We start from the raw sequence: 53,417 nt of genomic DNA on the forward strand, positions 1-53,417 counted from the left end.
TCCCCGCGCCCCTTTTCGGGGCGCGGGGATTTCGTCATTCGGGGGTGGGGGTGGTGCGGAGGCGGGGGAGGGCCTGGGGGTGCTCGTCGCGGAGGTGGGCGATGAGGTGTTCGCGGACGTCGAAGCGGAGCTGGGCCGTGTCGTCGGGGTTGCGGGCGGCCATGGTGGCGCGGACGACGATGGTGCTCGGGGTGGTGTCGGTGACGTGGAGGGCCCACTCGGTGCCGTCCCAGAGCGGGTGCTGTTCCAGCCGGGCGTGCAGGGCGGTGCGCAGGGCGTCGACCGGGGTGCTGTGGTCGAGGTGGAGCAGGACGACGGCGAGCAGGCCGGGGTCGCGGCGGGTCCAGTTCTCGAACGGCTTGCTGACGAAGTAGGAGACCGGGACGATCAGCCGGCGGTAGTCCCAGAGCCGGACCACCAGGTAGGTCAGGGTGATCTCCTCGACCGTGCCCTGCTGGCCGTCCACCACCACGGTGTCGCCGATCCGGACGGTGTCGCCGAAGGCGATCTGCAGGCCGGCGAAGAAGTTGCCCAGGGTGCTCTGGGCGGCGATGCCGGCGACGATGCCGATGATGCCGGCCGAGGCGAGCAGGCTGGCGCCGATGGTGCGCATGGTGGAGAAGGTCAGCAGCATCACGGCCACCGTGACCACGACGATCACCGCGCCGACCACCCGGCGCAGCACGCTGATCTGGGTGTGCGCGCGCTGGACGCGGGCCGGGTCGTCGGAGACCGACCGCTCGTAGCGGCCGAGCAGCGCCTCCAGGACGGCGGCCATCACGCGGACGGTCAGCCAGCCGAGGGAGGCGAGCAGGAGCAGCAGGACGAGGTGGTGCGCGCCCTCGTCGTCCTTCAGGTGGAAGATCCGCTGGAGCGGATCGGCGGCGAGCAACAGGGCCGACACGATGGCGAGTTGGAGGGGGATCCGGGAGCGGCGCAGGAGTGACCAGACCGGGGCCTCGGGGTGGTTCGCGCTGATCCGCTGGAGGGCCTGGTCGACGATCCAGCCGACCGCGAGGCCGGCGGCGGCGGTGGCGAGCAGGGCGATCAGCGGCCAGAGCACGGGCACCTTCTCGGGGGTGGGGGAGCCGGGTGAGCCGTACGATACCGGTGCTCAACGGTGCAAAGCGGGCAAAGGGGCCGGTGGCTCGGGGGGTGCCTTATCGGACGCCTACCGGGGCGGCGGATACGATCAGCGGCCATGGAGTTCGGTGGGGCGTGGCGGCGCTGGCGCGGCCGGAAGACGTCCGTGAGACGCAAGGTGCTGGCCGGGGCGGTGGCCCTGGTGGCGGTGGCCGGGGTCGGCACCGCCGCGGTGGCCTCGGGCGGTGAGCGGGCGGTCCGTGAGGAGGACCGTTTCCTCAGCATGCCGGAGACGCCCGGCAGCACCCAGCAGGTCCAGCTGGACACCTCGTTCTTCACCACCGGCGACAGCCCGCGCCCGGCCGTCCTGCTCGCACACGGTTTCGGCGGTTCGAAGGAGGGCGAGCGGGAGCGCGCCCAGCAGCTGGCCCGGCAGGGCTACGCGGTGCTGACCTGGTCGGCGCGCGGCTTCGGGCACTCGGGCGGGAAGATCGGGCTCAACGCGCCGGACCGCGAGGTCGAGGACGTCAAGCACCTGGTGGACTGGCTGGCCCAGCGCCCCGAAGTGCAGCTCGACGGCCCCGGCGACCCGCGGGTCGGCATCACCGGCGCCTCCTACGGCGGGGCGATCTCGCTGCTCGCCTCCGCGTACGACCACCGGATCAAGGCCGTCGCCACCCAGATCACCTGGTGGAACCTGTCCGACGCGTTGTTCCCGCAGGGCGTGCAGGGCTCGGGCGCGGTGGACGGCGTGTTCAAGAAGCTGTGGGCCGGGATCTTCTTCACCACCGGCTCGGCCGGCGACCTCGGGCCCTCCGGCGGCGCGCCGCGCGCGGGCGACAAGCCGCAGCAGGGCGGGGACGGGCCGGTCGGCTGCGGGCGGTTCCTGGAGTCGCTGTGCCAGATGTACGACCGGGTCGCCACCGCCGGGCACGCCGACCCGGCGGCCGTCGCGCTGCTCGACCGCTCCAGCCCGTCCTCGGTGGCCGGGCAGCTCAAGGCGCCGACGCTGGTCGTGCAGGGGCAGCAGGACTCGCTGTTCCCGCTCGACCAGGGGGACCGGATCGCGCAGGCGGTCGCCGCCAACGGCGCGCCCGTCGCGGTGGACTGGTTCGCGGGCGGGCACGACGGCGGGACGGACACCAGTGCGCGGGTGGACGACCGGGTGACGGCTTGGTTCGATCACTTCTTGAAAAATCGCAGCCCGAAGGGCGGGACGGGTGAGACCGGCCCGGCGTTCCGCGTCACCCGGACCGGGGGCGTCGACTCCACCGGGTTCCAGGCGGTGCTGCGCGGGGCCTCGGCGGACCGCTACCCGGGGCTCGGCGGGACGGGCACGCGCACGGTGGAGCTGGCCGGCGGGGAGAAGACCGTCGCCAACCCGCCCGGCGGCGCGCCGCCCGGCATCTCGACGCTGCCCGGCATCGGTGCGCTCAGCCAGGCGGCCTCGCTCGGCGCCGGCCTGTCGCTGGACTTCCCCGGGCAGAACGCCGCCTTCGACTCGGAGCCGCTGGACAAGCCGCTGCACCTGACCGGGCAGCCGACCGTGCCCGTGCGGGTCAAGGCCGACCGGTCGGACGCGGTGCTGTTCGCGAAGCTGTACGACGTCGGCCCGGACGGGAAGGCCGTACTGCCGCAGCAGCTCGCCGCCCCGCTGCGGGTCACCGGCGCGGACGCCGGGCGGACGGTGACGGTGGCGCTGCCCGCCGTCGACCACGACTTCCCGGCCGGGCACCGGCTGCGGCTGGTGCTGGCGGCCACCGACCTGGCGTACGCCTCGCCCGCCGAGCCGGCCACCTACCAGGTCACGCCGGCCGGGGCGCTGAGCGTGCCGACCGACGAGGAGCTGGTCACCGAGGCGGCGCCGCTGCCGGCCCGGACCTGGGTGCTGCCGCTGGTCGCCGTCGCGGTGGCCGCGGGCCTGGTGCTGGTGCCCCGGCTGCGGCGGCGCCGGGCGGCCGCCGGGGCGGAGTTCGATCCGGAGCTGGCCGGGGTGCCGCTGCGGATCAGCGGGCTGAGCAAGCGCTACAAGGGCTCCCAGGACCGCTACGCCGTACGGGAGTTGGGCTTCCTGGTGGAGCAGGGGCAGGTGCTCGGGCTGCTCGGCCCGAACGGCGCCGGCAAGACCACCACGCTGCGGATGCTGATGGGCCTGATCCGGCCGGACGCCGGCGAGATCCGGATCTTCGGACACCTCGTACGGCCCGGCGCCCCCGTGCTCTCCCGGGTCGGCGCGTTCGTCGAGGGCGCCGGCTTCCTGCCGCACCTCAGCGGACGGGCCAACCTGCGGCTGTACTGGCAGGCCACCGGGCGGCCGGAGGCCGACGCGCACTTCGCGGAGGCGCTGGAGATCGCGGGCCTCGGCGAGGCGCTGGAACGCGCCGTGCGGACCTACTCGCAGGGCATGCGGCAGCGGCTCGCCATCGCCCAGGCCATGCTCGGCATGCCGGACCTGCTGATCCTCGACGAGCCCACCAACGGGCTCGACCCGCCGCAGATCCGCGAGATGCGCGAGGTGATGATCCGGTACGCGGCCGGCGGGCGGACCGTCATCGTCTCCAGCCACCTGCTGGCCGAGGTCGAGCAGAGCTGCACCGACCTGGTGGTCATGGACCGCGGGCGGCTGGTCACGGCCGGGCCGGTCGGCGAGATCGTCGGCGCCGGCGAGCTGCTGATGATCGGCGTCGCGGCGGGCTGCGACCCGGAGAGCGTCGCCGGGAAGGTCGGCGCGCTGGCCGGGGTCGGCTCGGCGGAGGCCGTCGAGGGCGGACTGCTCGTCCGGCTGGACGGGCTGGCGGCGAGCGACCTGCTCGCCGAGCTGGTGCGGCTCGGGGTGCCGGTGGAGAGCGCCGGGCCGCAGCGCCGGCTGGAGGACGCGTTCCTGTCGTTGATCGGAGGAGGTGCGGCGTGAGCTCTGTGGTCGCTACGGATCATGCCGAGGGGTACCGGGCGGGCCGGACGCTGCCGCTGCGGGTGGAGGCGATGCGGCAGCTGCGGCGTCGCCGCACCATGGTGGTCGGTGGGGTGCTCGCCGTCATGCCGTTCGTCATCCTGGCCGCGTTCCAGATCGGCGGCACCCCCAGCCGCCCGGACCGGACCACGTTCATCGAACTGGCCACCGCCTCCGGCGCCAACTTCGCCGTCACCATGCTGTTCGTCGGCACCGGCTTCCTGCTGGTGATCCCCGTCGCGCTGTTCTGCGGTGACACCGTCGCCTCGGAGGCCAGCTGGTCCTCGCTGCGCTACCTGCTCGCCGCGCCCGTGCCGCGGGCCCGGCTGCTCGCCCGCAAGTTCGTGGTCGGGCTGGCGTTCTCGGCCGCCGCGGTGGTGCTGCTGCCCACCATCGGGCTGGCAGTCGGGACGGCGGCGTACGGGTGGGGCGACCTGAAGCTGCCCGCCGGGGCCAGCCTGCCGGCCGGGGAGGCGCTGCCCCGGATCGCGCTGGCGGTGGCGTTCGTGTTCCTCAGCGAGGTCGTGATCGCCGCGCTGGCGTTCTGGCTCTCGACGGCGACGGACGCGCCGCTCGGGGCGGTCGGCGGGGCCGTGTTCGCGTCGATCATCACGGCGGTGCTGGACACCATCACCGCGCTCGGCGACCTGCGGCAGTGGCTGCCCGCGCACTGGCAGTACGCCTGGGCCGACGCGTTGCAGCCGCAGCTGGAGTGGGGCGGGATGCTGCAGGGCGTGTCGCTGTCGCTCTCGTACGCGGCGGTGCTGCTGGCGGTGGCGTTCCGCGGGTTCGCGCGCAAGGACGTGGTGTCGTAGGGCGGCGGGGCGGTTGCCGGCCCCGGTGGGGGATCATGGGTGGGTACCTCTGATCTCGTCTGGTGAAGGACCCGAACCGTGGCCCAGATCGTCCTCTTCCACTCCGCCCACGGGCTGCGACCGTCCGTGCACGCCGCCGCCGACCGGCTGCGCGCCGCCGGGCACACCGTGCACACGCCGGACCTCTTCGACGGGCGGACCTTCGACGACACCGAGGCGGCGACCGCGTACGAGGCCGCCGGTGCGTACCAGGAGGAGATCGGCGGCAGCGAGGAACTGCTGCGGCGCGCGGTGACGGCGGTCGCGCCGCTGTCCGCGGACGGGCTGGTGTACGCCGGGTTCGCGCTCGGCGGGGCCGTCGCGCAGAACCTGGCGCTGGCCGACGAGAAGGCGCGCGGGCTGCTGCTCCTGCACGGCACCTCGGACCTGCGGGAGGACGCGGCGACCGAGATCCCGGTACAGCTGCACATGGCCGAGCCCGACCCGTTCGAGCCGGAGGACTGGCTGAACGCCTGGTACCTGCGGATGCTGCGGGCCGGGGCCGACGTGGAGGTGCACCGCTACCGGGGCGCCGGGCACCTGTTCACCGACCCGGACCTGCCGGACCACGACGCCGAGGCGGCCGAGCGGGCCTGGGCGGCGGCGCTGGCGTTCCTGGCGGAGCTGGACGGCTGAGCTTCTTCGGATGCGCGGGAGCGGCCGAGGGCGGTGATCGCCCTCGGCCGTGCCGGTGCCGGTGCCGGTGCCGGTGCCGGTGTCGGTTTCGGTGTCGTGCCGGTGTCGTGTCGGTGAGGTCGCGGGATTACGCGGGGTCGGTGACCCGGCGGCGGGCGGTGCGGACCAGCAGGCCGCCGAGGACGGCGAGGGCCAGCAGGACCAGGCCGAACACCGTCGCGCCGTTGGTCAGGCAGACCGCGTCGCTGAGGTAGCCGGCCGAGACGGGCAGCAGACCGGCCGGGATGTAACCGCCCACGTTGAGCGCGGCGTTGGCCTCGGCCAGGCGCTGCGGCGGGACGGCCGAGTTGAGCAGCGACAGCCCGCCGAGCTGGCCCATGCCCTGGCCTGCGCCGGCCAGCAGCGCGGCCAGGACGAGGAGCGCCACCGCCTCGCTGCGCACGGCGGCGACCAGGGTGAGCATGCCGAGCGCGGTGCTCGCGGCGCCGGCCGTCAGGATGGTGCGGCGGCTCAGCCGCTGGACGGCGAACTGCACGCCGGTGGCGGCGAGGAACATCGCGAAGGCCATCGCGCCGGCGACGATCCGGCTGGTGGTGCCGAGCAGCCCCGACAGCAGCGAGGGGCCGAGCGAGAGCACGAACGAGGTCGCGGTGATGCCGGGGGCGAACACCGCGATGCCGAGGGCGAGTTGACGGCCGGTGCCGCTCGGCACGCCGGGGACGCGGATCCAGGAGCCGCGGGGGCGCGCCGCGGGCCGGGCGAGCGGCATCCGCAGCACGGTGAGGACGGCGGTGGCCAGCAGGACGGCCTCGACGGCGAAGACGGTGGTGGTCGGCGCGGGTGCCAGTTCGGAGAGCACGCCGGCGAGCAGCGGGCCGAGCCCGGCGCCGAAGACCATCGCGCAGGAGGCGAGCAGGGCGGCCGTCCGCCTGCGGGCCGGGCCGGCCACGTCGGTGACGGCGGCCATGCCGGCCGAGACGACGGCGCCGACCGCGATGCCGGTGAACAGCCGCGCCACGATCAGCGCGGCGACGCTGGTCGCGGTGCCGAAGACCAGGCAGGCGGCGAGGGCCAGGGCGAGCGCAGGGAGCAGGACGGGCTTGCGGCCGATGCGGTCGGAGAGCACGCCGGAGACCAGCAGTGAGCCGATCAGGCCGACGATGTAGAACGCGAAGACGACGGTCAGCGTGCCCTTGGAGAAGCCGATGTCGTGCTGCCACAGGACGTAGAGCGGGGTGGCGGCGTTCGAGAGGACGAAGACGGCGGTGACCGGCCAGGCGGCGAGCCAGATCCACCACAGCGGGGCGGTCGTGGTCGCCGCGGCCCCGGGGCCCGGGGCGGGGGTCGGGGTGGGGGCATGGGCTGGCGCGGTGGCGGTTCGGGGCATGACGGTGTCTCCCATTCGGGTCGGGCTGCCTCATCAGTACGAGTCGAGTCGAACTTAGCATGCAGTACGATTGGAGTCGTACTGGAAAGTGGAATCGACGCATGTCCTGAGGAGTCGTCAATGGCCGTTGGTGCGAAGGCAGTCACAGCTTTCAGGGCGATCCCCGAGCCCGCCGACCTGCCCGAACCGCTCGCGGAGCCGGGCGTCGAGGAACTGCGGCTGGAGGCCGTGCTGGGTGCGCTCAGCGATCCGCTGCGGCTCACCATCGTGCGCAAACTCCTGCTGGAGGCCGAGGAGTTCGACCACTCCTGCGGCTGGTTCGGCCTCGACCGCCCGAAGTCCTCGCTCACCCACCACTTCAGGGCGCTGCGCGAGGCCGGCGTCACCCGGCAGCGGCAGTACGGGCTGGAGCGGCGCAGCCACGTGCGGGTGGACGACCTGAACGCGCGCTTCCCCGGGCTGCTCGACCTGGTCGCGGCCTGGACGCCGCAGGGCTGACGCTCATGTGCCGTGCGGGCGCGGCTGGTTGGACTTGACCTCAATGCCGCTTGAACTTCTACCGTGAAGGCGTTCGGTGATCGTTCGACGAGAGCGGAGGCGCGTCGCGTGGCACTTGAGGAGTACTCGCATGAGGTACTGGCCGGGCAGCCGATCGGGGCGTGGAGCGGCGAGGTGTACCGGCGGGTGGTCGGCGGACTTCGTGAGCAGCTGGCGGTGGAGGGCCTTGCGCAGCCGCACTGGTGGACGCTCAACCACGTGGCCGGATCGCCGGGGACGTGGACGCGGGCGACGCTGGTCGACCGGCTGGCGCGGTACGAGGACCTCGGGATCGACTTCGGCACCGTCTTCGACGATCTGGTCGCCCGGAAGTGGCTGGTCGAGGGTGCCGAGGGCGCCATGACGCTGACCGAGGAGGGGGAGGCCGGGCGGCTGCGCGCCCGGGAGCGCAACCTCCGGGTGCACCGGCGGACGCACGAGGGTGTCGACGTCGACGACTTCGTGACGACGGTCAACGTGCTGCGGAGGATGGTCGACAACCTGGGCGGGGAGGGGAACCTTCCCGACTAGGGCGGTAGTCGGGGGGCGCGTGGAAAGTCGGCGGGGGCGACTTACGGTGCCGCGCGTCGCCGGAAATGCGGTGGCGGTCGGGGGCGGTGCGGAGACAGGATGGCGGGATGGACGAATTCGAGTGGGTCGGCCTGTTCAGCTTCGCCAACGTCCCCGGTCACCCCAATCCCGGTCGGCTGCTCGCGGTTTGACTGCGTGACCGGGGGATCGACTGGTGGCCCTTCGAGGAGCAGGACATCCGGTGTGACCTGATGTGCGGCGTGGGCGCGGACGGGCACTGGCACGGCACGTTCACCGTCCGCATCAAGGCCGACGTGCTGCGGCGGCTCGGGCTGCACCCGGACCAGCCGACGTCCGAGCCGGCCGACCCGCTGCCGCCCAAGTGGTGGGGGCCGTGGTCGCGTTGGGCCGCGTGACGGGACGGGCTTCAGGGCCGCCGGGCCGGGAGCGGGCGGACGGTCGGCCAGCGGGTGAGCATCGCCCGGCGGACGGCCGCGGCCAGGCGGCCCAGGTGGTGGAGGTCGTCGCGGTCGGCGGCCAGGCCGTCGACGACGGCGAGACGGTGGGCGAGGCGCTGGCGGGCCGTCGCCGTGCCCCACGTCCAGTCCTTCGCCGGGAGCGCGGCCAGGTGGTCGACGGTGCCCCGGTGGGCGCGCTGGACGAGGGCGTCGCCGCGCAGCAGCCAGCCGGCGCAGGCGTCCGCGAGGTCGCCGCCGGCCTCGGCGCCCGTCGCGTGGCGCCAGGCCGTGCGGTAGGCGGCCTCCGCCGCGTCGAGCAGGGCCGGCGGCGGGGCGGTGGAGCACCAGCAGGTGGGGAAACCGATCCGCAGGTAGGCGAGTTCGACGATGCCGTGGCCGAGCGAGGCCTGCTCGAAGTCGATGAAGCGGACGCCGTGGGTGGTGTGCAGGTCGTTGCCGGGGCAGGGGTCGCCGTGCAGCAGGGCGTGCCCGGGGGCGCGGTGCAGGCGGGCGAGGAGGTCGTCGAGTTCGGCGCGGACGGCGGGCGGGGCCTCGACGCCGAGGGTGGCGGCGAGCCGGAGGAAGGACTCGACGTCGCGCTCGGTCGGGCCGGACCAGGCGGGGAGCGCGTCGCCCGCGTCGGCGGGGCCGGTGGTCGCGTGCAGCCGGGCGAGCGTGGTGGCGTAGTCGATCAGCCAGTCCTCGCGCGGCCGTTGGTGGTCCAGGTGTTCGAGGACGAGGACGCGCTCGGCCGGATCGGTGCCCAGCAGCCTCGGGGTGACGGGAGGGTCGGTGCGGGCGGCGAACCGCAGGGCGGTGAGCTCGCGGGCGTAGCGCTCGTCGGCCTCCGGGCCGTCGACGAGCTGCTTGACGACCACCGGCGTGCCGTCCAGCTCGGCCCGCCACACCCGGGACCGCGGGCTGCTCTCCAGGCGGCAGCTTCGGCGGGGCGTGCCGAGCTCGGCCCGCAGGCCCGGCCCGAACGGAATCTTCGACGACATGGTCGGATCCTCGCACGCGATGAATGTCCGTGTCTTCTGGGATAGTTGGGACGTAGGGAAACTCTGCTGACGCTCGGGGGCGGTCCGGTGGCCACGTACGTGCTGATTCATGCCGCGGCGGTCGACGCGTGGTACTGGGGGGCCGCTGGCCGCCGAGCTGCGCGGGCGGGGCCACGAGGTGGTCGCGCCGGACCTGCCGTGCGACGACGAGTCCGCCGGGCTCGCCGAGTACGTGGCTGCGGTGGTGGCGGCGATCGGCGGCCGGCGGGGTGAACTCGTCGTCGTGGCGCACTCGTTCGGCGGGTTCACCGGGCCGCTCGTGTGCGACCGGGTGCCCGTCGACCTGCTGGTGATGCTGCAGGCGCAGGTGCCGGCGCCCGGCGAGTCGCCGGGGGAGTGGTGGGGGAACACCGGCTACGCGGCGGCCCGGCAGGAGGCCGATCGGCGGCGCGGCGTGGCCGAGGGCGAGGCCGAGGACGTGCGGTCGCTGGTGCTGCACGACACCCCGGCCGAGCTGGCCGCCGAGTTCGTCGCCGAGCACCAGCGGGTGCAGACGGCGGCGCCGTTCGGGGAGCCGTGGCCGCTGGCGGCGTGGCCGGAGGTGCCGACCAGGTTCCTGCTGGCGCGCGACGACCGCTTCTTCCCGGCCGAGTTGATGCGGCGTGTCGTCGCGGAGCGGCTCGGCTTCCGGCCGGACGAGATGCCGGGCGACCACTGCCCGATGCTCGGGCACCCGGGGGAGCTGGCGGACCGGCTGGAGGCGTACCGCACCGAGGCCAAGGGCGCGTCCTAGCCGCGGCGGGGGATGACGACCTTTCCGCCGTCGAGGTCGACGCGCATCCGGGGCGGGGCGCCGTCGCCGTGGTCGTCGTCGCGCAGGACGAGCCGGGTCTGGCGCTGCTCGATCTGGACGCGCTTGTTGGCGTTGAAGAGGGCGTGCAACTCCTCAGTGGCGGTGGCGCCGAGGCCGAGGCCGGTGCCGGACCGGTGCCGGGCGGCGAGGCGGCGGGCCAGCCCGGCGGGGCGGCCGGACCGGACGACGAGGTAGCGGGCCGAGGCCAGCAGGAACGGCACCAGGACCGGGAGGGACATGAAGAGCACGCTTGCCGTCATCAGCATGGTGGGTCAACGGGCGTGGAGGGAAGGGTAGTTCCGGCTGCGGTTCCTGCTCCGGTTCCTGCTCCGGTTCCTGCTCCGGACCGTGATCGGGCGGGTGCGTCGGGGCGGCCCGGGGAATTCGTTGGAACTGCCGGGCCGGGCGCGGGCGGGAACGGCCCCTTGCCGGGGCCCCGGGGGTGTGCGGGCGGGCGCGGGGGTGCGGGCCGGTACGGGGGCGGCCCCGCTGCCTCCGGGCGGCCTCGACGGGGCCTTCGCGGGGTTTGCCGCAGGCCGTCCGACCTGGCCTTTCGTCGATCCCGGGCCTAGGGTCGAAGGCATTCGAGAGGGGGCCGAATGGATCGGACCGTACGCACCGTCGAGGACGTGCTCGCGCTCCTGGACGGGTTCTTCGCGGCTGAATCCCGCGCCGGAGGCGGGCGCTTGACGACCGGTGACGGGCAGGAGTTCTGGGACGGCTTCTACGCGGACCGGTCGCGCCCGGTGCCGTTCTTCGAGGCGAAGCCGGACGAGCACCTGGCCGCGTACGTGGAGGGCCGGCCGATCGCACCCGGGCGGGCCCTGGACCTGGGGTGCGGGCCGGGGCGGAACGCGCTGTACCTCGCGTCGCGCGGCTTCGAGGTGGACGCGCTGGACCTGTCGCCCGTGGCGGTGGCCTGGGCGAAGGACCGGGCGCGGGAGGCGGGGGTGGACGTCCGGTTCCTGTGCGGTGACGCATTCGCCTTCGGGGCGGGGGAGTTGAGCGGCCCGTACGACCTGGTCGTCGACTCCGGGTGCTTCCACCATCTGGCGCCGCACCGGCGGGTCGGCTACCTGGCGCTGCTGGAGCGGGTGCTGGCGCCCGGCGGCCTCCTCTCGCTGACCTGCTTCGCGGCCGGGGAAGCGGGCATGGGGACGGAGCTGGGCGACGCGGACCTGTACCGGGCGGGCTCGCTGCAGGGCGGGCTCGCGTACACGCCGGAGGCGCTGCGGTGGGTCTTCGACGGGTACGAGGAGGTCGAACTGCGGCGGATGCGCGAGGAGTCGACCGATTCGCCGTGGTTCGGGAAGCCGTTCCTGTGGGCCGGGCTGTTCCGCCGGTAGGGCTGTTCCCGCGAACCGGCGGGGTACGCACCCGGAGGCGTGGAGGGGACGGCCCGTGCGGCCGCACCGGAAGTCGGGTGGGCCGACTTCCGGTGCGGTGGGTGGGGCCTCGTACGCTTCGCGCATGCACATCCGAAGATCCATAGCTCTGCTGATCGGCGCGACGGCGCTGGTCAGCGCCTGTTCCAGCTCGCCCGCCGCGCCCCGCGCGGACGCGAGCGGCTCCCCGGCCGGCGCGGCGAGCGCGCCGGCGTCCGAGGCCGCGTCCGGGTCCGCGTCCGGGCCGTCCGATGGCGGCTCCGGCTCCGGCTCCGGCGCACCGACCAAGCTGAGCGCGGCCGAGCTGCAGGGCCGCTGGTGGACCTGGGCGGCGTCGAGCGCCAGTGACGTGAACCCCGTCTCGGACCAGGACGGCCACCTCTGCGCGCAGGGGCAGAAGAACGGCATCTGGTTCCTCGCCGGCAGTTTCGGCGAGACCGTGAAGCGCTCGTGCACCGTGCCCGCGGGCGTGCCGGTCGCGTTCCCGCTGGTGAACCGGGTCGGCGAGGCGGCCGACTGCGAGGCGTTCATGGCGACGGCGAAGGGCAGCGCCACCCTGGACGGCAAGGCGCTGGAGCCCGAGCGGTACGAGGGGACGTCCGTGGCGATCAGCGGGGTGGAGGGCAATCCGCTCACCCAGCGCGGCGGCCGCTTCCGCACCCGGGCCTGCGGGCTGTGGGTGCAGGCGGACCCGTTGACGCCGGGCAGCCACACGCTGAGCATCAAGGGGTCGTCGGGGTCCTTCGAGGTCTCCGTGGACTACACGCTCCAGGTCTCGGCCGGCTGAGGGGCGGTTCGTGGTGCCGCGGGGGGGGGGGGGCGGGGGGGCGGGCCCCCCCCCCGGGGGGGGGGGGGCCGGGCCGCGCCGGGGGGGGGGGGGGGGGGGGGGGGGGGGGGGGGGGGGGGGCCGGCCGCCCCCCCCCCCCCCCCCCGCGCCGGGTGGCCAGGCTCCTAGGTGTGCGAGGTGCTCGAGTTCCTGGCCGCCACCGGTGCCGTGCTCGACGTCGACGAGTACGACATGACCGGGGGAGAAGACGAGGACTAGCGGCCGAGGTGGGTGGCCAGCGATTCGATGGTGCGGCGGCGGGCGGTGAACAGGGAGACGGCGGAGCCGTCCGTGAAGTGGAGGCGGAAGCGGGCCATCAGTTGGAGCCTCGGGCGGCGTTCGATCCGGTGGATCAGGTGCCGGGGGACGTGCCACCTCACCTGGCCGGGCTTGCGGCGGTCGACGGAGGACGTGACGAAGGCGAGCCGCTGGTCGGTGACCATCAGCAGCCTGGTCATCACCGTGCCGTCCGTGCTCGGGAAGCCGCTCGCGATGCTGCCCGACTGCCCCGTCACCGCGCCGAGCTGGGCCAGGGCGTTGCCGACCTTCGCGCCCGCGCCGTCCCCGATGCCCTTCGCCCCGGACACCGGTACAACCGTGGCGACGTCCAGCAGGCGCTCGCCGGGGGCGAGCAGCGGTTCCACGGCCTGGCGGTGGAGGTTCATCAGGGCTTCGGTCATGCCGCACAGGGTAGAGGAGGCGGTGATCATGACCTGGGCGTGGGGTCGGACCGCAGCGCCGCGATGCCGCGGGCGAGGTCGAAGGCCGCGACCGGGTCGCGTTCGTCCGTCCACGGTTGCGCGCCGCACCAGGGGCCGATGCGGCGGAACTGCTCCAGCGCGGCGTCGTAGCGGCGCGCCTGGAGCAGGTACTGCGCGAGGCGGTGCCGGAGGCCGTACATGTCGTGGGCGTCGTCGGGGACCTGGTTCAGCGACCGGGCGACGGTCTCCAGCAGGTCCTTGGCCGCGCGCGAGGACGGGAGGGCGGAGAGGCCCCTGCGCAGGGTGAGTTCGCGCAGCGCGTGCAGGTGGACCGCCGCGAGCGGGCTGCCGGCCGGTGCCGCGCGCACGGCGCGTTCGGCGAACTCCAGCATCAGTTCGTCGCTGCCCGCCCACTTGGCGCACCAGTACTGCAGGGCCTGGCCGTGGCCCTCGTAGTGGTGCGGGGCGCGGGCGACGAGTTCCTTCCAGAGCGGGCGGAACTCCTCGCGGTCGTACCGGAGTCCGCGGGCGGCGGTGACCATGACCACCCACGGCCCGGGGTCCTCGGGCGCGAGCGCGGCGGCTTGCCGCGCGGCCTCCACGGCGGCGTTCAGCTGGACCATGAACCGGGCCATCCGGACGGCCGGGACGTCGTGCGCGAAGGCGGCGCCGCGGATCGCCCACGCGCGGTGCAGGAGCAGGTCGGCACGGACGGTGGCGGCGGTGCCGTCCTCCGGCCGGGCCTTGAGCCAGGTGTCCAGCCAGGCCTCGCTCTCCTCGGCGAGCTGTCGCAGGAGTTCGTGCCGGGACCAGCGTTCGTCCCAGTCCTGGCCGGCGGCTTCGACGAAGGCGGCCGCCGCCCGCCAGTCGCCGCCGCGGGCGTCGCGGACGACGGCCTGGATCTCCTTGGGGCTGTGGGTGGGCGGCGGCCCGGCCCGGTGTGCGTTGAGCTGTGCGCGCGGCGGGAGCCCGTACGCGGCCGGGTCGAACCGGGGGCGGACCCAGCGCGCCAGGGCGAACTGCCGCAGGCGGGTGCCGAGGCGGTAGCGGTAGGCGAGCGGCACTGCGAGGGTCAGGGCCACGATGACGAGGAGATTCACGGGCGTGATCATCCTGGGGATCGCCGCACCTGACAACAGCCTTCCGGGCGGCGCGAGGTCTTGTGTCCGGCGGCGGGGGCGGTGTTCGCTGGTGGTGCCGGACCCGCGCTGGGCGGGCGGCCGGGAACGGGGGACGACATGCCGGGAGAGATCACGGGCGGCATCGCGGTGGCCGGTGCCGCGACGGCCTTGGTGGCGCTGGCGATCGCGGTGCCGCTGCACGCGGCCGGGTCGGTTCGGGCGAACCAGGGGCACTTCCTGAAGAGCGCCGTGGTGCAGGCCGATCAGGGCCACGACCTGGCGCCGGTGGCGGAGCCGCAGGCGGAGGGGAGTGGCCGCGCCGCTTCCTGATCAGGGGCGGTCGCGTGGGAAGTCGGCCCGGCCGACTTCCCGCGCCGCGGGGCGGGCTGGTTGGCTACGGGGCATGGCGATCGCGAGGAAGGGCACGCGGGGCATCGTCGTCGACGGGGTCCGGTACCGCTGGGTGGTCTCGCCCGGTGGCGAGGCCGGGGTCGGGGTCGTCGTCCTGGGGGAGGACGGGGACGGGCAGCGCGTGGTGGCGTGGTTCGAGCACGGCGTGGTGGTGACCCCCGGGCTGGTGGCCGGTGTCGTCCGGGAGGCGCTGCTGCGGCACGGGTGGACGCCCCGGGCACGCGGCAGGCGGCTCACCTTGCGGTGCCCGGGCGGGAGCCCGGATCCGGCGCGGCCGGGGCTGGTCCCCTGGCCGCCCACGGCCTGAGCGCGGGCGGCTGCTTGAGCGTGCGCGGCTATTTGGGTGCGCGCGGGGCGGTGCGTTCGTAGATGGTGCCGCCGGGCAGGTACCAGCCGGCCTTCTTCCGGACGGCCGGGCTCGGGTCCTCGGTGCGGCAGGTCCGGAGCGCGGCGAGGGCCGCGGCGTCGGTGTGGGCGAACTTGCCGGCCAACTCGACGGCCCGCGAGCGGACCTGGGGATCGGGGTCGGAGGCCAGGTGCCGGAGGGCGGGGTCGAGGACCCGGTCCGCGCCGGGGGCGCAGGTGTCGCCCTTGCAGCGGTCGCAGGCCAGGGAGTGGAAGGCGGCGATCCGCACCCGGGCGTCGGGATCGTCGGCCATGGTGATGAGTTGGGCCATCGAGTCGGTGTCGACGAGGTGGTCGAGCAGCCGGCAGCAGCCCTCGCGGACGGCGGCGTCCTCGTGCGAGAGGCCGGCGCGGATGGCGTCGAGCGCGTCCTCGCCGCGGCGCAGCAGCTCCCGGTAGGCGGCCACGGTGCGTTGCGGGTCGCCCAGGGAGGAGACGAGGGCTTCGTTGTCGGTTCTGAGGAATCCGAGCATGGGGCCAGTGTCGGGCGCCGAGGTGCGGGCCGGCAAAGGGATTTACGGTCGGTAGGATCGGCGGGCCGGGAAGGAGGCCGCGGTGTTGCAGGTGCTGTACAGCCGGGCGACCAGGGAGCTCGAACTCTCCGGGACGCGTCCCGCGCTGCTGGCGTTCGGGACGCTGCTGCGGGAGGACGCGGGGAGCTGCGAGCTGTCGGAGAGCCGGCAACCCGAGCCCTACGACGGGTCGTTGGCGCGGATCGTGTTCCGGGCGGAGCCCGGGCACGGGGGCGTGGCGATCGTCGCGGAGGGCGAGGTGCTGCGGATCGCGGGCGGGCGGGAGGCCCTCGACCTCCTGGCGGAGAACATCGAGGGCTTCGCCGACGAGGCGGAGGCGAGCGATCACTGCCACGTCGAGTTCCAGACGTACGACTACATCGCGGAGGAGTCGGACCCGCTGGTGATCGCCTTCCTGGGGTAGGCGATTCGGGCGACCGCAGGGGGACGGCGTCCCGTCTCTTCGAGGGACTGTCGGGCGTCTTCCGGCCCGAACAGGACGCGGCGGGAATCCATGGGCGACAGGGGCGCCGCTCGGGCCGTGCGCCCGTGGAAGTCCTTGGAAGGAGAACGATCACGCATCGTCGTTTCGTGGGGCCCGGCATGCCGGCGGCTCGACTGGGCAGGGCCGCTCGCCGCACAGGAAGTCGGCTGGGTCGACTTCCTGTGCGGCGGGCGGCGGTTACGGGCCGGTGACGCCGTCGGTGAGCTCGCGGACGATGTCCAGGTGGCCCGCGTGACGGGCGTACTCCTGCAGGACGTGGAACAGGATCCAGCCCAGGGTGGGCCGCGGGGCGCCGTCGTCCGGGAAGCGGCCGCCGGCCTCGGCGACGGTGGACAGCGGCACGCCGGACGCGACGGCCCGGGTGTACGCGCCGCCCGCGTGCAGCGCGGCGAGCAGGCCGGCGGCCGTCTCCTGCGGGCCGACGTGCCAGCGGTCCTCCGGGCCGCGGTCGCCCCAGGGCGCCGGGACCTCCTCGCCCCGGAACCCCCAGCGCAGCCAGCGCTGTTCCATGTGGACGAGGTGCTTGAGCAGTTCGAGCGCCGTCCACCCGGACGGCAGCCGGCCGGTGCGCAGGTCCGCGTCGGACATCCCCTCGATCCGGGCGCCGATCGCGGCGCGGTAGTAGTCGAGGTAGTCCAGCAGGAGCACGCTGGGGTCGGAGAGCTGCTTGTCCGGCTCGGGCACGGGGAGAGTCATGGCCCCGAGTCTGCCACCGCCGGGAGGGCCAGCCCAGGGCGGTCGGGTGTCGTACCGTCGGATCATGGACGGACGTGCGCGGGTGCTCTCGGTCAACGTCGGTAGGCCCGGGCCGAATCCGTGGAAGAAGGGCCTCGGGCTCACCGGGATCGACAAGCGGCCGGTGGAGGGGCCGGTCGCGGTGGCGGCGCCGGGGCCGAAGGGGACGGGGGCGGTCGGCCTGGCCGGGGACCGGGTGTACGACGTGCGGAACCACGGCGGCGACGACCAGGCGGTGTACGCGTACGCCCGGGAGGACCTGGACGGCTGGCAGGTGGAGCTGGGCCGGGAGCTGGGCGGCGGCTCGTTCGGCGAGAACCTGACCACCGCCGGCCTGGACGTCAACGGCGCGCTGATCGGGGAGCGGTGGCGGATCGGCCCGGACGTGGTGCTGGAGGTGTCCTGCGCGCGCATCCCCTGTGGCACCTTCCAGGGGTGGCTCGCGCGCGAGGGCTGGATCCGGCGCTTCACCGAGGCGGCGCTGCCGGGCGCCTACCTGCGGGTGGTCGCGCCGGGCGAGTTGCGCGCGGGGGACGCGGTGGAGGTGGTGCACCGCCCCGAGCACGACGTCACGGTGGCCCGGTCGTTCCGCGCGGTGACGACCGAACCGGCGCTGCTGCCGGGCCTGTTGGCGGCTCAGGCGCTGCCGGAGGAGGTCAAGGAGCTGGTGCGGCGGCGGATCCGGGCGTAGGGGCGTGGCGACCAGGGCCAGTCGAGCGTATACGGATTCTTCCCGGTGTTTCCCCCGGGAGTGTCTCTGGCGGTTGGCCTAGCGTTGCCCTCGCCCTGGTGAGCCGGGGCGAATTCGCAGGCGGGCGCCCCCCTGTCGACCCAACATCCATGCCTCAGTGAAAGTTGAACGACATGGCACTTGCAAAGACGCTCGGCGCCATCGGCACCGCGTCGGTCCTGGCCCTCTCGGCGATGGGCGCGTTCGGTTCCGTCGCGCACGCGGAGACCGCGACGCAGCCCGCCCTCACGGCGTACTCCGGCACCTCCTCGCAGACCGTGACCTCGCCCGAGCTCATGCTCCAGAAGCCGGGCGACACCCCGGCCGTCCACAGCAACGGGATCACCTCGGGCAACAAGCCGCTCAACCTCGGTTGCGGGGACTTCGCGTTCAGCGGCCCCTACTTCTGGGAGACCTGTAGCGGCCCCAGCTGGCAGCCCTTCATCGACTGCTCGGACGGCAACGAGTACGTGGCCAACATCATCTTCCACGGTCTGTGGCGAGTCCGGCTGACGTGTCCGGTCGGCTACGCCACCGGCGGCGGTGCCTTCGACCTGTCGTAAGTTGCGTGAGAAGTCGGCCAGATCGACTTCTCGTGCGGCCCCTCGCGCTCAGGACGAGCGCGGGGGGCCGTTGTCGTTGTCGGGTCAGGACGAGGTGAGGGTCAACCACTCCCAGATGGCTCGTTCGCCGCTCGGCTGGTAGCGGAGGACGCCCGTGGCGTGGTCCGGGTTGTCGCTGGCGTGGGCCTGGGTGTCCGGGAGCGCCGAGTTGAAGTCCATGAACAGCTTGCCGTGCCAGTAGCCCGCGTCCAGGAGCGGGTCTCCGCTGACCGAGTGCCCGGAGGTGACGCACATCGGCAGGAACAGCTCGCTGCAGCCCTTGTCGCCGCAGGACTTGTTCAGGGCGGCGGCGGCAACTCCGCGGACCTGGTCCCAGGTCGGGTCGAAGGATTCGAGATCGAGGAGCATCAGGTACACCGAGATCGGGAGGAGCGACCAGCCCTTGATGGACTTGATGAAGTGGCCGGCCAACTCCAGGCCTGCTTCGGCTGCCACGTGGCCGCCGGCGGACGCCAGTTCCGGTTCCGTGGGTTTGAGGCCTTCGCCGTCCGCGTCCAGGTGGACCCACCAGCCCTCGGCGCCGCCGTCGGTGTTGCCCGCGAGGGCGCCTTCGGACCAGATGGTCTGGGTGTCGGTCTCCAGCACGTAGGGAGGCTCCGGGGGGTCCGGCGGGTGGCTGATCCCCACGTCGTAGCCGTCCTGCCACCACTTTTCGTTGTCAGTGCCCGCGTACGGATTCGCTGTCGGCATGACACACCTCCGCCTCTCCGGTCGGCGCTGGTTGGAGGGCTTGAGGAATTCCTACGACCACGGTGGCACAGCCGGGGGCCGGGCGCGCGCTCAGCGGCCCGGCCCGTTGGAGGTGTCAGGCGTGGTGGTCGTATTCGCCGGCCTTGGTGGCGGTGAGGAGGGCGGCGAAGGTGGTGGGGCTGGTGTGGAGGATGAGGTGGCCCTCGTCGGATTCGCGGAGTTCGACGGCCCCGTGCGCGGTACGGACCTCCACGCAGTCGCCGCCGGATCCGCTGAAGGACGACTTCTGCCACTTGGTGCTGGTCACTTTGGCCTCCGTGAGTGGTGGTGGTTGCGCCCCTCGCTCAAGGAGAGCGAGGGGCGCGAAGTGTCAGGCGTGGTGATCGAATTCGCCGGCCTTGGTGGCGGTGAGGAGGGCGGCGAAGGTGGTCGGGGTGGTGTGGAGGATGAGGTGGCCTTGATCGGATTCGCGGAGTTCAACAGCCCCGTGCATCGTGCGGACTTCAACACACTCGTTGGTTGCGCCGCTGTAGCTGGACTTCTGCCACTTGGACTCAGGCATAGCTGTCTTCCGCTTCCTTCTTGACTGTTCGGATGAGATCCCGCGACTTCTCGTTGGAGAGTGCCAGGGCGTCCATGCGATCGAAGATGGTTCGATGCATGGCCAGGTCAGCTGGGGCGTCGAAGAACAGGACGCCCTGGGCGACGTCCATCTGGACGGTGTCCAACTCGGGAACAAGGCCTTCGGCGAACGTGAGGTTCTCCGAGGCACCCGGAAAAGTGGCGACGGCGAAAGGCACTACGCGGATTGAGATCCCGGGATGTTCGGAGTCTTCGATGAGTGCGTCCAACTGTTCGGCCAGCACTTGGGGGCCTCCGAACTGCATCCGGAGCGCAGCCTCGTGGATGAATGCTCGGAGCGTCGTCCTGCCTGAACGGACTATCTGCTGCCGCTGCACCCGGAACGCGGTGCGGACATCGATCTCCGAACGGGACAACGGGGGATAGACCCTCGTGAAGACTGCAGAGGCGTAGCTCCCGGTCTGTAGCAAGCCGGGGATGTAAGTGGTCGTGCAGGTTGAGAGCGCTGTCGCATAGCTCTCGATCTCCGCGACTTCGAGGAAGTCCGTTGTCAGGATCTCGCGATACTCCTCCCACCACCCTCGTCCGCGTTCGGCGATCATCTCGGCGAGGGCGTTGATCAGCGGGGGATTGTCGCAGTTGCACGTGTTGGCGATGGCACGGAGGCGGTCGACGCTGATGCCGATCCGTCCGGATTCCATCTGGGTGACCTGGGCAGGGCTCATGCCGACGATGCGGCCGAGTTCTGAGCCGCCGTATCCAGCCCGTTCGCGCATCCGCCGTAGCTCGGTGCCAAGCCTGCGCTGGCGGAGTGTTGGGTTGGAGCGTGGAGGCATGAGTTCCTTCCGAAGTCAGTGCAGCCAAGTCTGCCGCGATCGTCGAGCGTGGGTCCACCGGTTACCACCGTAGGGGGAACTTCCGCAAAGAGTGGAAAATTGGATACTTGGCTGCGCTATGGTCAATGTCACACCGATCCGATGGATCGTCAGGCCTGGCTGTTGTCATGCCATTTCCCTCTTCGCATCTGGGGAGAAGTCCCATGCGTCACTTGAACACGCCCTCGTTCGCCATCGCCCGCCAGTCCCTCGGCGACACCATGTCCCGCGTCGGCTGGGCGCCGTCCTCGATCTTCGACGCGCAGCTCGCGCTGTGCGAACTCCTCGTCAACGCCTGGCGGCACGGGGCGACCCCTGCTCCGATCGTCCAGATCATCTCCGTCGACCGCACCCTCCGGGTCTCGGTCACGGACGAGAGCCCGATCGCCCCTTCGACCCAGGCCCTCGGCCTCCTCGCCGAATCGGGGCGGGGCCTGCAGCTCGTCGAGGGGCTCACCCACCGGTGGGGCGTCGACCCCCAAGAGCGTGGCAAGTCCGTCTGGTTCGAGCTGCGGCTGGACGCCGCTGCGTGAGCCGCCGACGCCGGCCGATGCAGCCGACCGATCCCCGGATCCCCGGGTACACCGACGCCCACGTCCGCACGCTCCTCGCCGAACTCCACGAGCGCGGCAAGAAGTTCGGCCTCATCTGGCCCTCCGCCGACACCGACCAGACCATCGACGGTCGCCCCCTCGTCTGCTTCAACACGGCTCCGGTCTCGACCCTCCTCAACCTCCTCACCCTGCTCCTCGACGCCGAACGCGAGCGCCCGTGCGATTCCTGATCGGGGCGGCCTTCGCCGTCCTCCTCGCCCTCGCGTTCGCCACCGTCGCGCTGGGCGTCATCACCGCCCTCCGCGCGACCCCGCCCGAACCGGACGAGGACGCCTGATCCCCGCCCGCCCCCGCCGCCCGACCGCGCCGGGGGCTGCGGCACGATTGACCTCATGGCAGAGCGGCGATACGAGTACGCACCGGCGAACACCCTCCTCGGGCTCCTCCAGCGCGGGCGAGGCCAAGGTGCCCTGATCGCCGCCGAGGACCCGGCCGCTGCCGCCGAGCTCGTCCACGGCTGCATCCGCTACGAGTGGGCCTGGGATCCGGTGACCGACCACCGGTCCCGCTACCTCGCCCGCCTCGTCCGGGACCTCAAGCTCCCCATCGCCCCTGTCGCCGAGCTGCTGTCCGCCGACGAGTACGCCTTCCACCGCGCCCTGGACGTCCTCGAACTGCTGGCGATCGTCGACGCCGATGCCCTGGAGGCCCTGCGGGCGTACGTCCGGGACGGCGAGCGCTGGATCACCGTCCTGGAGCGGATGGCGGAGGGCTACCCCGTCGAATGGTGGGACGACCTCGCCGACACCGCCCGCCGGCGCCTGGCCGAAGGTCGGGGCGGCCGGCAGAACCCCTGGGGCCGCTGCTGGGAGCGCTGGGGCATCGCCGTCCCCCTGTCCCGCCTCGCCCACCGCCCCATCCTGGTCTCCGAGCTGCCGAACGACGACCTCCTGCGCCTGCTCGCCGACCCCGCCGAGTCCGAGGACCGGAAGTCCGACGCCCTCACGCAACTCTTCTGCCGAGCCCCCGACCCGCGCGTCCTCCCGCTCGTGCCCGCCCTCGGCACGGCGGACGGCAGCTCCGAGCTCGTCCCGTTGACGGGCGTCGTCATCAAACTCGACGCCCTCGCCCTCCCCGCCGCCCGCGAGTGGGCCGCCTCCACCACACCCTGGCTGGCGAAGATCGGCCACGTCGTTCTGGCCCGCTTCGGCGACACCCAGGACGTCCCCGTCCTCCTCGAAGCCCTGGAACGGGCCTGGGCCAACCAGACCTGGTCCGGCCCCGGCTACATCGCCGCCGCGCTCGGCCGCTCCGGCCCGGCCGCCGCCGAAGCCGCCTCCCTGCTGCGCCGCTTCTGGCTGCAGACCCCGCACTCCTCCGAGCGCGCCCTCTACCTGGACGCGCTCGCCGCGATCGGCGCCGCCGGCCTGCCCGAGGCGTACGCCGAATCCCTCTGGGACTGCGAGGCGAACGCCCGCCTGCTCGGTGTCGAGCAGGCTCCCGACCGTCCGTATCTCCTCCGCCGGATCGCCGGGCTGCGGGACGATCCGCTGGAGAAGCCGGAGGTCCGCAAGGCCGCCGAGGCGCGGCTCGCCGGCTGACCGACCACTTCGTCACAGTCCCTCGACCAATCGCGAACTTCGAGGTTTGGCGGCGTCGTTGGGCTCTATTGTGATCCCCGAACGTGCACCGGGTCCCGCCAGTCCGACCCGGCTGCCGACGACGTTTGGGGGGCACATGCGTGAGTGGGACGGATTCCTGGCGGAGGACAACTACGGCGTGGAGGAGAGCAGTGCTTCGTTCGCCGCCGAGACCGAAGTCGAGGTCCACGAAGTCGACGTCGTCGAGGTCTCGGAGGTCAGCTTCGAGAGCTACCTCTCCGTGACGGAGACCTTCAGCGCGGCGGCTTCCCACGAGTCCGAGGCCGCCCTCGGCCACACTGCGGCGGGCGGCGACCACGCCTCCGACGACAGCGGCCTCACGCACGGCCACGAGTACGGTCACGACAGCGGCCACGACGGCGACTCGGCGTTCGACGGCCTGGACCTGTTCTGACGACGGCTCTTGTCGAAGGAGCAGCTCGATGATCCCCGGTCGCCTGGCGGGTTGGGCGGGCACCACTCACGTCCGGTTCGTCTCGGACGCGGGCCAGGCGGTGCTCGACATGCCCGTGGTCAGCGCGATGCTGGCGATCCCCGCGATGATCGGCTCCGAGCGGGCGCACGCGCGCCAGGCGCCCTCACTGCCGGACGCGCTCCGGGTGAAGGTGTTCGACCTCGCCGGGCTGATCGAGAGCAGGATCTCCCAGGGCGTCTACGAGCTCGAAACCGTGGAGATCCCGACCGGCCACAAGCTCACCTTCCAGTTCCTGCACCAGCAGGCGGCGATCCGCTCCCAGCTGCCCGTGCGCACACTGTGCGTCTGCCAGGACTGCAAGCACGCCAAGGTCGTCAACCTGGACCTGAAGCGGGTGCAGAAGAGGAACCGCCGCCTGAGCATGGCGGTGTCCCTGCTCGGCGCGACCGCCGGGAGCAAGGACGCCAACCCCTTCCAGGTGTTCAGCACGGTGTTCCGCCAGGCCAAGCTGGATCCCGACTTCGTCTGCGCGCGCTGCGAGAGCACCAAGTCCTACGAGCGCCCGGTGACGTTCTGCCCCGGGTGCGGCGACCAGCGCGAGGAGGCTGTGCTCACCACCTGCGGCAAGTGCCGGCACGACTTCCGGAACCTGGTGCGCGGTGCACGCATCTGGGACGACACGCCACCGGCGCCGCCGGTGCCGCCCCCGCCCGCGGCCCCACCCCGGCCCCTGCTGCCGCCCCCGCCCGCAGTACCGCCCCCGCCCGTAGTACCGCCCCCGCCGGCGGCGCCGCCGGCCACCGGGTTCGGGCCGGCGCCCGCCGACTACCCGGCGCAGGCCGCACCGGCACCCGCACCCGCGCCCCAGCCGGTGCCGCCGCTGCCCCCGCCCTTCCCGTCGCCCTCCCCGTCGCCGGACAACCCGTACGCGCAGCCCGCCGACGCGCAGCGCCGCCGGTACTGCACGATCTGCGGCCGGCAGTCCGAGACGCTGCGGAGCGTGCAGGTCCCGCGGGACGGGGGCTGGCAGCGGTTGACGGTCTGCGCGGCGACCGTGGGCAGCCCGGGCTGCTCCCCGCCGTCCGCCGAATAATCACCGTCGAATAATCACCGGCGGCGTCGGCACGGGCTGCGGCAGGATGGGCCGCATGCCCGAGGAGACCGAGGACGACGCCGACTACTACGCCCCGTCGAAGACCCTCCTCGGCCAGCTCCAACGCGGCCGGGGAGAGGGTGCGATCCGGGCAGCCCGGAACCCCGCCGAAGCGGCCGACCTCGTGTACGCCTGCGTCCGCCGCGACTGGCGGTGGGACTGGCTGGTCGACGACCGCTCGCTCTACCTGGCCCGGCTGATCCGCGACCTGGAGCTGCCGCTCGGTCCGGTGGTCGAGGTGCTGACCACCGGCGACGAGTACGGCCACGACCGGGCCGCCGAGATCCTGCGCCTGCTGGCGCGCGGCGGGTCCGAGGAGGCCCGGGAGGCCGTACGGCTGCACGTCCGGGAGGAGGAGCCGTACCCGCCGGTGGAGCGGAAGCAGCAGCCCAGCCCCCTGGCCGAGTTGGACAATCCCGCGCTGCTCGCCCTGCTGGCCGACCCGGACACCTCGGAGGACGACAGGATCGAGGCCCTGCGGGTCCTGCGCCGCCGCGACCCCGACCCCGGCCTCGTGCCGCTCGTCCCCTCCCTCACCGAGGCGGACGGCGAGCGCCCGCTGGTCCTGCTGAGCGGCAACATCACCAGGCTCGGCGCCCTCGCCGTGCCCGCCGCCCGTGAGTGGGCCGCCTCCGGCACCCGCTGGCTGGTGTGGCAGGGCCTGACCGTCCTGGCCGAACACGGCGAGGCCCAGGACGTTCCCGCCCTCCTCGCCGAGCTGCAGCGGGACTGGGCGGACGACGTCTGGTGCGGCCCGGAGCGGATGGCGCGGGGCCTCGCCCGCCACCCCGCGGAGGCCGCCGAGGCCGTCCCGCTGCTGCGGCGCTTCTGGCTGTACACCCCGCACTCGTACGAGCGCCCCGCCTACCTCGAAGCCCTGGCCGCGATCGACCCGGCCGGCCTGGACGCCGCACACGCCGAATCGCTCTGGGACTGCCAGGACGACGCCCGGCTGCTCGGGATCGAGCGCGCCCCCGACCGCCCCCACGTCCGGGAGCGCCTGGCCGAGCTCCGGGACGATCCGATCGAGGCGTCCGAGGTCAGGAACGCCGCCGCCGCGCGACTCACCGGGCTGAGCTGAGGGCCCTCCTCCCGGGCGGGGGGACGCGGCACGGGGGAGCTAGAGTGGACGCGTGAACGTGTGAGTGATGGTCCGGACCCCGTGAGGTGTTCCGGGCCACATCCATTTCCCGGGCATCCCCCCTGCGACCTGCGCGTTCACCGGCGCACCAGACCAGCACCAGCCTCCGGAGGCCCCGCCTTGAGCGATCAGCCGTTCGCGCATCTGCACGTCCACACCGAGTACTCGATGCTGGACGGTGCCGCCCGGCTGAAGCAGATGTTCAAGGAGGTCGAGCGGCTGGGCCAGACCCACGTCGCGATGACCGACCACGGGAACATGTACGGCGCCGCCGAGTTCCACAAGCAGGCCACGGCCGCCGGGATCACCCCGGTGATCGGCATCGAGGCGTACGTCGCGCCCGAGTCCCGCTCCAACACCAAGCGCGTCCTGTGGGGCCAGCCGCATCAGAAGAAGGACGACGTCTCCGCGTCCGGCGCGTACACCCACAAGACCATCTGGGCCCGGAACAAGGAGGGCCTGCACAACCTCTTCAAGCTGACCTCGCGCTCCTACGCCGAGGGCTGGCTGGTGAAGTGGCCGCGGATGGACAAGGAGCTGATCTCCGACCTGTCCGGCGGCCTGATGGCGACCACCGGCTGCCCGTCCGGCGAGGTGCAGACCCGGCTGCGCCTGGGCCAGTTCGACGAGGCGCTGAAGTCGGCCGCCGACTACCAGGACATCTTCGGCAAGGAGAACTACTTCCTGGAGCTGATGGACCACGGCCTCGACATCGAGAAGCGGGTCCGCGACGGGCTGCTGGAGATCAGCAAGAAGCTCGGCATCCCCCCGGTCGTCACCAACGACTCGCACTACACCACCGAGGCCGACGCCGGCGCGCACGACCTGCTGCTCTGCGTGCAGACCGGCAAGAACCTGTCCGACCCGGACCGCTTCCGCTTCGACGGCACCGGCTACTACATCAAGTCCGCCGCCGAGATGTACGCGCTGGACTCCTCGGACGCCTGGCAGGAGGGCTGCCGCAACAGTCAGCTCCTGGTCGCCTCGCGGGTCGACACCGAGGGCATGTTCAAGTTCAAGAACCTGATGCCCCGCTTCCCCATCCCGGAGGGCTTCGAGTCCGAGGCGGACTTCTTCAAGTCCAAGGTCTGGGAGGGCATGGACTGGCGCTTCCCGGAGGGCTACGACGAGGAGCACAAGAAGCTCGCCGAGTACGAGATGGACACCATCATCCAGATGGGGTTCCCGGCGTACTTCCTCGTGGTCGCCGACTTCATCATGTGGGCGAAGAGCCAGGGCATCGCGGTGGGCCCCGGCCGTGGTTCGGCGGCCGGCTCGCTGGTCGCGTACGCGATGGGCATCACCGACCTCGACCCCATCCCGCACGGCCTGATCTTCGAGCGCTTCCTCAACCCCGAGCGCATCTCCATGCCCGATGTCGACATCGACTTCGACGAGCGCCGGCGCGGTGACGTGATCCGGTACGTGACGGAGAAGTGGGGATCCGACAAGGTCGCCATGATCGTCACGTACGGCACCATCAAGGCGAAGGCCGCCATCAAGGACTCCTCGCGGGTCCTCGGCTACCCGTACGCGATGGGCGACCGGATCACCAAGGCGATGCCGCCGGACGTCATGGGCAAGGGCATCCCGCTGTCCGGCATCACGGACAGCAGCCACCCGCGCTACGGCGAGGCCGGCGAGATCCGCGGGCTGTACGAGAGCGACCCGGACGTCAAGAAGGTCATCGACACCGCGCGCGGCATCGAGGGCCTGATCCGCCAGCCCGGCGTGCACGCGGCCGGCGTCATCATGTCCGCCGAGCCGCTGACCGACCACATCCCGGTCTGGACCCGGCACACCGACGGCGTCACCATCACGCAGTTCGACTACCCGACTTGTGAAGGCCTCGGCCTCCTCAAGATGGACTTCCTCGGCCTGCGCAACCTGACGATCATGGACGACGCCGTCAAGGCGATCGAGAAGAACAAGGGCGAGAAGATCGAGCTGCTGAAGCTGCCGCTCGACGACAAGCCGACCTACGAGCTGCTGGCGCGCGGCGACACGCTCGGCGTCTTCCAGCTCGACGGCGGGCCGATGCGTTCGCTGCTGCGGCTGATGAAGCCCGACAACTTCGAAGACATCTCCGCGGTTCTGGCGCTGTACCGACCGGGCCCGATGGGCGTCAACTCGCACACCAACTACGCGCTGCGCAAGAACGGCCAGCAGGAGATCACCCCGATCCACCCGGAGCTGGAGAAGCCCCTGGAGGAGGTGCTCCGGCCGACCTACGGCCTGATCGTCTACCAGGAGCAGGTGCAGAAGGCCGCGCAGATCCTGGCCGGCTACTCGCTCGGCCAGGCCGACCTGCTGCGCCGCGCGATGGGCAAGAAGAAGAAGGAGATCCTGGAAGCGGAGTTCGTCCCCTTCCAGAAGGGCTGCCGCGAGCGCGGCTACTCGGACGCGGCCATCCAGGCGGTGTGGGACGTCCTCGTCCCCTTCTCCGGCTACGCGTTCAACAAAGCGCACACCGCCGGGTACGGGCTGGTCTCGTACTGGACGGCGTACCTCAAGGCCAACTACCCGGCCGAGTACATGTCCGGCCTGCTGACCTCCGTCAAGGACGACAAGGACAAGTCCGCGGTCTACCTGAACGAGTGCCGCAAGATGGGCATCCAGGTGCTGCCGCCGGACGTCAACGAGTCCGACTCGGACTTCACCCCGCACGGTGACACCACCGTCCGCTTCGGGTTGACGGCGATCCGCAACGTCGGCGGGCCGGTCGTCGAGTCGATGATCCGGACCAGGAAGGCGAAGGGGAAGTTCACCTCCTTCCCCGACTTCCTCGACAAGGTCGAGTCGGTGGTCTGCAACAAGCGGACCGTCGAATCCCTCATCAAGGCCGGGTCGTTCGACTCCCTCGGGCACACCCGCAAGGGCCTGAGCGCGCAGTTCGAGCCGATGATCGACAACGTCGTCGGCGTGAAGCGCAAGGAGGCGGAGGGGCAGTTCGACCTGTTCGGCGGCGACGCCACCACGGACGAGCCGAGCTTCGGGCTCGACGTCGTCTTCTCCGAGGAGGAGTGGGAGAAGTCCTTCCTGCTCACCCAGGAGCGGGAGATGCTCGGCCTGTACGTCTCCTCGCACCCGCTGCACGGCATCGAGCACGTGCTCGCCGACAAGTCCGACTGCGCGGTCGCCGACCTCGCCGAGCGGCCGGACGGGACGATCGTCACCATCGGCGGCATCATCTCGGGCCTCCAGCGGAAGATGACCAAGCAGGGCAACGCCTGGGCCATCGCGACGGTCGAGGACCTGGCCGGCTCCATCGACTGCATGTTCTTCCCGGCGAGCTACCAGCTCGTCTCCTCGCAACTGGTCGAGGACGCCGTGGTGTTCGTGCGCGGCAAGCTCGACAAGCGGGAGGACGTGCCGAGGCTGATGGGCATGGAGCTGTCCGTGCCGGACCTGTCGAACGCGCACGCCGAGGCGCCGATCGTCATCAACATCCCGAGCGGGAAGGTCACCCCGCCGCTGGTCGCCCGGCTCGGCGAGGTGCTCGGCAGCCACCGGGGGACCACCGAGGTCCGGCTGCGGCTGGAGAGCCGGACCAAGACGACGGTGCTGCGGCTCGACCGGCACCGGGTGAAGTCGGACCCGGCGCTGTTCGGGGACCTCAAGCAGTTGCTGGGGCCCAGCTGCCTGGCGGGCTCGGCCGGTTAGAACGGCACGGGGCGGCGCTCCGGGCCCCGCCCCTTTCTCGGGACCCGCTGCCTCAGGACCCGCTGCCTCAGGACCCGCTGCCCAGGCCCGGGGGGACCGCCGTGTGCAGGGCCGAGACGAAGGCCGAGATGGCCGGGTGGGAGCCCGCGCCGGCGCGGAAGGCGGCGCGGGTGCGGCGGTACATCGGCAGCCGGGTGAGGACGACCCCGGGCGGCTGCTGGGCCGTGCCCAGGTGCGGGACCAGGGCCACCCCCTGGCCGGCCGCGACCAGCGCCAGCACGGTGGTGAAGTCGTCGATCTGGTGCCGGATGCGCGGCGCGAAGCCCGCCGCCTCGCAGGCCCGGACGGCCATGGTGTGGCAGAGCGTGCCGGGCGGGGACATGATCCACGGCGCGGCGCGCTGCTCGGCGATCGTGCCGGCGGCGCGCCCGGCCAGGTACATCGGCTCGGTGAACAGCGGCCGGGTGAGCGCCAGGCCCGGCTCCGGGTCGGCCGGGACGAGGTCGTACTCGTGCACCAGCGCCACGTCCAGCTCTCCCGCCCGCAGCGCCGCGCCGACGCCCGCCGGGTCGACCTCGGTGACCATCGGCTCCAGCCCGGGGTGCCAGGCGGCCAGTTCGGCGAGTGCTCCGGGGATGATCGCCCGGGCCGCCGAGGGGTAGGTGCCGATCCGCAGCGGGCCGGCCAACCCCCGCTTGGTGTGGGCGAGTTCGGCGTCGGCCTGCTCCAGCAGGGCGAGCACCGCCTCGGCGTGCCGGACCAGCCCGAGCGCCGCCGGGGTGAGCGTCACCCGCCGCCCGGTACGCTCCAGCAGCGGGACACCGGCCTCCTTCTCCAGGACGGACAGCTGCTGGGACACCGCCGAAGGGCTGAAGGAGAGCGCCTCGGCGACGGCGGCGATGGTGCCGAGGTGGGCGAGTTCGCGCAGCAGGCGCAGGCGTCGGACGTCGAGCATCGGCTCAGCTTACGAGAAGCGTCACATACGTGAACTGGACCTGGGGATCCGCTCGGCCGCAGGATCGTGGGCATGGACCTCAAGGGCATCTACGTCCCCCTGATCACCCCGTTCGCCGCCGACGGCTCGGTCGCCCTCGACGCGCTGGAGAAGCTGGCCGCCGACCTGCTCGACGCCGGTGCGGCCGGCCTGGCCGCGCTCGGCACCACCGGCGAGCCCGCCGCGCTCACCGCCGAGGAGCGGGACACGGTGGTCGACGTCGTCGCCGCCGTCTGCGCCGGGCGCGGAGCCCAGCTGATCGTCGGCGCGTCCGGCGGCGACACCCGGGCGGTCGGCGAGGCGCTGGCCGCGCTCGGCGCCCGGGTGCCGGGCGCGGCGGCGCTGGTCACCACGCCGGCCTTCGTCCGGGCGGGCGAGGCCGGGACGGTCGCGCACTTCCGGGCGCTGGCCGCGAGCAGCCCGCTGCCGCTGGTCGTCTACCACATCCCGTACCGCACCGGGCAGCAGCTCTCCACCGCCGCGCTGCGCGAACTCGCCGCGATCGACGGCGTGGTGGGCGTGAAGTACGCGACCGGCGGGCTGGACCAGACGGCCGCCGAGCTGCTCGCCGACACCCCGGAGGGGTTCGCCTTCCTCACAGGCGAGGACGCCTTCCTGCCGCCGATGCTGGCCCTCGGCGCGGCCGGCGGCATCCTCGCCTCCGCGCACCTGGCGACCGGCCGGTTCGTCGAGCTGGACGAGGCCTGGCGGGCCGGGGACGTCGAGCGGGCGCGGGCGCTCGGGCACCGGCTGACCGGTCTGGCGCTGGCGGCCTTCACCGCGCCGAACCCCTCGGTGACCAAGGGCGTGCTGCACGCCCAGGGCCGGATCCCGACCCCGGACGTCCGGCTGCCGCTGCTGCCGGCCGGCGCGGCGGAGGTCGCGGCGGCGCTGGACCTCGCGAATGGTCTGGACCACTAGGGGCTGTCCGCGCCCCCTCTCACAGCGTGGAACACCAAGTCGTCCGAGGCCCGTGACAAGGCATGATGGGCAGTGTGCGGCTGTAGACGGCACCATCCAGAGGAGTAGTCGGAATGAAGATCGGCATTGTCGGGGCGACCGGCCAGGTCGGCGGCGTGGTCCGCGAGATCCTGGCGGAGCGCAACTTTCCGGTCGAGCAGCTGCGGCTGTTCGCCTCGGCCCGCTCGGCCGGGCGCACGCTGCCCTGGCAGGGCACCGAGGTCACCGTCGAGGACGCGGCCACGGCCGACTACACCGGCCTCGACATCGTGATCTTCTCCGCCGGCGGCACCACCTCCAAGGCGCTCGCCCCCAAGGTCGCCGCCGCCGGTGCCGTCGTCATCGACAACTCCTCCGCCTGGCGCCGCGACCCCGAGGTCCCGCTGGTCGTCTCCGAGGTCAACCCGGAGGCCGTCGCGAACCGCCCCAAGGGCATCATCGCCAACCCCAACTGCACCACGATGGCCGCCATGCCCGTGCTGCGCCCGCTGCACGAGGAGGCCGGCCTGGCCGCCCTCGTCGTCGCCACCTACCAGGCCGTCTCCGGCAGCGGCGTGGCCGGTGTCGCCGAGCTGCAGGAGCAGGCCGCCAAGGTCGTGGACGGCGCCGCCGGGCTCGCCCACGACGGCGGCGCCGTCGAGTTCCCCGAGCCCAAGGTCTACAAGAGGCCGATCGCCTTCAACGTGGTGCCGCTGGCCGGCGCCATCGTCGAGGACGGCTCCAACGAGACCGACGAGGAGCAGAAGCTCCGCCACGAGAGCCGCAAGATCCTCGACATCCCCGCCCTCAAGGTGTCCGGCACCTGCGTCCGCGTCCCGGTCTTCTCCGGCCACTCGCTGCAGATCAACGCCCGCTTCGAGCGCCCGATCAGCCCCGAGCGGGCCGTCGAGCTGCTCACCGGCGCCCCCGGCGTCGAGCTGTCCGAGATCCCCACCCCGCTCCAGGCCGCGGGCAGGGACCCGAGCTACGTCGGCCGCATCCGGGCGGACGAGACCGTCGAGAACGGCCTGTCGCTGTTCGTCTCCAACGACAACCTGCGCAAGGGCGCCGCGCTCAACGCCGTCCAGCTGGCCGAACTCGTCGCCGCGGAGCTGCGCGGCTGACACCCGAGGTGACGTTTGGCGGGCCCCGTCGTTGAACGGGGCCCGCCTTCGCGTTTCTTTGCGGATCGTTGGGGCGGCTGTTGCGGTACCGGGACATCCCCCGTGGTTCGGCGGGTGAACCAGTGGGAAAAGGTGACCCAACGATCGGGCGGCCACGGGGGCCCCTCACCCCACACGCCCGAACGACGGGCGACCGCCCACCCAGTCGGAACCCCCGAGGGCGAGCGGAAAGAAGGTGCGCGGATGGACCGCTGTGTCGTCCTGGTGGATGCCGGATACCTGCTGGGCGCCGCCGCCAGCCTGCTCGCCGGCGACCCGTCCCGCTCCAGGGTCACCGTCGACCACACCGCGCTGATCAGCGCCCTGCGCGAACGCGCGGAGGCCGAGACCGGGCTGCCGCTGCTGCGCATCTACTGGTTCGACGCGGCCCCCGACCGGCGCCCGATGCCCGAGCACCGGCGGCTGCGCGTCCTGCCCCGGGTCACCGTGCGGCTCGGCGCGCTCACCCGGGCCGAGGGACGCTGGGTGCAGAAGGGCGTCGACGCCGCGATGCACGCCGAGCTCTCCGAGCTCGCCCGCAACCGGGCCTGCGCCGACGTCGTGCTGATCACCGGCGACGGCGACCTGCTGCCCGGCATGATGACCGCCAAGGAGCACGGCGTCGCCGTCCACCTGTGGGCCCTGCAGGCGGCGGACGGCGACTTCAACCAGTCCGAGGACCTGGTCGGCGAGGCCGACGAACGGCGGGTGCTCGACCGCGAGTGGATCGAGGGCTCGTTCTCGCTGCGGGAGACCCCCACCGCCTTCCCGGCCCCCGGGTCGGGCGCCGCCCGGCACGAGATCGCCAAGATCCTCGCCGCGCCGCCCGCCGTGCCGTCCGTCGTCCCCGGTGTGGTCCCGGCGGCCGGCGAGCCCGCCGCCGCGGCCGCGCCCGAGGCGCCTGCCGCGAACGGGGCGCCGCAGCCCGCCGCCGCCCTGCGGGTCGTCCCGACGCCCAAGGACCTCGCCGGGCGGGCCCCGGCCGTCAGCCCGGTCGCCCCGGCCGTCAACGGGCAGGCCCACGGCCAGGCGAACGGGCACCCGCACGGGCAGGTCAACGGCCACGCCAACGGGCACGGCGCGGGCGGGCCGGTGCTGCGGTGGTCCTCCGACCGGGGCTGGGTGGACCGGCCCGCGCCGGAGCCGTCCGTCACCGCCGGTGACAACCTGCCGACGCTGGCCCAGCTCACCACCGCCGAACAGCGCTGGGCCGACCGCGAGGAGGACATCACCTCCATCGGGGGCGACGCCCACGAGGTCGGGCAGGTCTTCGCCCGGCGCTGGAGCGACCGGCTCGGCGACGTCGAGAAACTCACCGTGCTCTGGCCCGACTACCCGCGCATCCCGCACCGCGTCGACGGCGAGCTGCTGCGCTACGCCGCCCGCTTCGGGCTGCTCGCCCACAAGGACGACCAGATCGACGAGCACGACCGGTACGCGATCCGGGCCGGGTTCTGGAAGGAGCTCGCGGCCCGGGTGCCCGGCGGGTCCATGGTGGTCGACGACTGAGGCGCTCCCGGGAGCCCCGTCCGGCGGTCGGCGGCCGGTGCCCGGTGTCCGGTCGGCGCGTGTGAGCGCGTAGAGTCGTCGGTCGTGAACGAGACGGTCGGGAGAGCACCCCAGGACACCCCGCCGTGCATCGCCGTACGCGACCTCGTCCGGACGTACCGCACCGGGCGCGGCGCCGCCGCCACCGAGATCCGGGCCAACGACGGCATCGGCCTCACCGTCCGGCAGGGCGAGATCTTCGGGCTGCTCGGCCCCAACGGCGCCGGCAAGTCCACGCTGGTGCGCCAGCTCACCGGACTGCTGCGGCCGGACTCGGGCTCGGTCGAACTGCTCGGGCACGACATCGTGCGGCACCCCGAACGGGCCGCGAGGCTGCTCGGCTACCTCGGGCAGGAGTCGACGGCGCTGGACGAGCTGACCGTCGCGCTGGCCGCCGAGACCACCGGCCGGCTGCGCGGGCTCTCGCGCGCCGCAGCCCGGGCCGGGGCCGCCGAGGTGCTGACCGAGCTCGGGCTGGAGCCCATCGCCGCCCGTCCGCTGGCCAAGCTCTCCGGCGGGCAGCGCCGGCTCGCCTGCTTCGCGGCCACCCTGGTGGGGGAGCGGCCGCTGCTCGTCCTCGACGAGCCGACCACCGGGATGGACCCGGTCGCCCGGCGGGCCGTCTGGGGCGCCGTCGACCGGCGCCGGGCCGAGCACGGCACGACCGTGCTGCTGGTCACCCACAACGTGATCGAGGCGGAGACCGTCCTCGACCGGGTCGCCGTGATCGACGAGGGCCGGGTGATCGCCTGCGACACGCCCGGCGGGCTCAAGGCGCTCGTCGACGGCGACGTCCGGCTCGACCTGGTCTGGCGCGACGAGGCGCCGACCGGTGTCCCCGCCGTCGCCGCGCTCGCCGCCCGGGCCGAGCGCACCGGGCGCCGCTGGACCGTCCGTACCACCCCCGAAGAAGCCCGCGAGCTGGTCGCCGCCGTCACCACCGGCCCGGCCTTCGCGGCGCTCGACGACTTCACCCTCGCCACCCCGAGCCTTGAGGACGCCTACCTCAAGCTCGGCGGCCGCCACGGAGGACTGGCCAAGTGACGCTGCTCTCGGTGCCGCCGCAGACCGACCGGCGGGCCGCCACCCCGGCCCCGCTCGGCCCCTCCGCGCGGCTGCTGCCCGCGCTCGCCGCCGTCTACCGGGCGCAGCTCGCCCGGGCCCGGGTGGCGCGCATCCCGCTGCTGTTCGTGGCGACCTTCCAGTCGGTCGGCATCCTGGTGATGATGCGGGGCGTCGTCGACGCCGGGCAGACCTCGGCGGCGCGGTCGGTGGTCGCCGGGTCGAGCGTGCTGGTCGTCGCCTTCGTGGCGCTGAACCTGCTCGCGCAGTACTTCGGCAAGCTGCGGGCCACCGGCGGCCTGGACCACTACGCGACGCTGCCGGTGCCAGCGGCCTCGGTGGTGCTCGGGGCGGCCGGTGCGTACGCGTCGTTCACGCTGCCGGGGACCCTGGCGACGGCGGTGATCGGCGGGGTGATGTTCGGGCTGCCGCTCGGGCAGCTGTGGGTGCTGCTGGCCGTCGTGCCGCTGGCCGGTGCGGCGCTGTCCGGGCTGGGTGCCGCCTGCGGGCTGCTGGCCCCCCGGCAGGAGATCGCCACCATGCTCGGGCAGCTCGGCATGTCGGCGGCCCTGCTGCTCGGCGTGCTGCCCGTCGACCACCTGCCGCAGCCCGTGCTCTGGCTGCGGGACCTGCTGCCGTCCACGTACGGGGTCGAGGCCTTCGCCCGGACGTTCAGCCCCGACCCCGACTGGGCGATGGTGGCGGCGGACCTCGGGGTGTGCGCGGCGGTCGGGGTGGCGTCGCTGGCGGTCGCCACCTGGGCGTACCGGCGGGCCGTCTCCCGGTAGCTCCCGGGGCCGGGCGCGGTCCCGGGCGCGGGGTGTCCCGCCGTCCCGACGGCCGACGTGAAACGATGGGGCCCGTGACCGTACCGAACACACCTCCGGATCGCTCCGACGCCGACGCCGACGTGCGGGCCGTTCCGGACACCGCCCGCGACCCGTTCGCGCCCCCCACGGGCGCCCCGGAGGCCGGGGACGTCGTCCCGCTGCCCGCCGAGCTGGTGCCAGCGCCCACGGCCGGGCAGCGGCTGGTGCCCGAACTGCGGGTCGGGGCCGGGGCGGTGCTCGCCTGCCTGCTGGCCGGTGTGGTCATGGCCGGGCTGTGGGCCTGGCTCGCGCCCAAGGTGCCGCTCGTCGTCGACGGCGACCGGATCCTCTACGGGGACCCGGAGGGCGAGCAGCGGGCCGGGGCCGACGCGGTGTTCGTCCTCATCGCGCTGGGCGCCGGGATCCTCACCGCGCTCGGGGCCTTCCTGGTCACCCGCAAGCGCGGGGGCGGGATCGCGGTCGCGGTCGGGCTCGCCGTGGGCGGGCTCCTCGGCTCGATCGGGGCCTGGCGGATCGGGGCGTGGCTCGGGCCCAGCGACAACCTGATCGGCGAGGCGCGCAGGGTCGGCAACGGCGGGCACTTCGACGCGAGCATCGACCTCGGGGCGCGGGGGGCGCTGCTGGTGTGGCCGATGGCGGCGATGGTGGTGCTGCTCGCGCTGTCGGCGATGTTCGGCAAGCGGGAGGAGGACCCGCCGCCGTACTGGGGCACGCCGGCCGGCACGTACGGGACGCCTCCGGAAGGGGCGCCCGAGTTGCCCGAGGCACCCGGGGCGCCGGGGGCACCTGGGATGCCGGGGGCACCCGGGGCGCCGGGGGACCGGGTCCAGGGCTGAGAGCGGTGCGCGAGGCGGGAGGTCGACGGGTTCGGTACGGGCCCGGAGCCTTCCGCCTCGCGCGTTTCCCCGCCGTGGCCCCCGGGCGTCCCGTCAGCGGGCGATGGGGGCGGTGCGGGCGTCGGTGAGGGCGACGAGGTCGGCGGGGGAGAGTTCGACCTCCAGGCCGCGGCGGCCCGCCGAGACGTAGACGGTGGGGTGGGCGAGGGCGCTGGCGTCGACGACGGTGCGCAGCGGGCGGCGCTGGCCGAGCGGGGAGATGCCGCCGCGGACGTAGCCGCTGCTGCGCTCGGCGGCGGCCGGGTCGGCCATGGCGGCGCGCTTGCCGCCGACCGCGGCGGCGAGGGCCTTGAGGTCGAGCTGGCCGGCGACCGGGACGACGCCGACCGTCAGGGTGCCGTCGACGTCGGCGACGAGGGTCTTGAACACCCGATCGGGCGTGACGCCCAGCGCCTCGGCCGCCTCGCCGCCGTAGGAGGCGGCGGCCGGGTCGTGCTCGTAGGCGTGGACGGTGAACGGGACGGCGGCGGTCTCCAGGGCGACGGTGGCGGGGGTGCCCTGGCCGCCCTTCTTCGGCTTCTTGGCCATGGGTGGGGTGCCTCGCGTCAGTTGGGGCTGAAGGACTGGCGGGTGAGGTCGACGGCCGGCAGCGAGGGCAGCCAGCTGAGCACCGCGGACTCGCGGCGCAGCAGGTCGAGTTCGGTGCGCAGCCGCTGGGCGGTGTCCGGGCAGGCGAGCAGCTGCTGCTTGACCGGCGTCTCGAAGACCGAGGCGGCGGCGACGAGGTAGGAGAGCACCTGCGGGTCGTCCGGCAGTTCCTGGCGGCCGACCGTGCTGGCCTCGCGGGCGCCGGCCAGCCGCTTCTGGTAGACCCGGAACGCCCGCTCGACCTCGGCGGCCAGGGCGCCGGAGCCCTCGCCGGGGCGTTCCTCGACGGGCTCCACCTCGCCGGTGAGGTACGGGCCGGAGGCGTCGACCGAGCGCAGCACGAAGCGGGTGGTGCCGGTGACGAGCAGGTCGTAGCGGCCGTCCGGCTGCTGCTGGGCGGACGAGACGTCCGCCACGCAGCCGAGGTGGAAGACCGCCTCCAGTGGGTCCCCGGTGACGGTGCCGAGGCCGTCGAGCGGGCCGGCCGGGCCCTCCTCGGGGCGCACCGGGGCGACCTCGCGGCCGTCCTTGATGGCGACCACGCCGAAGCGGCGCGGTTCGTCCTCGGGGTGCTCCAGCAGGTCGGCGACGAGACGGCGGTAGCGCTCCTCGAAGACGTTGAGGGGCAGCACCAGGCCCGGGTAGAGCACGGTGTTCAGCGGGAAGAGCGGGAGCCGTTCTGTCACGGCGGACAGCGTAGTTCCCCCGGGGCCGGGCGTGCCCCGCGTTATCGCGCCCGAGGGCCTCAGCCGCGCTGCAGCATCCTGGTGGCGCCCGCGACGACGGTGGAGGCGAGCAGCCAGCCGACCACGACCAGCCCGGCGGAGATCCACTGCTCGGCGCCGCCCGGGTTCCAGGCGCCCTGGTTGAGGTCGACGATGGGCAGCAGCTGGTTGAGGGTGTACAGCACCGGGTTCCAGTGCGGGTGCTCGTCCGGCTTCAGCGGGTCCAGCGGGTGGGTGGCGAACCAGGTGCTGCCGAGCGCCCAGGCGATCAGCAGCCACAGGCCGGCCCGGCCGGGGCGGAAGCCGTAGCCGACCGTGACGTCCTGGACCAGGCCCCAGAACCGGCCGGGCATCGGCATGGTGGCCCGGCGGCGGCGCTGCTTGGCGTACTGCACCTCGCGGGCGTCGTCGTCGGCGCCGTCGCGGCGCAGCGCGGCGGCCATCTGCTCGTACGACTCCGGCTGGAACTCCACCGAGGAGCCCTCCAGCCAGGCGATGCGCTGCTGGATGGTGAAGGCCCCGACCGGGCGCAGGCAGTCGTAGACGAAGCCGGTCAGGTCGAGGTGCTTGCCGCGCGGCCAGGCGCCCGGGGTGTCGACCAGGTTGCCGATCCGGGCGCGGGACAGCGAGACCGGGCCGGTGGGGCGGGAGCGGCAGGTGAAGCGCAACTCGGGGGTGTGGATGCGGCGCAGCGACAGCTCGTCGCCGTCGGTGAGGTGGAACTCGCCGGAGATCAGGCAGGCGCCCTCGAAGCGACTGTCGGAGAGCCGGACCCGGCCGTAGGCGCGGAACGGGGTGATCGGGCCGTCCGGCGGCGGGATCTGGCCGTAGCCGGAGCCGTAGTAGCTGCGGGAGCCGATCCAGCCGATGTCCGCGGAGCCGGTCAGGTACAGGGTGTGGCCGACCGTGACGCGGACGGCGTTGAGGCAGGTGCGGTTCTGCGGGGCGGCCCGCAGCTGGGCGCCGCGCAGCGACAGCCGGCCGCCGATCCGGGCCGTACGGATGCTCAACTCGCCGTCCACCTCGATGCGTTCGGCCTCGAAGTCCTGGTGGATGGCGATCCCGTCGGCGGAGATCGCGCGGCCGTAGCGGTCGCCGCCGACCTTGGCCAGGTTGAGCAGCAGGTCGGTGCCGATCTTGGCGTCGGTGAGCCGGATGCCCTCGGGGACGCGGGAGCGGGCGAGGTGGAGGTCGCCGCTGGTGGTCAGCCGGGAGGCCTCCAGGCGCGGCAGCAGGCACTCGACCAGGCGCAGGGTGCTGGCCTCGGCCTCGGAGACCAGGACCTTGTGGTCGAAGCGGCAGCCGTACAGCTCCAGGTAGTGGGATATCCGGCCGCCGGCGAGGTTGAGCGCGCCGGTGACGAGCACGCCGTTCATCCGCAGCGAGGCGACCCGGCCGGGCACCGCCTCCGGGCCGGCCAGCAGCAGCTGGGCCACCACCTCGGCGCGCACGGTGCGTGACGAACCCCACGTCGCGGCGCCGAAGGGGTCGTCGGTGTCGGCGTCACCCGCGCGGCGGTCGAAGACGTTGCCGTGCCGAAACGCCTCCCAGAGCTCGCGTTCGGTGTCGGACCAGCCTTCCGGAGCCTCTGGAACGCACAGCATCTACGGTCTCCCCCCGTCCCCCGGTCGTCTCGCCCTTCGTATCACGGACTGATATGCGGGACCAGCGCTTCCGGGCACTCCTTACACTGGGTGGCGTGATCTCTCGAATCGACCTCCGCGGCTCGCTGGACGACCCGCGTGACCTGCTGCCCCGTGCCGAGTTCGACGTGGCGGCCGCCCTGGAGAAGGTGCGGCCGATCGCCGAGGACGTACGCCATCGCGGGGTCGCGGCGCTGATCGAGATCACCGAGCGCTTCGACGGCGTCCGGCTGGAGTCGACCCGGGTCCCGGCCGATCAGCTGACCGAGGCCCTGGAGACGCTGGACCCGAAGGTGCGCGCCGCGCTGGAGGAGTCGATCCGCCGGGCCCGCGCCGTGCACGCCGACCAGCGCCGCACCGGGCACACCACGCAGGTGGTGCCGGGCGGCACGGTCACCCAGCGGTGGGTGCCGGTCGAGCGGGTCGGGCTGTACGTGCCGGGCGGGCTGGCGGTGTACCCGTCGTCCGTGGTGATGAACGTGGTGCCGGCCCAGGAGGCGGGCGTGACGGGCATCGCGGTCACCTCCCCGCCGCAGAAAGAGTTCGGCGGGCGCGTCCACCCGACGATCCTGGCGGCCTGCGCGCTGCTCGGCGTCGAGGAGGTCTACTCGGTCGGCGGCGCCCAGGCGGTCGCGATGTTCGCCCTCGGCACCGAGGAGTGCGCGCCGGTGAACATGGTCACCGGCCCCGGCAACATCTACGTGGCCGCCGCCAAGCGCTTCTTCGCCGGCCGGATCGGCATCGACTCCGAGGCCGGCCCGACCGAGATCGCCGTCCTCGCCGACGACAGCGCGCTGGCGTCCGACGTCGCCGCCGACCTGATCAGCCAGGCCGAGCACGGCCCCACCTCCGGCTCGGTGCTGGTCACCGACTCCCCGGCGCTGGCCGACGCCGTCGAGGCCGAGCTGGCCGTGCAGGTCGCGCGGACCAAGCACAGCGAGCGCGTCGCCGAGGCCCTCGGCGGCCGGCAGTCCGGCATCATCCTGGTCGACGACCTCGACCAGGGCCTCACCGTCGTCAACGCGTACGCGGCCGAGCACCTGGAGATCCAGACCCGCGACCCGCACGCGGTCGCCGCCCGGGTGGTCAACGCGGGCGCGGTCTTCATCGGCCGCTGGACCCCGGTCTCGCTCGGCGACTACGCGGCCGGCTCCAACCACGTGCTGCCCACCGGCGGCTGCGCCTGCCACTCGTCCGGGCTGTCCGTGCAGACCTTCCTGCGCGGCGTTCAGGTCGTCGAGTACGACCGGGACGCGCTGGCGGACGTCGCCGCGCACGTCGTCAACCTGGCGAACGCCGAGGACCTGCCCGGTCACGGGGACGCCATCAAGGCTCGCTTCGACTGGACGGTGCCGGGGTCGTGACACGTATCGACGATCTGCCGATCCGGGACGAGCTGCGCGGCCAGTCCCCGTACGGCGCACCGCAGTTGGACGTGCCCGTCCAGCTCAACACCAACGAGAACCCGTACCCGCTGCCCGAGGAGCTGGTCGCCCGGATCGCCGAGCGCGTCGCCGAGGCCGCCCGCGGGCTCAACCGCTACCCCGACCGGGACGCCGTCGAACTGCGCGAGGGCCTGGCCGGGTACCTGACCCGCACCACCGGCTTCCCGGTCGCGCGCGAGCAGGTCTGGGCCGCCAACGGCTCCAACGAGGTGCTGCAGCAGCTCCTGCAGACCTTCGGCGGCCCCGGCCGCACCGCCCTCGGCTTCGAGCCCTCGTACTCGATGCACGCGCTGATCTCCCGGGGCACCGGCACCGGCTGGATCTCCGGCCCGCGGGGCGACGACTTCACCATCGACGTGGACGCCGCCCTCGCGGCCATCGCCGAACACCGGCCCCACGTGGTGTTCGTCTGCTCGCCGAACAACCCGACCGGCACCGCGGTCTCCGCCGACACCGTGCTGCGGCTGTACGACGCCGCGCAGGCCGCCCGGCCCAGCCTGGTCGTCGTCGACGAGGCGTACGTCGAGTTCTCGCACCGCGCCTCGCTGCTGCCGCTGATCGAGGGCCGCCCCAACCTGGTCGTCAGCCGCACCATGTCCAAGGCCTTCGGCGCCGCCGGGCTGCGCCTGGGCTACCTGGCCGCCGACGCGGCCGTCGTCGACGCCGTCCAGCTGGTGCGCCTGCCGTACCACCTGTCCGCCGTCACCCAGGCCACCGCGCTCGCCTGCCTGGAGCACACCGACACCCTGCTCGGGTACGTCGGCCGGCTCAAGGAGGAGCGCGACCGGCTGGTCGGCGCGCTGCGCGCGATGGGCCTGGAGGTGACCGACTCGGACGCCAACTTCGTCCAGTTCGGCCGCTTCGCCGACACCCACGCCGTCTGGCAGGCCATCCTCGACCAGGGCGTGCTGGTCCGCGACAACGGCGTCCCCGGGTGGCTGCGCGTCACCGCCGGCACGCCGGCCGAGAACGACGCCTTCCTGGACGCCGTCCGCAGAGTCACCAAGGAGCTGTAACCCCTCATGTCCCGCATCGGACGCGTCGAGCGCACCACCAAGGAGACCTCCGTCCTCGTCGAGATCGACCTCGACGGCACCGGCCGGACCGACATCTCCACGGGCGTCGGCTTCTACGACCACATGCTCGACCAGCTCGGCCGCCACGGTCTCTTCGACCTCACCGTCAAGACCGACGGCGACCTGCACATCGACACCCACCACACCATCGAGGACACCGCGCTCGCCCTCGGTGCCGCCTTCAAGCAGGCGCTCGGCGACAAGGTCGGCATCTACCGCTTCGGCAACTGCACGGTGCCGCTGGACGAGTCGCTCGCCCAGGTCACCGTCGACCTCTCCGGCCGGCCGTACCTGGTGCACAGCGAGCCCGAGGGCATGGCGCCGATGATCGGCGCCTACGACACCACGATGACCCGGCACATCCTGGAGTCCTTCGTCGCCCAGGCGCAGATCGCGCTGCACGTCCACGTCCCGTACGGGCGCAACGCGCACCACATCGTGGAGTGCCAGTTCAAGGCGCTCGCCCGGGCGCTGCGCTACGCCGCCGAGCACGACCCGCGCGCGGCCGGAATCCTCCCGTCGACCAAGGGTGCGCTGTGAACAACACCGCGATGATCCTCATCTTCGTCGGCCTCTTCCTGGCCGGCGGGGTGATCTCCTTCTGGAAGCAGAAGCAGTCCAAGAGCGTCATCCTGGTGCTCGCCATCGGCTCCGTGATGTGCCTGGCCTCGGGCCTGCTGCGCCTGTAGCCCCGCCGCAGAAAGACTGGACACCTGACCATGGGCAAGAACGTCGTCGTCCTCGACTACGGCTCCGGCAACCTCCGCTCCGCGCAGCGCGCCCTCGAACGGACCGGGGCGAACGTCACGGTCAGCTCCGACTACGACACCGCGATGGCCGCGGACGGCCTGCTCGTCCCCGGCGTCGGCGCCTTCGAGGCGTGCATGCGCGGCCTGAAGTCCGTCCGCGGCGACTGGATCATCGGCCGCCGGCTCGCCGGGGGCCGCCCCGTCATGGGCATCTGCGTCGGCATGCAGATCCTCTTCGAGAAGGGGGTCGAGCACGGCGTGGAGACGGCCGGCTGCGACGAGTGGCCCGGCACCGTCGAGCCGCTGGACGCCCCCGTCGTGCCGCACATGGGCTGGAACACGGTGGACGCGCCCGAGGGCAGCCGGATGTTCGCCGGCCTCGACGCCGACACCCGCTTCTACTTCGTGCACTCCTACGGGGTGCGGCACTGGGAGCTGGAGACCCACAGCGCGCGGATCAACCCGCCGCTGGTCACCTGGGCCACGCACGGGCAGCCGTTCGTCGCGGCCATCGAGAACGGCCCGCTCTGGGCCACCCAGTTCCACCCCGAGAAGTCCGGCGACGCCGGCGCCGCCCTGCTGACCAACTGGGTCAACACCCTCTGACCGTCTGAGAGTTGTATCTGATGAGCATGAGCCTTGAGCTGCTGCCCGCCGTCGACGTCCGCGACGGGCAGGCCGTCCGCCTGGTCAAGGGCGCCTCCGGCACCGAGACCTCCTTCGGCGAGCCGCTCGCCGCCGCCCTCGCCTGGCAGAACGCCGGCGCCGAGTGGCTGCACCTCGTCGACCTCGACGCCGCCTTCGGGACGGGCAGCAACTACGAGATGCTGCGCGACGTCACCGGCCGGCTGGACATCAAGGTCGAGCTGTCCGGCGGCATCCGCGACGACGAGTCGCTCGCCCGCGCCCTCGCCACCGGCTGCACCCGGGTCAACCTCGGCACCGCCGCCCTCGAAGCCCCCGAGTGGGTCGCCAAGGCCATCGCCGAGCACGGCGACAAGATCGCGGTCGGCCTCGACGTCGTCGGCACCACCCTGCGCGGCCGCGGCTGGACCCGCGACGGCGGCCAGCTCTTCGACGTGCTGCAGCGGCTGAACGACGAGGGCTGCGCCCGTTACGTCGTCACCGACGTCAACCGGGACGGCACCCTCACCGGCCCCAACCTGCAGCTGCTGCGCGACGTCTGTGCCGCCACCGACCGCCCGGTCGTCGCCTCCGGCGGCGTCTCCTCGCTCGACGACCTGCGGGCCATCGCCGGCCTCGTCGGCGAGGGTGTCGAGGGCGCCATCGTGGGCAAGGCACTCTACGAGCAGAAGTTCACCCTCGAAGAGGCCCTGGAGGCGGTTTCCGGATGACGGACGGGCGGATCGTACGCGGGCGGGTCGGCGGCTTCTCCCCCTGGGAGGAGGAGTTCGGGTTCGCCCGGGCGGTCGCCGCGGGCGACCACGTGCACGTCGGCGGTTCCACCGCGTGGGTGGACGGCCGGATCGAGCACGAGGGCGACCCCTACCAGCAGGCCCTCGCCGCCTTCGGCGTCGGGCTCAGCGCCCTGGCCGCGTACGGTCTGACCGCGGACGACGTCGTCCGCACCCGGATGTACATCACGCACGTCCGCGACGCCGAGGAGGTGGGCCGCGCCCACCGCGAACTCTTCGACGCCACCCGCCCGGTGGCCACCATGGTGGTGGTCGAGGGCCTGATCGACTCCCGGATGATGGTCGAGGTCGAGATCGACGCGTACCGAGCCGGGCTGGCAAAGACCCTGGAAGGCAATCAGCCGTGACCCTCGCAGTACGTGTCATCCCCTGCCTGGACGTCGACGCCGGGCGGGTGGTCAAGGGCGTCAACTTCCAGAACCTGCGCGACGCCGGCGACCCCGTCGAGATGGCCAAGCTCTACGACGCCGAAGGCGCCGACGAGCTCACCTTCCTCGACATCACCGCCTCCTCGGGTGACCGCGAGACCACCTACGACGTGGTCCGGCGCACCGCCGAGCAGGTGTTCATCCCGCTGACCGTCGGCGGCGGCGTCCGGGCCGTCGAGGACGTCGACAAGCTGCTGCGGGCCGGCGCCGACAAGGTCGGGGTCAACACGGCGGCGATCGCGCGGCCGGAGCTCGTCCGGGAGATCGCCCAGCGGTTCGGGCGGCAGGTGCTGGTGCTGTCGGTCGACGCCCGGCGGTGCCCGGAGGGCGTCGAGACGGCGTCGGGCTTCGAGGTCACCACGCACGGCGGGCGCCAGGGCACCGGGCTGGACGCCGTCGAGTGGGCGGGGCGCGCGGCCGAGCTGGGGGCCGGCGAGATCCTGCTCAACTCGATGGACGCGGACGGCACCAAGGACGGCTACGACCTGGACATGATCCGGGTCGTGCGCAAGGCCGTCTCGGTGCCGGTCATCGCCTCCGGCGGCGCCGGCAAGCTCGCCGACTTCGCGCCGGCCGTGGAGGCGGGCGCGGACGCGGTGCTGGCCGCGAGCGTCTTCCACTTCGGGGACCTGCGGATCGGCGACGTCAAGGGCGCGCTGCGGGCGGCCGGGCACCCGGTGCGGTGACCGCTCGTGCCGGAGGGCCCGCCGTTCGCCGGTGAACGGCGGGCCCTCCGGGCGTTCCGCTACTGCCGCGGCTCGCCCTTGATCAGCGCGAACGGAGCGCCGTTCGGGTCCGCCAGCCAGGCGATCCGGCCGACGTTCTCGACGTCCGAGGCCGGCATCATCACCGAGCCGCCGGCCGCCGTGGCCTTCGCGACCGTCGCGTCCACGTCGGCGGAGGCGAAGTACGGCGTCCAGGCGGCGTGCTGCTCCTCCTGCATGGTCGGGGCGATGCCGCCGAAGCTCGTCTGCTGCTGGTCGCCGTCCGCCGTCGAGATCACCCGGTAGCTCATGCCCGGGGACGGCTCGAACAGCTCCACCCGCCAGCCGAAGAGGTTCTTGTAGAAGGGGAACGCGGCGTCCGGGTCCGGTGTGTGCAGCTCGGCCCAGCACAGCGCGTCGTCGACGGAGACGGTCTCCAGGCCCTTGGTGCTCCCGGCCTGCCAGATCGCGAACTCGGCGCCCTGCGGGTCGGTCAGCGCCGCGAACCGGCCCTCCTGCATGACGTCCATCGGGGGGACCCTGACCTTGCCGCCGGCCTGCTCGACCGCCTTCGCGGTGGCGTCCGCGTCGGTGATCAGGAAGTACGTCGTCCACGCGGAGCGGGCGCCCGCGTCGAGGTTGCCGATCGCGCCCACGGTCTTGCCGTTCAGCTGCAGGAAGCCGTAGCCGCCCGCCTCGGGGACCTCCTGGAAGGTCCAGCCGAAGACCTGGTGGTAGAACGCGGCGGTGGCCGGGATGTCGGGGCTGCCCAGGTCGATCCAGCAGGGCGAGCCGGTGGGGAAGTCGGTGGTGAGCATGGAGTGGTGCCCTTCGACGGAGAGTGACCGGGCGCATCGGTCGGGCCCCGGCCACCTGCGAGTCTGCACCCGCCCACCGACATCCGCAGCCGGGGCGCGCCCGCGCGGCCGGCACAGGGACCCCACCGGCCCTGGTGGAATCCCAGGGCCTCACGCTTCCCGGCCTTCACTTCCGCACCTCTCGGGCTGGTCCCAAGATCGGATCTTCCTCCTGGTGTGGATTCGGTGATGGCCTATCGGCCGGGTGCGAAGGACCTCGCCGCCACCCGGTGCGGCTACTCCCCACTGCACGAGACCGTACGCAGCCTCCGGTTGCGGGCCCGGGACGGCGGATCCGCCTTCCCCGAGCAGCGCGGCCGGGCGGCCGCCTGGGCCCGCGACCACGCCGGCCTGGACACCGAGCTGCTGGACGTCCAACAACCTGAACCCCCCCTACGGGTCCAGCGTCTTCGTGCCGTGACGGCTCGTGGGCGGCGGGGGTGATTCGGAGTGGGAAGTCGGCCCGGCCGACTTCCCACCCCGGCGCTTCAGTTGAGGGTGTCGGCCAGGAGGGGGAGGAGACGGTCCCAGTGGCGCTGGAGGCCGGCCGGGTCGAAGACGTCGGTGTCGGACATGGTGAAGCCGTGGACGGTGGCCGGGTAGATCTCCGAGGTGTGGTCGACGCCTGCGGTGTCCAGGGCCCGGTTGAGCTCGGCCAGGGCCTCGGGGGTCAGGTCGCTCGCGGCGTGGCCGAAGTGGACCCGGGCGGTGAGCTTGGCGAAGAGCTCGGGGCCGTCGACGTGCACGGGGGCGTGGAAGGCGGCGACGGCCGTGACCGTGTCGGGGTGGGCGGCCGCGGTGCGCGTCGCCAGGAGGCCGCCGAAGCAGTAGCCGGTGACCGCCACGGGGCCGGGAGCGACCTCGGGTCGGGCGGCGAGGAAGGCGAGGTAGGCGTCGGCGTCGCGCAGGGTGTGTTCGGCGGTGTGGGCCTGGACCAGGGGCATCAGCTGGGCGACGACGGCGTCCCGGGCCTCGCCGCCGATGAACGCCGGGAGGTCGACCACGGGCGTCGGGCGGTGCCGGTAGAAGAGGTTGGGCACGAGCACGTAGTACCCGTGGTCGGCCAGTTCCTGGGCCATCTCGTGCAGGACGGGCCGGATGCCGAGGGCGTCCGGGTACATCAGCACCCCGGGGTGCGGCCCGCCCTCGGCGGGGAAGGCGGCGAAGGCGTCGGCCTGGCCGTCCGGGGTGGGGATCCGCAGGTTCGTGATGGGCATGGTTCCTCGTTGTCGTGGTTGATGTGCGTGGCAGCTGCGATCAACGCGACGAGGGGGAGCGCGTGCGGCGGCACAGGCTCCTCGGGCGGCGCTCAGCGGAGCACCGGGTCGCCAATTCGTGTGTGGCGCAAGGCCGTCCCGGTCGTCATGACGGTAGAACCTAGCCCACCGGGCCGGGCCGACGCCAACCTCACCGGCGGTCTGCCGACCGGTAGAGGGAGGCGACCACCCACCCGTCCGCCGGGGGATCGGGCCGCGTGAACACCACGGAGACGCCGGCTTCCGTCCGGATCGCGAGCTGATCGTCGAAGGTCAGGGAACCGTCCTGGCTCCAAGCGCAGTTGAGCCGTTCGAGGCCGTCGATCAGGGCCTCACGACTCGGGGCCTCGATCGTCGGCCGCTCTCCCGCACCGGTGCGGGAGGGGGATGCGAACCGGCCCTCGGGGTCCACCGTGTCGTAGCCGAGCAGCCACACCGTGCTGCCGTCGACCCACATCTCCAGGCTGCCGTCCTTGAAGCCGACGTGGCCGTCCGGGCCCGGTGCCGGAGCGGCCAGACCGGTGCCGCCGCCGAGCAGGAGATCCGCCTCCGCGCCGGACATGCCGACTCCGAACGGGCCGATCTCGCCGGTGGCCGCGAACGAGATCATCGAGCCGAGCATGGTGTCCATGTCGGGGAGGCTATCGGCGCGGTCCACCGGATTTCCCCGGCCCCTCCTCGTCTCCTCGTCTCCTCGTCTCCTCGTCCGAGGCAGCGGCCGGGGTCCTCGGGTCCTCAGCGCCCGGGCAGCGGGAGGACGTGGCGCAGGGCCTCCAGGGCGTCCGGGGTGCCGTCGACGGTGAGGGCGGTGCGGGCACCACGGCCGAAGGTGAAGAGGATCAACTCGCCCGGGTCGCCGGTGAGCTGGACGGCGGGGGTGCCGGCCGGGCCGAGGGTGAGGGTGCGGCCGTCCGGGTGGTGGAGCTGGAGGCGGACGGGGGAGCGGCGGCCGAGTTCGAAGCGGGCGATCATGGGAAGGCGGCGCCAGAGCGCCTCGGCGCGGCCGGGCGGGACGGGCTGCGGCGTCCAGTCGTCGGTGGCGCGCAGGACGTCCTCGGCGTGGACGAAGTACTCGACGGTGTTGGCGGCCTCGTCGGCGCCGGGGAGGGCGAACAGGGAGTAGACGGGCGGGCCGGAGCGGAACAGGCGCAGCAGTTCCTCGTACGGGCGGGTGGCGTAGTCGTCCTGCACGCGCTTGGTCCAGCCGGCGAGGGCGGCGACGCGGATGCCGGGGGCGGCGTCCGGGCGGCGCTCGCGGATCACCAGGTGGGCGGCGAGGTCGCGGGTGGTCCAGCCGGCGCACAGGGTCGGGGCGTCGGGGCCGGCGGCGGCCAACAGTTCGGCCAGGCGGTGGCGTTCGGCGAGGGCATGGTTCGACATGGCGCCAGCCTAGGGGCGCGCCCGCGCGGCGGGAACGTCAGCGGCGGTTCCTGAAGCGATCCCACCGCTGCGCCGCCCGCCACAGCCGCGCCGTCCACGCATCCGGGCCGTCCCCGGCGATCCCGGCCCACATCCGCGCCTGCGCCCGCGCGAAGGCGTCCACCGTCGCCGGATCGCCGCTCCGCCACGCCGGAACCCGGGCGGCCCAGGCCTCGGCCTCGGCGGGGCTGTGGCCGCCGGCCGCGATCAGCCAGACCACCCACAGGGCGGCGTCGATCCAGGGCGCCCCGCGAGTGGCCCACGCCTGTTGTGGTTGGTTCCCTCCCCTCCTGCGCAGGAAGTCGGTTCGGCCGACTTCCTGCGCAGGAGGGGAGGTGGTGCTCGGCGGCCCCGGCCCGTGTGGCCGGGGCTGCTGTTGCTTGGGGTTCCTGGGGAGGGTGTTCGGGTGGGCCCGCGTCACCTGACGCGGGCCCACCCATGAGGCGGCCCGGCCGAATCGGCCCGGCCGCCCGTGAGTTGTTGCGTTGCCTGTGATGCGCGGCCACTCCTCGTACGAGGAGTGGCCGCGCGATCGCTTTCTCTCCGCCTCGCCGCTTCAGGGGTGGAGGGGGCCGGTGAGTTTGGGGCCGCCGCGTTTTTCGCTGGCGGTGAGGGTGCAGGTGTAGTCCCGCCAGCCCTGTTGGTAGTTGGCCTGGGCGGGGCCGAACTGGCGCTCGTAGTAGGACCTGCCGTCGCCCTGGCGGGCCTTGGCGGCGGCTTCGGCGTCCTTGCAGCCCTCGCGCATGGCGAGGGCGATGGGGATCTCGCCGGTGAGGCCGTCCGGGAGTTTGAGGTCGGCGATGGCCTCGCCGTCGTGGTCGCCGGCGCAGGGGCGTTCCTCGGCCCGGGTGATCACGGGGCTGAGCTGGGGGTGGTCGAAGCAGGTGCCGACCGGGAAGAAGGCGTACGGCGGTGGCGGCTTGGTGGGGGTGGGTGTCGGGGTCGGGGTCGGCGTGGGGGTGGCCGTGGGGGAGGGTGGCGGCGGTGCGGCGGCGGGTTTCTTGTCGTCCTGCGGCCACAGGAGCACGGTGGCCACCACCGCGAGCAGCGCGGCGAGGACGGCCGCGACGGTGAGGACCAGGCCCCGGGACGGGCGGGAGCCGGCGGGCGGCTGCGGCGGCTGCTGCTGCTCGGTGGTCATGGCCACGAGGATGGCCCAACCGGGCCCCGCCCGGCAGGCGGTTGGTCGAAGTCGCCCGGAACGGACCCGGCTCCGGACGCCCCGACGACGGCCCGGGCCGGGCTGACACAATGGCGTCATGAGCACCACACCAGCCGTTCCCGGCAGCACCGCCCTGGCCCCCGAGATCGCCGCCCGCCTCAAGCGCACCGAGGACGGCCTGCTCCCGGCCATCGCCCAGCAGTTCGACACCGGCGAGGTGCTGATGCTCGGCTGGATGGACGACGAGGCCCTGCACCGCACCCTCACCACCGGGCGCTGCACCTACTGGAGCCGCAGCCGCCGCGAGTACTGGGTGAAGGGCGACACGTCCGGCCACGTCCAGGCGGTCAAGTCGGTGGCGCTCGACTGCGACGGCGACACCCTGCTGGTCCGGGTCGACCAGAGCGGCGCGGCCTGCCACACCGGCGACCGCACCTGCTTCGACGCCGACGTGCTCCCGCTCTCCTGACCCACGACCACCACCAACATCTCCAGAAGGTGCCGCCCAGCATGGATCTCGAAGCCTTCCGCAAGCTCGCCGTCGACACCCGGGTCATCCCGGTCACCCGCAGGCTCCTCGCGGACGGCCTCACCCCGATCGGCCTCTACCGCAGCCTCGCCGCCGAGCGGCCCGGCACCTTCCTGCTGGAGTCCGCCGAGCAGGGCCGCAGCTGGTCCCGGTACTCCTTCGTCGGCGTCCGCAGCGCCGCCACGCTCACCGTCGGCCCGGACGGCGGCGCCCGCTGGCTCGGCACCCCGCCGGTCGGCATCCCCACCGAGGGCGACCCGCTGGAGGTGCTGCGCGCCGCCCTGGACGCCCTGCACACCCCGCGCCAGGTCGACGACGGCCTGCCCCCGCTCACCGGCGGCTTGGTCGGCTACCTCGGCTACGACGTCGTCCGCCGCCTGGAGAAGCTGCCGGACCTCAACCCGGACGACCTGAAGCTGCCCGAGCTGACCCTGCTGCTGGCCACCGACCTGGCCGTCCTCGACCACGTGGACGGCACCGTCCTGCTGATCGCCAACGCCGTCAACCACAACGACCTGGCGACCGGTGCCGAGGAGGCGCACGCCGACGCCGTCGCCCGTCTGGACGCGATGGAGGCCGACCTCTTCAAGCCGGTCGACCCGGGCCTGGCCACCTTCACCCCGGTCGGCCCCGGCGAGGTGCACTCGCCGTTCGGCGGCGAGCCGTACCGTGCCGCCGTCGAGGAGATCAAGGAGCGGATCCGGGCCGGCGAGGCCTTCCAGGTGGTGCCCTCGCAGCGCTTCGAGGCACCCTGCCCGGCCTCCGCGCTGGACGTCTACCGGGTGTTGCGCACCACCAACCCCAGCCCGTACATGTACCTGTTCCGCTTCCCCGGCCCGGACGGCGGCGCCGAGGGCGGCTTCGACGTGGTCGGCTCCAGCCCGGAGGCGCTGGTCAAGGTCACCGACGGCGAGGCGATGGTGCACCCGATCGCCGGCACCCGGCACCGCGGCGCCACCCCGCACGAGGACGCCGCGCTGGCCGCCGAGCTGCTCGCCGACCCGAAGGAGCGCGCCGAGCACCTGATGCTGGTCGACCTCGGCCGCAACGACCTGGGCCGGGTCTGCGAGCCGGGGAGCGTCGAGGTCGTCGACTTCATGCAGGTCGAGCGCTACAGCCACGTGATGCACATCGTCTCGACGGTGACCGGCAAGGTCGCGCCCGGGCGGACCGCCTTCGACGTGCTCACCGCCTGCTTCCCGGCCGGCACCCTGTCCGGCGCGCCCAAGCCCCGGGCGATGCGGATCATCGAGGAGCTGGAGCCCACCCGCCGCGGCCTGTACGGCGGCTGCGTCGGCTACCTGGACTTCGCCGGGGACTCGGACACCGCGATCGCGATCCGCACCGCGGTGCTGCGCGACGGCACCGCGTACGTGCAGGCAGGCGCGGGCGTCGTCGCCGACTCCGACCCGCACGGCGAGGACACCGAGTGCCGCAACAAGGCGGCCGCCGTGCTGCGCGCCGTCGCCACCGCCAATACGCTGCGGACGCCGGAACTGTCCTAACAGGCGCATCAGGGAGGCGGCCGGGATGTCGCAGGTGCCGCACGACGAGCTGCGCTGGGTGTTCGTGCTCGGCGCGGCCGGGCAGATCAGGGACGAACTGGCGGGCCACGGCCGGGTGCTGTCCCGGGTGCTGATCGACTTCCCGGCCGAGCCCGGCCCGCTCGCCCCGGACCTGGCGGTGCTCGCCCCGGCCGCCGTCCGCGACGAGCGGGGCCGGTTCCGGGCCGGGGACGTCGCGGCGGCGCTGGAGCTGGCCCGGCCGGGCCTGGCCGAGGTCGGACGGGCGTACGCGCGGGCCGGCGTACCGCTGTACGTGGTGGTCGACCCGGCGGCCGCCGCCTGCACCGTCCACACCGCCCCGGCCCCCACCGGGGTCTACCGGGAGGCCGAACGGGTGCCGTACGGCAACGACCTGTTCCTGCCGCTCGGCGGGCGGACGCTGGTGCTGCGCAGCGACGACTTTCCCGTCGAGGCCCCCACCCCGGGTTCGGGCCCGGGCGTCGGCCGGGGGATAGTGGACGGGTGACCGACCAGAGCCCCGCCCCCGCCGCCCCCGACCGCCGCACGCTCGGCGTGATGCTGCTGCTGACCGTGCTGAGCGCCGTCCTGGTGCTGACCGCGGTCGGCCGGGTCTGGTCCGAGGGCCGGGCCGGGAACCTCGACGTCTCCGTCACCGGCAGCACCATCTCCGAACTGCCCGGCGGGCTGGCCCTGGTGGGCCTGGCCGCGGCCGTCGCGGTGTTCGCGGTGCGCGGCGCCGGTCGGCTCGCGGTCGGCGCGCTCACCCTGCTGGCCGGCCTCGGCGCGGCCGCCGCCTCGGCCGCCGGCGCGGGCGACACCACCGCCCTGGACAGCGAGGCCGGCCGCAAGCTGGCGCTGGCCGGCTCCGCCGCCACCGAGGTCTCGCACAGCGCCTGGCCGTGGGTCGCGCTGGCCGGCGGGCTGCTGCTCGCCCTCGCCGGGCTGCTCACGCTGCGCTACGGCCGCGGCTGGCCGGCCATGGGCACCCGCTACGACGCCCCCACCCGCAAGAGCCCGGCGAAGGCCGACACCCCCGCCGACCTGTGGAAGGCCCTCGACCGGGGCGAGGACCCGACCGCCGTCTGACCTCCGGCTGTGTGACGCGATAGACCCGCCACCCGCTTTGGGCCGCCGGTGTGTGGCCCGGCACAATGGAACCCGTCAACCCGCCGGCGGCCCCGCAGGCCCGGCCGGGCCCCGAGAGCCAAGGAGCACCACCGATGGCAGCAGCAGCACACGGCCACACCCCCGCCGCCTGGACCGGCGTCGTCATCGCCTTCATCGGCTTCGGCGTCGCGGGCGTCGCGATGATCCTCCCGTCGCCGCTGCTGGTCTGGGCCGGCCTGGCGGTCGTCGTGGTCGGTGGCATCGTCGGCAAGGCCATGGCGATGGCCGGCATGGGCAAGCAGCCCAGCGCCAACGTGTACAAGTCGGTCGAGGAGCAGACCAAGGCCCGCGAGGCCG

Annotated in this window: 63 protein-coding genes (1 of these 63 running past the window's edge); 41 read left to right on the forward strand and 22 right to left on the reverse strand. The window is 73.3% G+C overall.

The window, feature by feature from the left end:
• Positions 1-34: 34 nt before the first annotated feature.
• Entirely contained in the window at positions 35-1,063 is a 1,029-nt protein-coding gene (locus tag ACPC54_RS01320; protein WP_498959878.1) for a mechanosensitive ion channel family protein, read from the reverse strand.
• A gap of 138 nt (positions 1,064-1,201) precedes the next feature.
• On the opposite strand from ACPC54_RS01320, the gene ACPC54_RS01325 reads away from it, so the two are divergent.
• From ACPC54_RS01325 to ACPC54_RS01335, 3 genes are all read left to right on the forward strand, one after another.
• On the forward strand, positions 1,202-3,994 hold the full coding sequence (locus ACPC54_RS01325; RefSeq protein WP_498959881.1) for an alpha/beta fold hydrolase: 2,793 nt from the start codon (positions 1,202-1,204) through the stop codon (positions 3,992-3,994).
• Positions 3,991-4,848 (forward strand): ABC transporter permease, encoded by an 858-nt coding sequence (locus tag ACPC54_RS01330; RefSeq protein WP_498959883.1) that lies wholly within the window; start codon positions 3,991-3,993, stop codon positions 4,846-4,848. Before ACPC54_RS01325 ends, ACPC54_RS01330 begins: the two co-directional genes overlap by 4 nt.
• Before the next feature lie 78 nt (positions 4,849-4,926).
• Positions 4,927-5,523, forward strand: coding sequence for a dienelactone hydrolase family protein (locus ACPC54_RS01335; RefSeq protein ID WP_498959886.1), 597 nt, complete (start codon positions 4,927-4,929; stop codon positions 5,521-5,523).
• Between the two features lie 127 nt (positions 5,524-5,650).
• Here ACPC54_RS01335 and ACPC54_RS01340 read toward each other — a convergent pair whose 3' ends face one another.
• The gene (locus ACPC54_RS01340; RefSeq protein WP_498959888.1) at positions 5,651-6,910 is read right to left on the reverse strand and encodes an MFS transporter; all 1,260 of its coding nucleotides are present in this window, start codon (positions 6,908-6,910) and stop codon (positions 5,651-5,653) included.
• A gap of 120 nt (positions 6,911-7,030) precedes the next feature.
• Here ACPC54_RS01340 and ACPC54_RS01345 point away from each other — a divergent pair, with 120 nt between their 5' ends.
• The 3 genes from ACPC54_RS01345 (at position 7,031) to ACPC54_RS01355 (ending at position 8,394) form a co-directional block, all read left to right on the forward strand.
• Positions 7,031-7,408: an ArsR/SmtB family transcription factor gene (locus ACPC54_RS01345; protein WP_498959890.1), complete on the forward strand. Its 378-nt coding sequence runs from the start codon at positions 7,031-7,033 to the stop codon at positions 7,406-7,408.
• A 108-nt stretch (positions 7,409-7,516) separates the two neighbouring features.
• Complete coding sequence (locus tag ACPC54_RS01350) at positions 7,517-7,978, forward strand: winged helix DNA-binding protein (protein ID WP_498959891.1); 462 nt, start codon at positions 7,517-7,519, stop codon at positions 7,976-7,978.
• A gap of 251 nt (positions 7,979-8,229) precedes the next feature.
• Positions 8,230-8,394, forward strand: coding sequence for a hypothetical protein (locus ACPC54_RS01355; RefSeq protein ID WP_498959893.1), 165 nt, complete (start codon positions 8,230-8,232; stop codon positions 8,392-8,394).
• 11 nt (positions 8,395-8,405) lie between these two features.
• Here ACPC54_RS01355 and ACPC54_RS01360 read toward each other — a convergent pair whose 3' ends face one another.
• Positions 8,406-9,437: an aminoglycoside phosphotransferase family protein gene (locus ACPC54_RS01360; protein ID WP_498959896.1), complete on the reverse strand. Its 1,032-nt coding sequence runs from the start codon at positions 9,435-9,437 to the stop codon at positions 8,406-8,408.
• 109 nt (positions 9,438-9,546) lie between these two features.
• Here ACPC54_RS01360 and ACPC54_RS01365 point away from each other — a divergent pair, with 109 nt between their 5' ends.
• Complete coding sequence (locus tag ACPC54_RS01365) at positions 9,547-10,230, forward strand: alpha/beta hydrolase (RefSeq protein ID WP_498959898.1); 684 nt, start codon at positions 9,547-9,549, stop codon at positions 10,228-10,230.
• Here the strand turns inward: ACPC54_RS01365 and ACPC54_RS01370 are convergent.
• A complete protein-coding gene (locus tag ACPC54_RS01370; protein ID WP_498959900.1) occupies positions 10,227-10,529 on the reverse strand; it encodes a DUF6191 domain-containing protein in 303 nt (100 codons plus the stop codon). The two genes, ACPC54_RS01365 and ACPC54_RS01370, sit on opposite strands and share 4 nt — an antisense overlap.
• Positions 10,530-10,889: 360 nt before the next feature.
• Here ACPC54_RS01370 and ACPC54_RS01375 point away from each other — a divergent pair, with 360 nt between their 5' ends.
• Positions 10,890-11,636 carry a class I SAM-dependent methyltransferase gene (locus tag ACPC54_RS01375; protein ID WP_498959902.1) on the forward strand — a complete coding sequence of 249 codons (747 nt, stop codon included), beginning with the start codon at positions 10,890-10,892 and terminating at the stop codon, positions 11,634-11,636.
• Between the two features lie 124 nt (positions 11,637-11,760).
• Positions 11,761-12,462 carry a signal protein gene (locus ACPC54_RS01380; RefSeq protein ID WP_498959904.1) on the forward strand — a complete coding sequence of 234 codons (702 nt, stop codon included), beginning with the start codon at positions 11,761-11,763 and terminating at the stop codon, positions 12,460-12,462.
• A 254-nt stretch (positions 12,463-12,716) separates the two neighbouring features.
• Here the strand turns inward: ACPC54_RS01380 and ACPC54_RS01385 are convergent, their stop codons facing one another.
• On the reverse strand, positions 12,717-13,181 hold the full coding sequence (locus tag ACPC54_RS01385; RefSeq protein ID WP_498959906.1) for a hypothetical protein: 465 nt from the start codon (positions 13,179-13,181) through the stop codon (positions 12,717-12,719).
• A 26-nt stretch (positions 13,182-13,207) separates the two neighbouring features.
• A complete protein-coding gene (locus tag ACPC54_RS01390) occupies positions 13,208-14,302 on the reverse strand; it encodes a hypothetical protein (protein ID WP_498959908.1) in 1,095 nt (364 codons plus the stop codon).
• Between the two features lie 138 nt (positions 14,303-14,440).
• Between ACPC54_RS01390 and ACPC54_RS01395 the strand changes: the two genes are divergently transcribed.
• Both ACPC54_RS01395 and ACPC54_RS01400 read left to right on the forward strand, forming a co-directional pair.
• Entirely contained in the window at positions 14,441-14,653 is a 213-nt protein-coding gene (locus tag ACPC54_RS01395) for a hypothetical protein (RefSeq protein ID WP_498959910.1), read from the forward strand.
• Positions 14,654-14,726: 73 nt separating this feature from the next.
• Positions 14,727-15,041 carry a hypothetical protein gene (locus ACPC54_RS01400; RefSeq protein WP_498959912.1) on the forward strand — a complete coding sequence of 105 codons (315 nt, stop codon included), beginning with the start codon at positions 14,727-14,729 and terminating at the stop codon, positions 15,039-15,041.
• Between the two features lie 28 nt (positions 15,042-15,069).
• Here the strand turns inward: ACPC54_RS01400 and ACPC54_RS01405 are convergent, their stop codons facing one another.
• Positions 15,070-15,612 (reverse strand): HEAT repeat domain-containing protein, encoded by a 543-nt coding sequence (locus tag ACPC54_RS01405; RefSeq protein WP_498959914.1) that lies wholly within the window; start codon positions 15,610-15,612, stop codon positions 15,070-15,072.
• Positions 15,613-15,694: 82 nt separating this feature from the next.
• On the opposite strand from ACPC54_RS01405, the gene ACPC54_RS01410 reads away from it, so the two are divergent.
• A complete protein-coding gene (locus tag ACPC54_RS01410; RefSeq protein ID WP_498959916.1) occupies positions 15,695-16,075 on the forward strand; it encodes an Imm32 family immunity protein in 381 nt (126 codons plus the stop codon).
• Between the two features lie 258 nt (positions 16,076-16,333).
• On the opposite strand, the gene ACPC54_RS01415 is transcribed toward ACPC54_RS01410, so the two are convergent.
• A complete protein-coding gene (locus ACPC54_RS01415; protein ID WP_498959918.1) occupies positions 16,334-16,852 on the reverse strand; it encodes a DinB family protein in 519 nt (172 codons plus the stop codon).
• A gap of 64 nt (positions 16,853-16,916) precedes the next feature.
• Between ACPC54_RS01415 and ACPC54_RS01420 the strand changes: the two genes are divergently transcribed.
• Both ACPC54_RS01420 and ACPC54_RS01425 read left to right on the forward strand, forming a co-directional pair.
• Positions 16,917-17,582, forward strand: coding sequence for an MOSC domain-containing protein (locus ACPC54_RS01420; protein ID WP_498959920.1), 666 nt, complete (start codon positions 16,917-16,919; stop codon positions 17,580-17,582).
• A gap of 173 nt (positions 17,583-17,755) precedes the next feature.
• Positions 17,756-18,184: a hypothetical protein gene (locus ACPC54_RS01425; protein ID WP_498959922.1), complete on the forward strand. Its 429-nt coding sequence runs from the start codon at positions 17,756-17,758 to the stop codon at positions 18,182-18,184.
• A gap of 84 nt (positions 18,185-18,268) precedes the next feature.
• Here the strand turns inward: ACPC54_RS01425 and ACPC54_RS01430 are convergent, their stop codons facing one another.
• The 4 genes from ACPC54_RS01430 to ACPC54_RS01445 form a co-directional block, all read right to left on the reverse strand.
• A complete protein-coding gene (locus ACPC54_RS01430; protein WP_498959930.1) occupies positions 18,269-18,934 on the reverse strand; it encodes a hypothetical protein in 666 nt (221 codons plus the stop codon).
• A gap of 115 nt (positions 18,935-19,049) precedes the next feature.
• Positions 19,050-19,241: a DUF397 domain-containing protein gene (locus tag ACPC54_RS01435; protein WP_498959932.1), complete on the reverse strand. Its 192-nt coding sequence runs from the start codon at positions 19,239-19,241 to the stop codon at positions 19,050-19,052.
• Positions 19,242-19,304: 63 nt separating this feature from the next.
• Positions 19,305-19,496 carry a DUF397 domain-containing protein gene (locus tag ACPC54_RS01440; RefSeq protein WP_498959934.1) on the reverse strand — a complete coding sequence of 64 codons (192 nt, stop codon included), beginning with the start codon at positions 19,494-19,496 and terminating at the stop codon, positions 19,305-19,307.
• Positions 19,489-20,352 carry a helix-turn-helix domain-containing protein gene (locus tag ACPC54_RS01445; RefSeq protein ID WP_498959936.1) on the reverse strand — a complete coding sequence of 288 codons (864 nt, stop codon included), beginning with the start codon at positions 20,350-20,352 and terminating at the stop codon, positions 19,489-19,491. The genes ACPC54_RS01440 and ACPC54_RS01445 overlap by 8 nt, the downstream gene beginning before the upstream one ends.
• A 203-nt stretch (positions 20,353-20,555) precedes the next feature.
• Between ACPC54_RS01445 and ACPC54_RS01450 the strand changes: the two genes are divergently transcribed.
• The 7 genes from ACPC54_RS01450 to dnaE all read left to right on the forward strand — a co-directional run bounded on the left by ACPC54_RS01450 (position 20,556) and on the right by dnaE (position 28,978).
• A complete protein-coding gene (locus tag ACPC54_RS01450) occupies positions 20,556-20,924 on the forward strand; it encodes an ATP-binding protein (RefSeq protein ID WP_498959938.1) in 369 nt (122 codons plus the stop codon).
• The gene (locus ACPC54_RS01455) at positions 20,921-21,175 is read left to right on the forward strand and encodes a hypothetical protein (RefSeq protein ID WP_498959940.1); all 255 of its coding nucleotides are present in this window, start codon (positions 20,921-20,923) and stop codon (positions 21,173-21,175) included. Before ACPC54_RS01450 ends, ACPC54_RS01455 begins: the two co-directional genes overlap by 4 nt.
• Positions 21,176-21,337: 162 nt before the next feature.
• A complete protein-coding gene (locus tag ACPC54_RS01460; protein WP_498959942.1) occupies positions 21,338-22,546 on the forward strand; it encodes a hypothetical protein in 1,209 nt (402 codons plus the stop codon).
• A 136-nt stretch (positions 22,547-22,682) separates the two neighbouring features.
• Positions 22,683-23,000, forward strand: a complete 318-nt coding sequence (locus tag ACPC54_RS01465; protein ID WP_498959944.1) for a hypothetical protein — start codon at positions 22,683-22,685, stop codon at positions 22,998-23,000.
• Positions 23,001-23,028: 28 nt separating this feature from the next.
• On the forward strand, positions 23,029-24,114 hold the full coding sequence (locus ACPC54_RS01470; protein WP_498959946.1) for a hypothetical protein: 1,086 nt from the start codon (positions 23,029-23,031) through the stop codon (positions 24,112-24,114).
• 55 nt (positions 24,115-24,169) lie between these two features.
• The gene (locus ACPC54_RS01475) at positions 24,170-25,255 is read left to right on the forward strand and encodes a hypothetical protein (protein ID WP_498959948.1); all 1,086 of its coding nucleotides are present in this window, start codon (positions 24,170-24,172) and stop codon (positions 25,253-25,255) included.
• A gap of 180 nt (positions 25,256-25,435) precedes the next feature.
• Positions 25,436-28,978, forward strand: coding sequence for a DNA polymerase III subunit alpha (gene dnaE, locus ACPC54_RS01480; RefSeq protein WP_498959950.1), 3,543 nt, complete (start codon positions 25,436-25,438; stop codon positions 28,976-28,978).
• A 67-nt stretch (positions 28,979-29,045) separates the two neighbouring features.
• Here the strand turns inward: dnaE and ACPC54_RS01485 are convergent, their stop codons facing one another.
• Positions 29,046-29,933 carry a LysR family transcriptional regulator gene (locus ACPC54_RS01485; protein WP_498959952.1) on the reverse strand — a complete coding sequence of 296 codons (888 nt, stop codon included), beginning with the start codon at positions 29,931-29,933 and terminating at the stop codon, positions 29,046-29,048.
• Between the two features lie 72 nt (positions 29,934-30,005).
• Between ACPC54_RS01485 and ACPC54_RS01490 the strand changes: the two genes are divergently transcribed.
• The 6 genes from ACPC54_RS01490 to ACPC54_RS01515 all read left to right on the forward strand — a co-directional run bounded on the left by ACPC54_RS01490 (position 30,006) and on the right by ACPC54_RS01515 (position 36,350).
• On the forward strand, positions 30,006-30,893 hold the full coding sequence (locus tag ACPC54_RS01490; RefSeq protein ID WP_498959954.1) for a dihydrodipicolinate synthase family protein: 888 nt from the start codon (positions 30,006-30,008) through the stop codon (positions 30,891-30,893).
• A 113-nt stretch (positions 30,894-31,006) separates the two neighbouring features.
• The gene (locus ACPC54_RS01495; RefSeq protein ID WP_498959956.1) at positions 31,007-32,035 is read left to right on the forward strand and encodes an aspartate-semialdehyde dehydrogenase; all 1,029 of its coding nucleotides are present in this window, start codon (positions 31,007-31,009) and stop codon (positions 32,033-32,035) included.
• Between the two features lie 243 nt (positions 32,036-32,278).
• The gene (locus tag ACPC54_RS01500; protein ID WP_498959958.1) at positions 32,279-33,583 is read left to right on the forward strand and encodes an NYN domain-containing protein; all 1,305 of its coding nucleotides are present in this window, start codon (positions 32,279-32,281) and stop codon (positions 33,581-33,583) included.
• Between the two features lie 84 nt (positions 33,584-33,667).
• Positions 33,668-34,666, forward strand: a complete 999-nt coding sequence (locus ACPC54_RS01505) for an ABC transporter ATP-binding protein (RefSeq protein ID WP_498959960.1) — start codon at positions 33,668-33,670, stop codon at positions 34,664-34,666.
• Positions 34,663-35,472: an ABC transporter permease gene (locus ACPC54_RS01510; protein WP_498959962.1), complete on the forward strand. Its 810-nt coding sequence runs from the start codon at positions 34,663-34,665 to the stop codon at positions 35,470-35,472. The genes ACPC54_RS01505 and ACPC54_RS01510 overlap by 4 nt, the downstream gene beginning before the upstream one ends.
• Positions 35,473-35,546: 74 nt before the next feature.
• Entirely contained in the window at positions 35,547-36,350 is an 804-nt protein-coding gene (locus ACPC54_RS01515) for a hypothetical protein (RefSeq protein ID WP_498959964.1), read from the forward strand.
• A 93-nt stretch (positions 36,351-36,443) separates the two neighbouring features.
• Here the strand turns inward: ACPC54_RS01515 and ybaK are convergent, their stop codons facing one another.
• Genes ybaK through ACPC54_RS01530 form a run of 3 tightly spaced genes read right to left on the reverse strand, consistent with a single transcriptional unit; the run spans position 36,444 to position 39,327 of the window.
• On the reverse strand, positions 36,444-36,938 hold the full coding sequence (ybaK, locus tag ACPC54_RS01520; protein WP_498959966.1) for a Cys-tRNA(Pro) deacylase: 495 nt from the start codon (positions 36,936-36,938) through the stop codon (positions 36,444-36,446).
• Between the two features lie 17 nt (positions 36,939-36,955).
• Entirely contained in the window at positions 36,956-37,693 is a 738-nt protein-coding gene (locus ACPC54_RS01525; RefSeq protein WP_498960543.1) for an LON peptidase substrate-binding domain-containing protein, read from the reverse strand.
• Positions 37,694-37,743: 50 nt separating this feature from the next.
• Positions 37,744-39,327 carry an oxidoreductase gene (locus ACPC54_RS01530; RefSeq protein ID WP_498959969.1) on the reverse strand — a complete coding sequence of 528 codons (1,584 nt, stop codon included), beginning with the start codon at positions 39,325-39,327 and terminating at the stop codon, positions 37,744-37,746.
• Between the two features lie 95 nt (positions 39,328-39,422).
• On the opposite strand from ACPC54_RS01530, the gene hisD reads away from it, so the two are divergent.
• The 8 genes from hisD to hisF are packed head-to-tail and all read left to right on the forward strand — an operon-like array spanning position 39,423 to position 45,186.
• Complete coding sequence (gene hisD / locus ACPC54_RS01535) at positions 39,423-40,730, forward strand: histidinol dehydrogenase (RefSeq protein WP_498959971.1); 1,308 nt, start codon at positions 39,423-39,425, stop codon at positions 40,728-40,730.
• Positions 40,727-41,827: a histidinol-phosphate transaminase gene (locus tag ACPC54_RS01540; protein WP_498959973.1), complete on the forward strand. Its 1,101-nt coding sequence runs from the start codon at positions 40,727-40,729 to the stop codon at positions 41,825-41,827. Before hisD ends, ACPC54_RS01540 begins: the two co-directional genes overlap by 4 nt.
• A gap of 6 nt (positions 41,828-41,833) precedes the next feature.
• Positions 41,834-42,427 carry an imidazoleglycerol-phosphate dehydratase HisB gene (gene hisB, locus ACPC54_RS01545; protein ID WP_498959975.1) on the forward strand — a complete coding sequence of 198 codons (594 nt, stop codon included), beginning with the start codon at positions 41,834-41,836 and terminating at the stop codon, positions 42,425-42,427.
• Positions 42,424-42,576, forward strand: a complete 153-nt coding sequence (locus ACPC54_RS01550) for a CG2302 family histidine operon protein (protein WP_045692087.1) — start codon at positions 42,424-42,426, stop codon at positions 42,574-42,576. Before hisB ends, ACPC54_RS01550 begins: the two co-directional genes overlap by 4 nt.
• Positions 42,577-42,606: 30 nt before the next feature.
• Positions 42,607-43,242, forward strand: coding sequence for an imidazole glycerol phosphate synthase subunit HisH (gene hisH, locus ACPC54_RS01555; protein WP_498959977.1), 636 nt, complete (start codon positions 42,607-42,609; stop codon positions 43,240-43,242).
• A 20-nt stretch (positions 43,243-43,262) separates the two neighbouring features.
• Positions 43,263-43,991, forward strand: coding sequence for a bifunctional 1-(5-phosphoribosyl)-5-((5-phosphoribosylamino)methylideneamino)imidazole-4-carboxamide isomerase/phosphoribosylanthranilate isomerase PriA (priA, locus tag ACPC54_RS01560; protein WP_498959979.1), 729 nt, complete (start codon positions 43,263-43,265; stop codon positions 43,989-43,991).
• Complete coding sequence (locus ACPC54_RS01565) at positions 43,988-44,419, forward strand: RidA family protein (protein WP_498959981.1); 432 nt, start codon at positions 43,988-43,990, stop codon at positions 44,417-44,419. Before priA ends, ACPC54_RS01565 begins: the two co-directional genes overlap by 4 nt.
• Positions 44,416-45,186: an imidazole glycerol phosphate synthase subunit HisF gene (gene hisF / locus ACPC54_RS01570; protein ID WP_498959983.1), complete on the forward strand. Its 771-nt coding sequence runs from the start codon at positions 44,416-44,418 to the stop codon at positions 45,184-45,186. The genes ACPC54_RS01565 and hisF overlap by 4 nt, the downstream gene beginning before the upstream one ends.
• 59 nt (positions 45,187-45,245) lie before the next feature.
• Here the strand turns inward: hisF and ACPC54_RS01575 are convergent, their stop codons facing one another.
• Positions 45,246-46,022: a VOC family protein gene (locus tag ACPC54_RS01575; protein WP_498959985.1), complete on the reverse strand. Its 777-nt coding sequence runs from the start codon at positions 46,020-46,022 to the stop codon at positions 45,246-45,248.
• A 228-nt stretch (positions 46,023-46,250) separates the two neighbouring features.
• On the opposite strand from ACPC54_RS01575, the gene ACPC54_RS01580 reads away from it, so the two are divergent.
• Complete coding sequence (locus ACPC54_RS01580; RefSeq protein ID WP_498959987.1) at positions 46,251-46,505, forward strand: hypothetical protein; 255 nt, start codon at positions 46,251-46,253, stop codon at positions 46,503-46,505.
• Between the two features lie 44 nt (positions 46,506-46,549).
• Here the strand turns inward: ACPC54_RS01580 and ACPC54_RS01585 are convergent, their stop codons facing one another.
• The 5 genes from ACPC54_RS01585 to ACPC54_RS01605 all read right to left on the reverse strand — a co-directional run bounded on the left by ACPC54_RS01585 (position 46,550) and on the right by ACPC54_RS01605 (position 49,877).
• Positions 46,550-47,278 (reverse strand): dienelactone hydrolase family protein, encoded by a 729-nt coding sequence (locus tag ACPC54_RS01585; protein WP_498959989.1) that lies wholly within the window; start codon positions 47,276-47,278, stop codon positions 46,550-46,552.
• A gap of 190 nt (positions 47,279-47,468) precedes the next feature.
• Positions 47,469-47,948, reverse strand: coding sequence for a hypothetical protein (locus ACPC54_RS01590; RefSeq protein ID WP_498959991.1), 480 nt, complete (start codon positions 47,946-47,948; stop codon positions 47,469-47,471).
• Positions 47,949-48,052: 104 nt separating this feature from the next.
• A complete protein-coding gene (locus ACPC54_RS01595) occupies positions 48,053-48,697 on the reverse strand; it encodes a TIGR03085 family metal-binding protein (RefSeq protein ID WP_498959993.1) in 645 nt (214 codons plus the stop codon).
• A 37-nt stretch (positions 48,698-48,734) separates the two neighbouring features.
• The gene (locus tag ACPC54_RS01600; protein WP_498959995.1) at positions 48,735-48,956 is read right to left on the reverse strand and encodes a hypothetical protein; all 222 of its coding nucleotides are present in this window, start codon (positions 48,954-48,956) and stop codon (positions 48,735-48,737) included.
• A gap of 336 nt (positions 48,957-49,292) precedes the next feature.
• Positions 49,293-49,877, reverse strand: a complete 585-nt coding sequence (locus ACPC54_RS01605; RefSeq protein WP_498959997.1) for a hypothetical protein — start codon at positions 49,875-49,877, stop codon at positions 49,293-49,295.
• 118 nt (positions 49,878-49,995) lie between these two features.
• On the opposite strand from ACPC54_RS01605, the gene hisI reads away from it, so the two are divergent.
• The 5 genes from hisI to ACPC54_RS01630 all read left to right on the forward strand — a co-directional run.
• Positions 49,996-50,367 carry a phosphoribosyl-AMP cyclohydrolase gene (hisI, locus tag ACPC54_RS01610; protein WP_498959999.1) on the forward strand — a complete coding sequence of 124 codons (372 nt, stop codon included), beginning with the start codon at positions 49,996-49,998 and terminating at the stop codon, positions 50,365-50,367.
• A 41-nt stretch (positions 50,368-50,408) separates the two neighbouring features.
• Complete coding sequence (locus ACPC54_RS01615) at positions 50,409-51,932, forward strand: anthranilate synthase component I (RefSeq protein WP_498960001.1); 1,524 nt, start codon at positions 50,409-50,411, stop codon at positions 51,930-51,932.
• 25 nt (positions 51,933-51,957) lie between these two features.
• On the forward strand, positions 51,958-52,458 hold the full coding sequence (locus tag ACPC54_RS01620) for a Uma2 family endonuclease (RefSeq protein WP_498960004.1): 501 nt from the start codon (positions 51,958-51,960) through the stop codon (positions 52,456-52,458).
• The gene (locus tag ACPC54_RS01625) at positions 52,455-53,039 is read left to right on the forward strand and encodes a TIGR02234 family membrane protein (RefSeq protein WP_498960006.1); all 585 of its coding nucleotides are present in this window, start codon (positions 52,455-52,457) and stop codon (positions 53,037-53,039) included. Before ACPC54_RS01620 ends, ACPC54_RS01625 begins: the two co-directional genes overlap by 4 nt.
• 134 nt (positions 53,040-53,173) lie before the next feature.
• Positions 53,174-53,417 carry the 5' portion of an HGxxPAAW family protein gene (locus ACPC54_RS01630; RefSeq protein ID WP_498960008.1) on the forward strand. 20 nt of this gene lie beyond the right edge of the window, so the window shows 244 of its 264 coding nt (coding positions 1-244); its start codon is at positions 53,174-53,176; its stop codon lies off the right edge, out of view.

It is taken from the genome of Kitasatospora sp. NPDC094028 (genome assembly GCF_049543595.1).
In the GTDB taxonomy this organism is placed as follows: domain Bacteria; phylum Actinomycetota; class Actinomycetes; order Streptomycetales; family Streptomycetaceae; genus Kitasatospora.

Coding starts and splice junctions, on each gene's coding strand:
- ACPC54_RS01475 (WP_498959948.1), top strand. CDS start 24,170: ATGCCCGAGGAGACCGAGGACGACGCCGACTACTACGCCCCGTCGAAG.
- ACPC54_RS01575 (WP_498959985.1), bottom strand. CDS start 46,022: ATGCTCACCACCGACTTCCCCACCGGCTCGCCCTGCTGGATCGACCTG.
- ACPC54_RS01395 (WP_498959910.1), top strand. CDS start 14,441: ATGCCGGGAGAGATCACGGGCGGCATCGCGGTGGCCGGTGCCGCGACG.
- ACPC54_RS01420 (WP_498959920.1), top strand. CDS start 16,917: ATGGACGGACGTGCGCGGGTGCTCTCGGTCAACGTCGGTAGGCCCGGG.
- ACPC54_RS01415 (WP_498959918.1), bottom strand. CDS start 16,852: ATGACTCTCCCCGTGCCCGAGCCGGACAAGCAGCTCTCCGACCCCAGC.
- ACPC54_RS01345 (WP_498959890.1), top strand. CDS start 7,031: ATGGCCGTTGGTGCGAAGGCAGTCACAGCTTTCAGGGCGATCCCCGAG.
- ACPC54_RS01595 (WP_498959993.1), bottom strand. CDS start 48,697: ATGTCGAACCATGCCCTCGCCGAACGCCACCGCCTGGCCGAACTGTTG.
- ACPC54_RS01580 (WP_498959987.1), top strand. CDS start 46,251: ATGGCCTATCGGCCGGGTGCGAAGGACCTCGCCGCCACCCGGTGCGGC.
- ACPC54_RS01605 (WP_498959997.1), bottom strand. CDS start 49,877: ATGACCACCGAGCAGCAGCAGCCGCCGCAGCCGCCCGCCGGCTCCCGC.
- ACPC54_RS01495 (WP_498959956.1), top strand. CDS start 31,007: ATGAAGATCGGCATTGTCGGGGCGACCGGCCAGGTCGGCGGCGTGGTC.
- ACPC54_RS01485 (WP_498959952.1), bottom strand. CDS start 29,933: ATGCTCGACGTCCGACGCCTGCGCCTGCTGCGCGAACTCGCCCACCTC.
- ybaK (WP_498959966.1), bottom strand. CDS start 36,938: ATGGCCAAGAAGCCGAAGAAGGGCGGCCAGGGCACCCCCGCCACCGTC.
- ACPC54_RS01380 (WP_498959904.1), top strand. CDS start 11,761: ATGCACATCCGAAGATCCATAGCTCTGCTGATCGGCGCGACGGCGCTG.
- ACPC54_RS01530 (WP_498959969.1), bottom strand. CDS start 39,327: ATGCTGTGCGTTCCAGAGGCTCCGGAAGGCTGGTCCGACACCGAACGC.
- ACPC54_RS01325 (WP_498959881.1), top strand. CDS start 1,202: ATGGAGTTCGGTGGGGCGTGGCGGCGCTGGCGCGGCCGGAAGACGTCC.
- ACPC54_RS01405 (WP_498959914.1), bottom strand. CDS start 15,612: ATGCTCGGATTCCTCAGAACCGACAACGAAGCCCTCGTCTCCTCCCTG.
- ACPC54_RS01460 (WP_498959942.1), top strand. CDS start 21,338: ATGGCAGAGCGGCGATACGAGTACGCACCGGCGAACACCCTCCTCGGG.
- ACPC54_RS01375 (WP_498959902.1), top strand. CDS start 10,890: ATGGATCGGACCGTACGCACCGTCGAGGACGTGCTCGCGCTCCTGGAC.
- ACPC54_RS01360 (WP_498959896.1), bottom strand. CDS start 9,437: ATGTCGTCGAAGATTCCGTTCGGGCCGGGCCTGCGGGCCGAGCTCGGC.
- ACPC54_RS01370 (WP_498959900.1), bottom strand. CDS start 10,529: ATGTCCCTCCCGGTCCTGGTGCCGTTCCTGCTGGCCTCGGCCCGCTAC.
- ACPC54_RS01340 (WP_498959888.1), bottom strand. CDS start 6,910: ATGCCCCGAACCGCCACCGCGCCAGCCCATGCCCCCACCCCGACCCCC.
- ACPC54_RS01490 (WP_498959954.1), top strand. CDS start 30,006: ATGGACCTCAAGGGCATCTACGTCCCCCTGATCACCCCGTTCGCCGCC.
- priA (WP_498959979.1), top strand. CDS start 43,263: ATGAGCATGAGCCTTGAGCTGCTGCCCGCCGTCGACGTCCGCGACGGG.
- ACPC54_RS01470 (WP_498959946.1), top strand. CDS start 23,029: ATGATCCCCGGTCGCCTGGCGGGTTGGGCGGGCACCACTCACGTCCGG.
- ACPC54_RS01585 (WP_498959989.1), bottom strand. CDS start 47,278: ATGCCCATCACGAACCTGCGGATCCCCACCCCGGACGGCCAGGCCGAC.
- ACPC54_RS01355 (WP_498959893.1), top strand. CDS start 8,230: ATGTGCGGCGTGGGCGCGGACGGGCACTGGCACGGCACGTTCACCGTC.
- hisB (WP_498959975.1), top strand. CDS start 41,834: ATGTCCCGCATCGGACGCGTCGAGCGCACCACCAAGGAGACCTCCGTC.
- ACPC54_RS01365 (WP_498959898.1), top strand. CDS start 9,547: ATGCCGCGGCGGTCGACGCGTGGTACTGGGGGGCCGCTGGCCGCCGAG.
- ACPC54_RS01590 (WP_498959991.1), bottom strand. CDS start 47,948: ATGGACACCATGCTCGGCTCGATGATCTCGTTCGCGGCCACCGGCGAG.
- ACPC54_RS01500 (WP_498959958.1), top strand. CDS start 32,279: ATGGACCGCTGTGTCGTCCTGGTGGATGCCGGATACCTGCTGGGCGCC.
- ACPC54_RS01615 (WP_498960001.1), top strand. CDS start 50,409: ATGGATCTCGAAGCCTTCCGCAAGCTCGCCGTCGACACCCGGGTCATC.
- ACPC54_RS01565 (WP_498959981.1), top strand. CDS start 43,988: ATGACGGACGGGCGGATCGTACGCGGGCGGGTCGGCGGCTTCTCCCCC.
- ACPC54_RS01425 (WP_498959922.1), top strand. CDS start 17,756: ATGGCACTTGCAAAGACGCTCGGCGCCATCGGCACCGCGTCGGTCCTG.
- ACPC54_RS01620 (WP_498960004.1), top strand. CDS start 51,958: ATGTCGCAGGTGCCGCACGACGAGCTGCGCTGGGTGTTCGTGCTCGGC.
- hisI (WP_498959999.1), top strand. CDS start 49,996: ATGAGCACCACACCAGCCGTTCCCGGCAGCACCGCCCTGGCCCCCGAG.
- ACPC54_RS01430 (WP_498959930.1), bottom strand. CDS start 18,934: ATGCCGACAGCGAATCCGTACGCGGGCACTGACAACGAAAAGTGGTGG.
- ACPC54_RS01450 (WP_498959938.1), top strand. CDS start 20,556: ATGCGTCACTTGAACACGCCCTCGTTCGCCATCGCCCGCCAGTCCCTC.
- ACPC54_RS01400 (WP_498959912.1), top strand. CDS start 14,727: ATGGCGATCGCGAGGAAGGGCACGCGGGGCATCGTCGTCGACGGGGTC.
- ACPC54_RS01385 (WP_498959906.1), bottom strand. CDS start 13,181: ATGACCGAAGCCCTGATGAACCTCCACCGCCAGGCCGTGGAACCGCTG.
- ACPC54_RS01465 (WP_498959944.1), top strand. CDS start 22,683: ATGCGTGAGTGGGACGGATTCCTGGCGGAGGACAACTACGGCGTGGAG.
- ACPC54_RS01440 (WP_498959934.1), bottom strand. CDS start 19,496: ATGCCTGAGTCCAAGTGGCAGAAGTCCAGCTACAGCGGCGCAACCAAC.
- hisH (WP_498959977.1), top strand. CDS start 42,607: ATGGGCAAGAACGTCGTCGTCCTCGACTACGGCTCCGGCAACCTCCGC.
- ACPC54_RS01445 (WP_498959936.1), bottom strand. CDS start 20,352: ATGCCTCCACGCTCCAACCCAACACTCCGCCAGCGCAGGCTTGGCACC.